Annotated in this window: 60 protein-coding genes (1 of these 60 only partly in view); 28 read left to right on the forward strand and 32 right to left on the reverse strand. The window is 42.2% G+C overall.

Features of this window, described 5'->3' with window-relative positions:
• Window positions 1–229: 229 nt before the first annotated feature.
• Together MSWH1_RS12595 and MSWH1_RS19705 are read left to right on the forward strand one after the other, a co-directional pair.
• The gene (locus MSWH1_RS12595) at window positions 230–1,447 is read left to right on the forward strand and encodes an MFS transporter (protein WP_048129028.1); all 1,218 of its coding nucleotides are present in this window, start codon (window positions 230–232) and stop codon (window positions 1,445–1,447) included.
• Between the two features lie 104 nt (window positions 1,448–1,551).
• A complete protein-coding gene (locus MSWH1_RS19705; protein ID WP_048129030.1) occupies window positions 1,552–1,737 on the forward strand; it encodes a hypothetical protein in 186 nt (61 codons plus the stop codon).
• A 185-nt stretch (window positions 1,738–1,922) separates the two neighbouring features.
• Here the strand turns inward: MSWH1_RS19705 and MSWH1_RS12605 are convergent, their stop codons facing one another.
• Window positions 1,923–2,381, reverse strand: a complete 459-nt coding sequence (locus MSWH1_RS12605; protein WP_048130538.1) for an Hsp20/alpha crystallin family protein — start codon at window positions 2,379–2,381, stop codon at window positions 1,923–1,925.
• 154 nt (window positions 2,382–2,535) lie between these two features.
• Between MSWH1_RS12605 and MSWH1_RS20600 the strand changes: the two genes are divergently transcribed.
• The 5 genes from MSWH1_RS20600 to MSWH1_RS12625 all read left to right on the forward strand — a co-directional run bounded on the left by MSWH1_RS20600 (window position 2,536) and on the right by MSWH1_RS12625 (window position 6,786).
• The gene (locus MSWH1_RS20600) at window positions 2,536–2,667 is read left to right on the forward strand and encodes a hypothetical protein (protein ID WP_255350465.1); all 132 of its coding nucleotides are present in this window, start codon (window positions 2,536–2,538) and stop codon (window positions 2,665–2,667) included.
• 478 nt (window positions 2,668–3,145) lie between these two features.
• Window positions 3,146–3,637 (forward strand): GbsR/MarR family transcriptional regulator, encoded by a 492-nt coding sequence (locus MSWH1_RS12610; RefSeq protein ID WP_048129032.1) that lies wholly within the window; start codon window positions 3,146–3,148, stop codon window positions 3,635–3,637.
• Window positions 3,634–4,872 (forward strand): COG1361 S-layer family protein, encoded by a 1,239-nt coding sequence (locus MSWH1_RS12615; protein ID WP_231585461.1) that lies wholly within the window; start codon window positions 3,634–3,636, stop codon window positions 4,870–4,872. The genes MSWH1_RS12610 and MSWH1_RS12615 overlap by 4 nt, the downstream gene beginning before the upstream one ends.
• Window positions 4,873–4,887: 15 nt before the next feature.
• Window positions 4,888–6,096 (forward strand): ABC transporter permease, encoded by a 1,209-nt coding sequence (locus tag MSWH1_RS12620; protein ID WP_048129034.1) that lies wholly within the window; start codon window positions 4,888–4,890, stop codon window positions 6,094–6,096.
• A 3-nt stretch (window positions 6,097–6,099) separates the two neighbouring features.
• Complete coding sequence (locus MSWH1_RS12625; RefSeq protein ID WP_048129036.1) at window positions 6,100–6,786, forward strand: ABC transporter ATP-binding protein; 687 nt, start codon at window positions 6,100–6,102, stop codon at window positions 6,784–6,786.
• Between the two features lie 215 nt (window positions 6,787–7,001).
• On the opposite strand, the gene MSWH1_RS20920 is transcribed toward MSWH1_RS12625, so the two are convergent.
• The 7 genes from MSWH1_RS20920 to MSWH1_RS12635 all read right to left on the reverse strand — a co-directional run bounded on the left by MSWH1_RS20920 (window position 7,002) and on the right by MSWH1_RS12635 (window position 9,334).
• Complete coding sequence (locus tag MSWH1_RS20920; protein WP_082088251.1) at window positions 7,002–7,079, reverse strand: hypothetical protein; 78 nt, start codon at window positions 7,077–7,079, stop codon at window positions 7,002–7,004.
• Window positions 7,080–7,102: 23 nt separating this feature from the next.
• Window positions 7,103–7,207 (reverse strand): type I restriction enzyme endonuclease domain-containing protein, encoded by a 105-nt coding sequence (locus MSWH1_RS20605; RefSeq protein ID WP_082088142.1) that lies wholly within the window; start codon window positions 7,205–7,207, stop codon window positions 7,103–7,105.
• A 5-nt stretch (window positions 7,208–7,212) separates the two neighbouring features.
• Window positions 7,213–7,383, reverse strand: a complete 171-nt coding sequence (locus tag MSWH1_RS19710; RefSeq protein ID WP_197074636.1) for a hypothetical protein — start codon at window positions 7,381–7,383, stop codon at window positions 7,213–7,215.
• A 72-nt stretch (window positions 7,384–7,455) separates the two neighbouring features.
• The gene (locus MSWH1_RS19275) at window positions 7,456–7,611 is read right to left on the reverse strand and encodes a hypothetical protein (RefSeq protein ID WP_197074594.1); all 156 of its coding nucleotides are present in this window, start codon (window positions 7,609–7,611) and stop codon (window positions 7,456–7,458) included.
• A 40-nt stretch (window positions 7,612–7,651) separates the two neighbouring features.
• Window positions 7,652–8,107 carry an N-acetyltransferase gene (locus tag MSWH1_RS12630; protein ID WP_048129038.1) on the reverse strand — a complete coding sequence of 152 codons (456 nt, stop codon included), beginning with the start codon at window positions 8,105–8,107 and terminating at the stop codon, window positions 7,652–7,654.
• A 254-nt stretch (window positions 8,108–8,361) separates the two neighbouring features.
• The gene (locus tag MSWH1_RS19280) at window positions 8,362–8,529 is read right to left on the reverse strand and encodes a hypothetical protein (protein WP_156148181.1); all 168 of its coding nucleotides are present in this window, start codon (window positions 8,527–8,529) and stop codon (window positions 8,362–8,364) included.
• Between the two features lie 382 nt (window positions 8,530–8,911).
• Complete coding sequence (locus tag MSWH1_RS12635; protein ID WP_048130542.1) at window positions 8,912–9,334, reverse strand: nucleoside 2-deoxyribosyltransferase; 423 nt, start codon at window positions 9,332–9,334, stop codon at window positions 8,912–8,914.
• A 222-nt stretch (window positions 9,335–9,556) separates the two neighbouring features.
• Here MSWH1_RS12635 and MSWH1_RS12640 point away from each other — a divergent pair, with 222 nt between their 5' ends.
• The 11 genes from MSWH1_RS12640 (at window position 9,557) to MSWH1_RS12690 (ending at window position 22,371) form a co-directional block, all read left to right on the forward strand.
• The gene (locus MSWH1_RS12640) at window positions 9,557–9,769 is read left to right on the forward strand and encodes a hypothetical protein (protein ID WP_052722742.1); all 213 of its coding nucleotides are present in this window, start codon (window positions 9,557–9,559) and stop codon (window positions 9,767–9,769) included.
• Between the two features lie 113 nt (window positions 9,770–9,882).
• On the forward strand, window positions 9,883–10,893 hold the full coding sequence (gene argC / locus MSWH1_RS12645) for an N-acetyl-gamma-glutamyl-phosphate reductase (protein WP_048129040.1): 1,011 nt from the start codon (window positions 9,883–9,885) through the stop codon (window positions 10,891–10,893).
• 74 nt (window positions 10,894–10,967) lie between these two features.
• Window positions 10,968–11,432, forward strand: a complete 465-nt coding sequence (locus MSWH1_RS12650; protein ID WP_048129041.1) for a CBS domain-containing protein — start codon at window positions 10,968–10,970, stop codon at window positions 11,430–11,432.
• A gap of 17 nt (window positions 11,433–11,449) precedes the next feature.
• On the forward strand, window positions 11,450–12,637 hold the full coding sequence (argJ, locus tag MSWH1_RS12655) for a bifunctional ornithine acetyltransferase/N-acetylglutamate synthase (RefSeq protein ID WP_048129044.1): 1,188 nt from the start codon (window positions 11,450–11,452) through the stop codon (window positions 12,635–12,637).
• A gap of 275 nt (window positions 12,638–12,912) precedes the next feature.
• Window positions 12,913–14,388 carry an ADP-specific phosphofructokinase gene (pfkC, locus tag MSWH1_RS12660; RefSeq protein WP_048129045.1) on the forward strand — a complete coding sequence of 492 codons (1,476 nt, stop codon included), beginning with the start codon at window positions 12,913–12,915 and terminating at the stop codon, window positions 14,386–14,388.
• 63 nt (window positions 14,389–14,451) lie between these two features.
• Complete coding sequence (locus MSWH1_RS12665; RefSeq protein ID WP_231585462.1) at window positions 14,452–15,987, forward strand: ADP-dependent glucokinase/phosphofructokinase; 1,536 nt, start codon at window positions 14,452–14,454, stop codon at window positions 15,985–15,987.
• Window positions 15,974–16,822, forward strand: a complete 849-nt coding sequence (locus MSWH1_RS12670; protein ID WP_048129047.1) for a DNA-3-methyladenine glycosylase — start codon at window positions 15,974–15,976, stop codon at window positions 16,820–16,822. Before MSWH1_RS12665 ends, MSWH1_RS12670 begins: the two co-directional genes overlap by 14 nt.
• Before the next feature lie 1,119 nt (window positions 16,823–17,941).
• On the forward strand, window positions 17,942–19,093 hold the full coding sequence (locus tag MSWH1_RS12675; protein ID WP_197074080.1) for a hydrogenase small subunit: 1,152 nt from the start codon (window positions 17,942–17,944) through the stop codon (window positions 19,091–19,093).
• A gap of 7 nt (window positions 19,094–19,100) precedes the next feature.
• Window positions 19,101–20,888, forward strand: coding sequence for a nickel-dependent hydrogenase large subunit (locus MSWH1_RS12680; protein ID WP_048129050.1), 1,788 nt, complete (start codon window positions 19,101–19,103; stop codon window positions 20,886–20,888).
• Window positions 20,889–20,903: 15 nt separating this feature from the next.
• Window positions 20,904–21,716: a formate dehydrogenase subunit gamma gene (locus tag MSWH1_RS12685; protein WP_048129052.1), complete on the forward strand. Its 813-nt coding sequence runs from the start codon at window positions 20,904–20,906 to the stop codon at window positions 21,714–21,716.
• Window positions 21,717–21,885: 169 nt separating this feature from the next.
• Entirely contained in the window at window positions 21,886–22,371 is a 486-nt protein-coding gene (locus MSWH1_RS12690; RefSeq protein ID WP_048129054.1) for a hydrogenase maturation protease, read from the forward strand.
• Window positions 22,372–22,399: 28 nt separating this feature from the next.
• Here the strand turns inward: MSWH1_RS12690 and MSWH1_RS12695 are convergent, their stop codons facing one another.
• Window positions 22,400–23,383, reverse strand: a complete 984-nt coding sequence (locus MSWH1_RS12695) for a peptidoglycan-binding protein (protein WP_048129056.1) — start codon at window positions 23,381–23,383, stop codon at window positions 22,400–22,402.
• Between the two features lie 406 nt (window positions 23,384–23,789).
• Between MSWH1_RS12695 and MSWH1_RS12700 the strand changes: the two genes are divergently transcribed.
• From MSWH1_RS12700 to MSWH1_RS12710, 3 genes are read left to right on the forward strand one after another with little or no spacing between them, the layout of a single operon-like run.
• Window positions 23,790–24,953: a hydrogenase small subunit gene (locus tag MSWH1_RS12700; RefSeq protein ID WP_048129058.1), complete on the forward strand. Its 1,164-nt coding sequence runs from the start codon at window positions 23,790–23,792 to the stop codon at window positions 24,951–24,953.
• On the forward strand, window positions 24,953–26,743 hold the full coding sequence (locus MSWH1_RS12705; RefSeq protein ID WP_048129060.1) for a nickel-dependent hydrogenase large subunit: 1,791 nt from the start codon (window positions 24,953–24,955) through the stop codon (window positions 26,741–26,743). The genes MSWH1_RS12700 and MSWH1_RS12705 overlap by 1 nt, the downstream gene beginning before the upstream one ends.
• A gap of 12 nt (window positions 26,744–26,755) precedes the next feature.
• Window positions 26,756–27,568, forward strand: coding sequence for a cytochrome b (locus MSWH1_RS12710; RefSeq protein WP_048129063.1), 813 nt, complete (start codon window positions 26,756–26,758; stop codon window positions 27,566–27,568).
• A 466-nt stretch (window positions 27,569–28,034) separates the two neighbouring features.
• Here the strand turns inward: MSWH1_RS12710 and MSWH1_RS20295 are convergent, their stop codons facing one another.
• A complete protein-coding gene (locus tag MSWH1_RS20295) occupies window positions 28,035–28,241 on the reverse strand; it encodes a hypothetical protein (protein ID WP_048129065.1) in 207 nt (68 codons plus the stop codon).
• A gap of 450 nt (window positions 28,242–28,691) precedes the next feature.
• Here MSWH1_RS20295 and MSWH1_RS12720 point away from each other — a divergent pair, with 450 nt between their 5' ends.
• Window positions 28,692–28,913 carry a hypothetical protein gene (locus MSWH1_RS12720; protein ID WP_048129067.1) on the forward strand — a complete coding sequence of 74 codons (222 nt, stop codon included), beginning with the start codon at window positions 28,692–28,694 and terminating at the stop codon, window positions 28,911–28,913.
• Window positions 28,914–29,061: 148 nt separating this feature from the next.
• On the opposite strand, the gene MSWH1_RS12725 is transcribed toward MSWH1_RS12720, so the two are convergent.
• From MSWH1_RS12725 to MSWH1_RS12745, 5 genes are all read right to left on the reverse strand, one after another.
• Window positions 29,062–29,610, reverse strand: a complete 549-nt coding sequence (locus MSWH1_RS12725; RefSeq protein WP_048129069.1) for a metallophosphoesterase — start codon at window positions 29,608–29,610, stop codon at window positions 29,062–29,064.
• 210 nt (window positions 29,611–29,820) lie between these two features.
• Window positions 29,821–30,609 (reverse strand): MarR family transcriptional regulator, encoded by a 789-nt coding sequence (locus MSWH1_RS12730; RefSeq protein WP_197074081.1) that lies wholly within the window; start codon window positions 30,607–30,609, stop codon window positions 29,821–29,823.
• A complete protein-coding gene (locus MSWH1_RS12735; RefSeq protein ID WP_048129074.1) occupies window positions 30,609–31,130 on the reverse strand; it encodes an ArsR family transcriptional regulator in 522 nt (173 codons plus the stop codon). The genes MSWH1_RS12730 and MSWH1_RS12735 overlap by 1 nt, the downstream gene beginning before the upstream one ends.
• 63 nt (window positions 31,131–31,193) lie before the next feature.
• Complete coding sequence (locus MSWH1_RS12740) at window positions 31,194–32,231, reverse strand: deoxyhypusine synthase (RefSeq protein WP_048129076.1); 1,038 nt, start codon at window positions 32,229–32,231, stop codon at window positions 31,194–31,196.
• A 498-nt stretch (window positions 32,232–32,729) separates the two neighbouring features.
• A complete protein-coding gene (locus MSWH1_RS12745) occupies window positions 32,730–33,227 on the reverse strand; it encodes a pyruvoyl-dependent arginine decarboxylase (RefSeq protein WP_048129078.1) in 498 nt (165 codons plus the stop codon).
• A gap of 304 nt (window positions 33,228–33,531) precedes the next feature.
• On the opposite strand from MSWH1_RS12745, the gene MSWH1_RS12750 reads away from it, so the two are divergent.
• Entirely contained in the window at window positions 33,532–34,335 is an 804-nt protein-coding gene (locus MSWH1_RS12750; RefSeq protein ID WP_231585465.1) for a hypothetical protein, read from the forward strand.
• A gap of 61 nt (window positions 34,336–34,396) precedes the next feature.
• Window positions 34,397–35,284 carry a nitrilase-related carbon-nitrogen hydrolase gene (locus MSWH1_RS12755; RefSeq protein ID WP_048129080.1) on the forward strand — a complete coding sequence of 296 codons (888 nt, stop codon included), beginning with the start codon at window positions 34,397–34,399 and terminating at the stop codon, window positions 35,282–35,284.
• Window positions 35,285–36,058: 774 nt separating this feature from the next.
• Here MSWH1_RS12755 and MSWH1_RS12760 read toward each other — a convergent pair.
• The 10 genes from MSWH1_RS12760 to MSWH1_RS17625 form a co-directional block, all read right to left on the reverse strand.
• The gene (locus MSWH1_RS12760) at window positions 36,059–36,349 is read right to left on the reverse strand and encodes a hypothetical protein (RefSeq protein ID WP_048129082.1); all 291 of its coding nucleotides are present in this window, start codon (window positions 36,347–36,349) and stop codon (window positions 36,059–36,061) included.
• Window positions 36,350–36,526: 177 nt separating this feature from the next.
• Window positions 36,527–37,318 carry a winged helix-turn-helix domain-containing protein gene (locus MSWH1_RS12765; RefSeq protein WP_048129084.1) on the reverse strand — a complete coding sequence of 264 codons (792 nt, stop codon included), beginning with the start codon at window positions 37,316–37,318 and terminating at the stop codon, window positions 36,527–36,529.
• Between the two features lie 251 nt (window positions 37,319–37,569).
• The gene (locus tag MSWH1_RS12770; RefSeq protein WP_048129086.1) at window positions 37,570–37,860 is read right to left on the reverse strand and encodes a hypothetical protein; all 291 of its coding nucleotides are present in this window, start codon (window positions 37,858–37,860) and stop codon (window positions 37,570–37,572) included.
• Between the two features lie 268 nt (window positions 37,861–38,128).
• On the reverse strand, window positions 38,129–39,559 hold the full coding sequence (locus MSWH1_RS12775) for an IS4 family transposase (RefSeq protein WP_048130170.1): 1,431 nt from the start codon (window positions 39,557–39,559) through the stop codon (window positions 38,129–38,131).
• A 275-nt stretch (window positions 39,560–39,834) separates the two neighbouring features.
• On the reverse strand, window positions 39,835–40,083 hold the full coding sequence (locus tag MSWH1_RS12780) for a hypothetical protein (RefSeq protein WP_048129089.1): 249 nt from the start codon (window positions 40,081–40,083) through the stop codon (window positions 39,835–39,837).
• A 331-nt stretch (window positions 40,084–40,414) separates the two neighbouring features.
• Window positions 40,415–40,732 carry a DUF6516 family protein gene (locus MSWH1_RS12785; protein WP_156148182.1) on the reverse strand — a complete coding sequence of 106 codons (318 nt, stop codon included), beginning with the start codon at window positions 40,730–40,732 and terminating at the stop codon, window positions 40,415–40,417.
• 301 nt (window positions 40,733–41,033) lie between these two features.
• A complete protein-coding gene (locus MSWH1_RS12790; RefSeq protein WP_048129094.1) occupies window positions 41,034–41,333 on the reverse strand; it encodes a hypothetical protein in 300 nt (99 codons plus the stop codon).
• 1,464 nt (window positions 41,334–42,797) lie between these two features.
• Window positions 42,798–43,196 carry a YDG/SRA domain-containing protein gene (locus MSWH1_RS12800; protein ID WP_197074595.1) on the reverse strand — a complete coding sequence of 133 codons (399 nt, stop codon included), beginning with the start codon at window positions 43,194–43,196 and terminating at the stop codon, window positions 42,798–42,800.
• A 453-nt stretch (window positions 43,197–43,649) separates the two neighbouring features.
• Window positions 43,650–44,426, reverse strand: coding sequence for an HNH endonuclease (locus MSWH1_RS12810; RefSeq protein WP_048129102.1), 777 nt, complete (start codon window positions 44,424–44,426; stop codon window positions 43,650–43,652).
• Window positions 44,427–44,811: 385 nt separating this feature from the next.
• A complete protein-coding gene (locus tag MSWH1_RS17625) occupies window positions 44,812–44,994 on the reverse strand; it encodes a hypothetical protein (protein ID WP_052723179.1) in 183 nt (60 codons plus the stop codon).
• 520 nt (window positions 44,995–45,514) lie between these two features.
• Here MSWH1_RS17625 and MSWH1_RS12820 point away from each other — a divergent pair.
• Window positions 45,515–48,382: a M1 family metallopeptidase gene (locus MSWH1_RS12820; protein ID WP_048129104.1), complete on the forward strand. Its 2,868-nt coding sequence runs from the start codon at window positions 45,515–45,517 to the stop codon at window positions 48,380–48,382.
• 213 nt (window positions 48,383–48,595) lie between these two features.
• Here MSWH1_RS12820 and MSWH1_RS12825 read toward each other — a convergent pair whose 3' ends face one another.
• The 3 genes from MSWH1_RS12825 to MSWH1_RS12835 form a co-directional block, all read right to left on the reverse strand.
• Complete coding sequence (locus MSWH1_RS12825) at window positions 48,596–49,840, reverse strand: IS110 family transposase (protein WP_048125153.1); 1,245 nt, start codon at window positions 49,838–49,840, stop codon at window positions 48,596–48,598.
• A 232-nt stretch (window positions 49,841–50,072) separates the two neighbouring features.
• Complete coding sequence (locus tag MSWH1_RS12830; RefSeq protein WP_231591783.1) at window positions 50,073–50,408, reverse strand: hypothetical protein; 336 nt, start codon at window positions 50,406–50,408, stop codon at window positions 50,073–50,075.
• Between the two features lie 237 nt (window positions 50,409–50,645).
• The gene (locus tag MSWH1_RS12835) at window positions 50,646–51,707 is read right to left on the reverse strand and encodes a radical SAM protein (protein WP_048129106.1); all 1,062 of its coding nucleotides are present in this window, start codon (window positions 51,705–51,707) and stop codon (window positions 50,646–50,648) included.
• A 161-nt stretch (window positions 51,708–51,868) separates the two neighbouring features.
• Between MSWH1_RS12835 and MSWH1_RS12840 the strand changes: the two genes are divergently transcribed.
• Window positions 51,869–52,054, forward strand: a complete 186-nt coding sequence (locus MSWH1_RS12840) for a DUF362 domain-containing protein (RefSeq protein WP_048129108.1) — start codon at window positions 51,869–51,871, stop codon at window positions 52,052–52,054.
• A 75-nt stretch (window positions 52,055–52,129) separates the two neighbouring features.
• Complete coding sequence (locus MSWH1_RS12845) at window positions 52,130–52,861, forward strand: cyclase family protein (RefSeq protein WP_048129110.1); 732 nt, start codon at window positions 52,130–52,132, stop codon at window positions 52,859–52,861.
• A 33-nt stretch (window positions 52,862–52,894) separates the two neighbouring features.
• Here the strand turns inward: MSWH1_RS12845 and MSWH1_RS12850 are convergent, their stop codons facing one another.
• Window positions 52,895–53,497, reverse strand: a complete 603-nt coding sequence (locus MSWH1_RS12850; protein ID WP_048129111.1) for a hypothetical protein — start codon at window positions 53,495–53,497, stop codon at window positions 52,895–52,897.
• A 322-nt stretch (window positions 53,498–53,819) separates the two neighbouring features.
• Here MSWH1_RS12850 and MSWH1_RS12855 point away from each other — a divergent pair, with 322 nt between their 5' ends.
• Entirely contained in the window at window positions 53,820–54,164 is a 345-nt protein-coding gene (locus MSWH1_RS12855; RefSeq protein ID WP_048129113.1) for a hypothetical protein, read from the forward strand.
• Window positions 54,165–54,167: 3 nt separating this feature from the next.
• On the opposite strand, the gene MSWH1_RS12860 is transcribed toward MSWH1_RS12855, so the two are convergent.
• The 3 genes from MSWH1_RS12860 to MSWH1_RS12870 form a co-directional block, all read right to left on the reverse strand.
• Window positions 54,168–54,722, reverse strand: a complete 555-nt coding sequence (locus tag MSWH1_RS12860; protein WP_048129115.1) for an XTP/dITP diphosphatase — start codon at window positions 54,720–54,722, stop codon at window positions 54,168–54,170.
• Complete coding sequence (locus tag MSWH1_RS12865) at window positions 54,715–56,436, reverse strand: bifunctional N(6)-L-threonylcarbamoyladenine synthase/serine/threonine protein kinase (RefSeq protein ID WP_082088144.1); 1,722 nt, start codon at window positions 56,434–56,436, stop codon at window positions 54,715–54,717. Before MSWH1_RS12865 ends, MSWH1_RS12860 begins: the two co-directional genes overlap by 8 nt.
• A 72-nt stretch (window positions 56,437–56,508) precedes the next feature.
• A protein-coding gene (locus MSWH1_RS12870; protein ID WP_048129117.1) for a tetratricopeptide repeat protein crosses the window boundary here: on the reverse strand, window positions 56,509–56,685 show its 3' portion. Its footprint extends 2,886 nt past the window's final position; only the last 177 of its 3,063 coding nucleotides appear in the window; the start codon falls outside the window, past its right edge; the stop codon is at window positions 56,509–56,511.

The following is a 56,685-nucleotide window of genomic DNA, read 5'->3' on the forward strand; positions in this document are numbered from 1 at the left end:
TATTTTTTAGCTTCTTTTTGAGCCCCATAAAACGTTCACCTTTATTAATTGTTCATTTTCATATTTTCTTTTTAATGTTAGAGCAGAATGATTTCAACATTGTTTTATAGTGTAAGATATTTGTTCTTTTTTGGATAACACTCACTTTTAAGTTGAGTTGAGTTGAGTTGAGCGAAGAAACGTCAATTACCCCTGCGCTAAAGACTCAGGGGTTTCCTGCTGAGGATTTATGAATACCTGTAACCTGCAGAAAAATTCTTTTCCGGGATTTACCGGCAATATTAATCCTGAGCTCTATGTTCTCTCTCTGTCCAGGTTCTGTGAAGATCTGGGTTCGGGGATGCTGGTTGCCCTGATTCCTTTATATATCTCTGATCTTGGGGCATCCTTTTTTTCCGGGCTTCCCCTTGTTGCCAGAGCAGGGCTTGTAATGACGGTTTTCGGGCTTTTCAGTGCCCTTACGCAGCCTCTTATGGGCAGGCTTTCGGACAGGCTTAACTGCAGGAGACCTTTCATCCTCCTGGGGTTGATAGGGTATACCTTCTTTTCTTTCCTTTATTCGCAGGTAACAAGCTATGAGCAACTGCTCTTTATTAGGCTGCTGCAGGGGATTACCGTGGGGGCAACCATACCTGCGGTCATCGCAATGGTTACGCATATCTCGACCTCTGAGACCAGGGGAAAAGCCGTGGGGGTCTATACGACTATTAGAGGGGTCGGCTTCGGGCTCGGGCCTGTTGTCGGGGGAGCAATAGCCAGATACTGGGGCTTTGATGCCGGGTTTTATTTCTGCGCCTTGCTCGGAGTGGTAAGCATGGGGCTTGTGACCTTTTTCGTAAAAGAAACCAGGGGCTCTCATGAGCCAGTTTCCGAAAAAAGAAGCGACAAAAAAAGCCATGCTTCAGTTTATTCCCTCGCAGGCGCCATGCTGATGATGATGGTCGGGATAATGATGGTAGTTGCCCTTATCCCGGAATACGAGATAAGGCTTGAAGCATCCGAGCTTTCCCTGGGAGTTGCGGTCTCAGCCTACATTTTCGCAAGGCTTCTTTTCCAGGCTCCTCTCGGCAGCCTTTCGGACCGGATAGGCAGGAAGAAACTGATCGTTGGCGGCCTTTTCCTTAGCGTCCCGCTGGTTGTCGGGATGGGCTATATCACAAGCATAAGCCAGCTCATCCTTTTCAGGGCTTTTCAGGGGCTCCTTGTAGCCTCAATTGACACGCCTGCAATGGCACTTGCAGCCGATCTTTCGGAGGGCTCTTCCTTAAGCTCAAGGCTTAGCATCATAACAACTGCACAGGCAGCAGGAATGGCTTTTGGCCCTATCTTCGGAGGCTTCCTTGCAGGATATGTTACTTTTGTAACGCCCTTTTATGCCTGCGCTCTGCTGATGCTTCTGGCAGGCTTTGTGGTAATCAAAAAAGTAGAAGAACCAGAGAAAAGTTAATGAAAAAAAAGTGGAGGTAAAATAGGCGAATGGTTTTTTTCTGGCAGAGGGGGTTTTCAGTGGATTTTACTCTTGCTTGATTTTATGATTCGCAGTTTAGTGGAATGGATTTGAATGCAGTTTTGGATTTGAATGCAGTTCTGGATTTGAATGCAGTTCTGGATTTGAATGCAGTTCTGGATTTGAATGCAGTTCTGGATTTGAATGCAGTTCTGGATTTGAATGCAGTTCTGGATTTGAATGCAGTTCTGGATTTGAATGCAATTCTTGATTTGAATTTAATGAATTGACCAGGAAGGTTTGCCTGCAGGCTTGATAACCTGCAGGTCCTGTCAGCAAATCTGGTTTTTGCGGTTTTATAGGCTCTACTGGTGTAGGTTTTATCGGTTTTTTTGGTTTTATTGTTTTCATAATTTTGTGGTGATTTAGGCGGCAGTTCTCTTATCGATGAATCTCGCTATGGTAGCATCTCCGATCACTCGATAAGGATCTTTTTTCCGGTCAATTCCTTTGTTTTTGGCATGGTAACGGTTAAGACACCGTTTTTGAGCTGAGCAGTTGCCCCTTCCTCTGTTATGCCTTCAGGAAGAGGGATTTCACGGTAGTAACGCATGAAAGACCTCTCTTTTCTGAGATAGCCTTCCTTTTCTGTCTCCTCCTCTTTTCCTTTCGCTGCACTGATTGCAAGGAAGTTGTCCCTCAGGCTCAGTTCGATATTTTCTTTATCAATACCCGGTAGGTCAGTTGTAACAATTACCCTGTTATCTTCTTCCACCACATCGGTCAGCGGGGATAAAGTTCCGCTTTCGAACCCGGTGTCCAGTGCAGGAAATGCCCTTGACATCTGTTCCATATATTCCTGCATTCTTCTTATCTCATCAAACGGGTCCCAGTTGTACACGTCACGGAATGGTCTCTTTATTGGCAGTTTCATGTGCAAATTCCTCCTTATTTGACTCCAGGATTTTTCCAATTCCAGTTTGACTGTTCTCTTTTCGAATTTTCCTGGTTTTGTGTCATTTTTTATTTTATATTTTATTGCGGTTGGTTGATGATCCCCAACCTGATCTGTAAGTGGTTCTGGAGGTGTGGAACAGTTCCTTTTCGTTCTCCACAGGAGGCCGCCTGAAAGACGTGGAAACCCTGCCAGGGGTGGAAAGTTGAGAGTGGAGATTTTTGTTTTGTTTGCTCTTTCCATGTCTTACAGGCAGCATAGATGAGGGTTCCAGGCTCTCATCTCTTTCTCTTGGTGGGAGAAATCCGTTTTTAAAGGTGATACAGGTTCACCTCCAGTCTGCTCACAGGTCTGTTGGTCTGGCAACTGAAGTCCAACCTTACAGTTAGTATGTTGTGGTTACTGTATGGTTGTTATTGTCCTTCAGTTACTACCCTCTAGTTAGTACTTATTATATTTATAGTTTTCGTTTGTTTGGGCTTTGCCTGTAAAATAGCTCAAAAACAGCTATTTGTCGGGTATGTGAGGTATTTTCGGGTAAATGACTCAATTTTTGGGAAAATATCCAATTTTCAGATTAGGGCGCGAGTTTTCAGAAAAACGATATCAGGAAAGGTAATATTGACTTTCCGGTCAAAAGCACTTTTTGGTCACAGCCTTAATAATCGAAGCACATATTTACTATTTCTTTAATATACAGTAATTACTAGAAATATTATTAATTCTGTAAATAAGGCGTTGAAATGGAGACTGCAAAAAAAGAATTTGAGAATCTTGTGTATCAAGGGATGAAATCCTACGGACTTGATGAACTTTCCTCTAAATTGCTTGCAATACTTCATTCTGAACCAGATCCACTAACTTTAGAAGAGCTTTCTACAATTTCTGGGTATAGCTTTTCTGCAGTTAGTGCGGCAATGAAATTGCTTACTGGAATTACTCTTGTAGAAAAAACGAAGAAAGCCGGTTCAAAAAAATTATACTTCTCAGTTCAAAGAGATATTCTGGCAATGACCATTAAGGCAGTAAAATCCAAAAATGAACTCATGGTCAGCCCTACGATTAAAGAGCTTCCAGCAATAATCGAAAGATGTAAAAATAGTGACTCAGAGGACTCTGAAGAACTGCTCAAAATAATCGAAGATTATTATCAGCAAATGATTGCATTGGATTTAATTTTTAAAAATCTTGTTGAATTTACGGAAAAAATTCAAAACGAGGTGATTAAAAAATGAGCCTGAAAATGAGCCAGAATACAAAGTTAAGATATTTGGTTCTTTTGGTTTTTTCAATTGTCTTATCAGGAATTTCTACTGCTGAAGCAGAAATTTCCAGTTATGCATGCGTAAACGCAGAGGTTCAGGAAATAAGTCCCAGTTCAATAGGTATCGATGAAGAATTCACCCTGGGAATTAATCTGGAGAGCTGTGGCACTAAAACTCCTGAAGATATTACTTTTGAGATAATCAGCATCCCCTCAGATATAATAGTTACAGAAAATTTAGTTACTAAAGTTTCAAAATTAACTTATAGTACAAGTGAAAGGTACCTGATATATCACATGAGAACAACTCCTGATGCCAAACCTGGTCCTCATCTGATTAAAATGAAATTAACATATGCAAATAAGCCCGTTGACACCGAAAAATATTATGAAGTTGAAATAAGGGTGATAGGCGAAGATGCAGAACCAAGAATCTCTTCTGTCAAAACCAATCCTGAATATATCTATGAGGGAGATACGGTTGACTTAAGGTTAGGCATAGAAAACTTCGGTGAAGCAATAGCAAAATCCGTATCAATTAGCCTGGATCACGATTTTAAAGGAATTAAAACTTCTACAATTGGAACTCTTGGCTTAAATGAAAGTCAAACTGCATTATTCAAATTTAAGGCAAACAGTTCAGGGGAGTTTAAAATCCCTGTCATTATAGAGTATGAAGATGATTTTGGCAAGCAACAAGATGAATATGAGATTGGAATAACTGTGCTTGACAAAAAAGGAAGTTTAAATCTTGCATCTGTAAAGGTTGACCCTGTTCTTCCTTACACGGGTGATACTGTAGAATTGACTATGAGAATCGAAAATTCCGGTGACAGAACAATAAATTCAATAAGAGTCTATGCTGACCATCCATTCAAAGGCTTAAAAGAATCCTTTATAGGAACTCTTGATCCAAATGAGGATGGCCCTGCAGTAATTACTTTTATAGTTGATCAAGCAGGAGAATACGAAATTCCTGTAACCATAACGTATAGTGATGATTTTGGGGAAGAACAAATTGAGAAGAAAATCAATCTTATAGTCCTCGAAAGTAGTAGTGGAGTAGGAACAGCTGCAATTGTATTGCTTATCCTGGCAGTTATTGGAGGACTAATTTACATTAATTATAGAACAAAAAAATCAAAAGATGAGATAATTAAGCAGTTGATGGAAGGCAGCGGTAATTCTGCTAACAACAAAAAATAATGAGAGGTCTCCAGCATGATCAATGATATCAGAGTAGGAGCCCTCATTGCATACTTCAGTGTAAAAAGAGGAAACAAAAAAACATTAATGTTCATAGTTTTTGTTCTCTCACTCATTTTTATGAACCTGGTATTCCTCCCATCAATGATTGGAGGAATGACCGTTCTATTTACTGGAATGATGCAGGACTACCCTTACGGGGATATTGTCATTGAACCGTCAGGTGACAACACATACATTAACAATGCTGATAGCGTCTTGCAAAAAATCAGAGCTGTCGAAGGCGTGAGAGCTGCAACAAAACGACTGGACGCTGGAGCATCTATTGAACATAAGCAAAAAGTGGTAGGGGTAACTATTACAGGTTTGCTTCCCACAGAAGAGTCTGACGTTTCACAATACCCATATATTATCAGTGAAGGAGATTTTTTAGGAGAGCTTTCCCGGGATGAGATTATCATCGGTGCTATGATTGCAGGTACAGGTTTTGGATCCGAAATATATGATAATCTGGGTGAGGTAAGACCAGGATCGCTTGTTGACGTAACATACAGCAATGGTGTAAAGAGGACCTACAAAGTCAAAGGCATCATGGAAGGCTCATTTGAACTTGTTGATCTTAATGCGTTAGTTAACTACAAAGAAATCGAAGACGTTTATGGTTTAGAAGAGAGTAAAGCTACCAGTGTAGTCGTAAGGGTTGACAAGCAAGGGAGTGAAGATCAGGTAAAGGATAAAATCAGAGAAGCCGGGGTGAATGAGCAAATCTTTACATGGGCTGATAAGTCAGAAACTCTCATAAAGCAAGCAATGCAAAGCATGGGTGCTATAGATACCATGTCAAAGTTTGTGAGTTTGATCGTAGGTGCAGCACTGGTTCTCATCATTATCTATATCAATGTACTTAATAGAAAAAAAGAGATAGGTATTTTAAAAGCAGTAGGTATTACTCCAAGATCAATAGTATTGTCCTATGCATTCCTTAGCACGTTCTATGTTTCCTTGGGAATATTCGCAGGATTGATACTATACTTTTCACTTATGTTTTACTTCCAGATGAATCCAGTGGTATTCTACGAGACTATGGAAATAAGACCCAAGATTGATTATATGCTGCTTATCGAAAGCATAGTTACCATGCTTACACTATCAGTGATAGCCGGGATACTCCCTGCCTGGAGTGTATCAAAAGAGAGTATACTCAAAGCCATATGGAGTCGATAACAAATGATCCTGGTTAAGAACCTTAAAAGGTATTATGGGACAGGGGAAACTACTGTCAAGGCTCTCAAGGGAGTTTCGTTTGAAATAAAGAAAGGGGAATTTGTAGCGATAATGGGTGCATCCGGAAGCGGAAAAACAACTCTGTTAAGGATATTGGCATTATTGGACGATGCAACGGAAGGGGAATATACCATTCGGGGATTACAGGTTTCTAGTTTGCCTGAAGCAGAAAGAAGTTATTATAGGTTAACGCAAGTCGGTTATGTCTTTCAGGATTATGCACTCATTAATGAAATGAGTGCTGCAGAAAATGTTTATATCCTTTCCATGATGGAAGGAAAATCCAGAAAGGAATCTTATGAGATTGCTCTTGAAGCATTAGATAAGGTTGGCCTGAAAGGAAAACATAGCAAGATTCCTGATGAATTATCCGGTGGAGAAAAGCAGAGAGTGGCAATCGCAAGAGCCATAGCAAAAAAGCCTGATATATTGTTTGCTGACGAACCTTGTGCAAATCTGGATACAAACAACTCAAAACAAGTACTGGATGTGTTTAAAGAACTGAATGAAAAATATGGCCAGACAATTGTGATGGTAACACATGAACTGTGGCATACTGATTATGTTGACAGAGTAATTACCTTTGAAGATGGTAATTTAGTTAGCGATGAGATAAAACGAAATAGGTAAAGAATAAGGGATTTCACAAATTTTTCAGTAGAACTTAAAGGTCTATTTGATGTCATTGAATCTATTTCAACACTTCATTTTCATTTTTAAGGTATTGCCTTGATTTTCTGGTTTCACGGGGCAATCAACTAAATAAATTCACACTGTAAAAGAGATGACTTGGAATCAAAGTCTGCACTGAAGAAACTAAGTTTATGCAAAAATAGTTAAATAATTTATGCTGCCGAAACACCCACATCTCTACAGATCATTTCAGCCTGCTTGAGGATATTTTCAGTAGCGAGTTTCTGCATGTCAGGGGGGTAGCCGTACTTTTTTAGCAGCTTTTTTCACTGATCTTCATCTTTGCCTGGATGTTTTTTCGGAGGGTCCAGTCAACACCTGCGTTTTGCCTGATGATTTTTACAAGTTCTGCAGCCATGAGCTTTAATGTCTCATCGCCCAGGACATCCACAGTTCTGCAGCTATGAGCTTTAATGTCTCATCGCCCAGGACATCCACAGCGCTTTCATAAACCTTCAGCAGGAAACCCCTGAGTTTTAGGGTCAGGGGTAGTTGACTGTCTACAAATGCATCGTAAAATACGAGCTCCGACACGTTAAAGACAGCTATTGCAGCTCCCCTGTTTTTGAGTTCTCCAAATCTCTTTTCCGACGCTTGGTCTTTAGCTTAGGGGTAGTTCACGTATGCCTGTTTATCTTCCATCCATGATCTGTTATCGATAATCTCTAAAACGTAGTCTATTACCAGATGCAACTCATGGTTGGTTACTGGTTTTTCTTCAAGGAGTTCTATCAGGTTGTTGACATTTTTTTCTTCACGCATCAAAGTCTTTACGCATCAAAGTCTTTACGCATCAAAGTCTTTACGCATCAAAGTCTTGAAGCCTCAAATTAGAAATTTCCCACCCCATCAAAATCTGTAAGCAGCCCGTATGCTCATCAACCTCTTCCCCGGCTGCTTTAAGTCCGCTCTTTTCATAAAAGAGGATAGCTTTTTTGTTATCCCTGTAGACCTTAAGGGATAGCCTGCCCTTCAGGGCTTTTGCGTGTTCAAGAAGAGCTTTCCCCATTCCTTTTCCCTGTGCATCGGGAGATATAAAGAGGGCACATACCCTCTCTCCAACGAGTGAAATAAAGCCTGCAACTTTTCCTTCCTGTTCAAAAACATAATTCTCGGCAAGAGGGAGGTATTTTTCCTTCATTGCGGATTTATGCGAAGCCCAGAAAGAAGCTGGCACAAAAGGATGGGCAATAACCGACGCGTCGTACCAGATCCTTACCATCTCTTCAAGGTCTGTTTTTCTGTAAGTTCTTATCAATTTATCCGATTCCTATCTTTTTTGGGTTATTTTATTATTCTTAAATTAAAGTTATCTCCTTATTATCCTGGATGGTGGAATCTATTGGACGATGTGTTAATTTTTCGGGTTACAGAATGGTGTTGAAAAAATGTTCGGTACACTATGTAGCAGTTATGCAGAAAAGGTTAAACCGAAAATGGTTCGGCCGGAAAAAAGGGCGTTAAGGAAAATTGTCCGAATCAAAAAGAAAAAATCGGATAATTTCTTATCTTTTAATCTGACTCGATCTGCCTGATCAAGTTGCTTGCATATCTTTCTGATATTTTCACATGCGGGCTACAGGGCACAACCTTTACCAATTTCCCGAATTGAGTCACGTACATTTCGGGCCCATGTGAAGTCTTCACTTTCATAAAAGTGTATCCCATTGAAAAGGTCATATTTTTAACCTCCTATACATACATATGTACCATTTTCCATATAAACATATTTCCAATTAATAATCATGATGTTTTATGGTTGCTGATATTGAATATCTTTTTGAAATTTATCTCATTTGAGAGATAATATATATTCTCTAAAAAAGACTATTAATGAGTTATCTGTAAAAATAAAGGTTATTTTTAAGACTCAGTTCACAGGCATTATCTCTCTATGTTTTTGTGAAATGATTTTCAAAAAAGGTAAAGGGGCTGGTCTCTAATGGTAAACAGGAAAGACAAATCGGTAAATAAACAGGTAAACAAATAAGTCCTCATATCGAAAAAAAAAGAGGAAGACAATATACCTGGGGTGTAAACACATAAACAGGAAAGAAATAAGTTATTGGAACTTTTCCGTTACTTTCAGCAGTTCTTCTTCATCTTTTGCCAGGGAAACGATAGACATTTCCACCATCAGGTTCACGATCCCGTCCGAAAGTTCCCTGAAATCAGTCCTGAGTCCTATAACAGGTTTTCCTTTTGCATAGGCATAACCTATTTCCCAGGCTGTCCCGGAGTCCACGTCCACCCCGTCAAGGATTGCGACAACAAGGTCCGAGGTATCCACACCTTTCACACACTTCCTGAATATACATTCCTGGCTCTGTCTTTCGCGTTCCTGTGCCGCATCTTCTGCGTCTTCCTGGGGCAAAAAAACGGAAAAGCCATTGTTGAGCAGCATATCCTTCAGTTTCCGGTTGTATTCGAGTTCAGCATGTGTGAAGAGAGGGCCTGCAAGGTAAATTATCTTTTTTTTGCTCAAGTTTTTTTTCCTCCTGTTCCTCCGGAAGTCAGCACTCACAAGAATTTTCTTGCATGAAAGAAGGCTGATAAAGGTAAAATAGTTTGCCTTTTTCTATAGTCTTTTCGTATGTGTGCTCTTGATTGAAGCTGATATAGACCTGCCCATTATCGTCTGGAATACTCTTATATATCTAGATATTTATACTGTACTGTCTTAATATTCATTTTATGACTTTCTATTTTGGGAGTAAATGACTCTGCACTGGGTGCCTTCTATGTCGGTGAAAAAGGGGTTCTTGATCTGAATAATAGTGAGCTGCCTAAAATGGAATTGTATCCAAGGGATAGTGTTTCTGTAAAGGTGGTTGATTACGAAGGCGGTGTCCTTGTTGTAATGCGTGAACTTGAGGTCAAAGAGTCAATGGTTATAGGGAATAATCCAGAGCTGGAATAATTTTATGAGCTTACTCTTCTCCCCGGTCAACAGCCCTTAGAGCCTTCTCTCTGGTTTTTTTTGATAACAAGCTTAATTATCTTGTATTGACATTACACTGGCAGTGAATACTTATGATTAAGGCAGGAATTATAGGAGCTTCCGGATATACAGGAGGGGAACTCCTCCGTTTACTGGTAAACCATCCCGATGTCAGTCTTGAGCTGGCAACTTCGCGGGGTCTCGCAGGAAAACCCGTAACAAGTACCCACAGGTACCTCGAAGGTTTTCTGGACTTAAAGTATGAAAATCCGGATCCTGAAGACCTCAGGGAGCGCTGTGATGTTGTTTTTGTGGCAGTGCCTCACGGGACTGCTATGAATTATGTCCCTGAACTGCTTGACGGCAGTACAAAGGTGATCGATCTCAGTGCAGATTACAGGCTTGATATCCCAACATTTGAACAAATTTATGGGATGAAGCACAGCGACCCCAGGAAAGCAGTGTACGGGTTAGTAGAACTTCACCCTGAAGTTGCAAAGGAAGAGTTTGTGGCAAATCCGGGTTGTTTTCCTACCGGAGCAATCCTTGCAGCAGCCCCTCTCGCAGCGGCAGGGTTAATAGATATTGCAGTCTTTGATTCCAAAACAGGGATTTCAGGAGCCGGGGTCTCGCCTTCTGAAACCTCTCACTATCCAAACATAGCAGAAAATATTATCGCATATAAGCTTACAGCCCACAGGCACAGGGCTGAGATTTTCCAGGAATTGACAGGACTGGATGGAAAGCTCAAGAACATCAACTTCACTCCCCATGTGATCCCATCCATCAGGGGGATCTTCACAACTGCTCATTTCTTTACGAAAGAGCCTCTTTCTACTGAATATGTGCAGGAAATTTATGAGGAGTTTTACAGGGGCAAGCCCTTTGTCCGGTTTCCGGGAGTCCCTTCCCTTACCTCGGTCAGGGGATCTAACTTCTGTGACATAGGTTTTGAAGCAGATAAAGAAAATAACAGGGTTGTAGTGCTCTCAGCAATCGATAACCTTGTCAAAGGCGCATCAGGCCAGGCTATCCAGAACATGAACCTTATGTTCGGGCTGGCTGAGACTCGCGGGCTCTGGCTGCCTGCGGCAGCGCCGTAAAGGTAAAACAGGCGAGAACATATAACTGGTAACGGATTATAAGAAAGAATGGAACTTATCTTTGGGGTAGTCCGATGAAAGTAACAGATGTCATGAACTCTAACGTTGTCTTCTGCAAGCCTGGTGATACAGTCCGGGAAGCTGCAAAGGTTCTTAAAGAAAACAATATTAGTGGAGCTCCTGTCCTTGAAGATGGACAGCTTGTAGGGATAGTAAGTGAGGCTGACCTGCTTAAGCTGCTCTTAATTCCGGAAAAAGGAAACCTCTGGCTTCCAAGCCCTTTTGAAGTCATAGAGGTCCCGATAAGGGAACTCCTTAGCTGGGAAGATACGAAAAAAATGCTTTCTGATGTTGGTTCTACAAAGGTTGAAGAGATGATGACAAAGAATGTGCATACAATTTCTTCTGAGGCATCTGTCGAAGAAGCCTCCGAACTTATGGTCAGGCACAGGATCAACAGGCTTCCAGTAGTGGAAAATGACCGTGTGGTTGGAATTGTTACACGTGGAGATATTATCGAAGGTCTTGCAAAGCTTTGAGGGAAAGGAGGTTTTTCATGAAGCAAATCGAGGGTGGGATATGTGCGGTAAGGGGCGTAACTGCAAACGGAATCAAACCCGGAAAAATGGGAATTGCGGTCATCCGGGCAGAGGGCCCTGCCGCAGGCGTTTTTACTAAAAATAAAGTAGTTGCAGCTCCGGTTATTCTTAGCAAAGAACTGATCGAAACCGAGCAGAAGCTTTCGGCTGTAATTGCAAATAGCGGGAATGCCAATGCTTTTACAGGCGATGACGGGTTTCTGGACGCTATGGAAATGGCTTCAATGCTCGCTGAAAGGCTTGACCTCCCCCCCGATACCGTTGCTGTTGCCTCGACAGGAGTGATTGGCAGAAGGCTTGACATTTCCTGGATCAGGGAACACCTCCCTGAAGTCCTTGACGGGCTTGGCAATTCCCCCGAATGCAGTCGGGCTGCTGCAAAGGCGATTATGACCACCGATAAAGCCTTAAAAGAGGTGGCTGTGGAACTCGATTGTGGAGTCCGGATAGGAGCAATTGCAAAAGGTTCGGGTATGATCGAGCCCAATATGGGGACTATGCTCTGTTTTGCATATACCGATGCAAAAGTACCTGCAGATGTCCTGGATGCGGCTCTCAGGAGAGCTGTGGATAAAACCTTCAACATGGTTGTTGTCGACGGCGACACAAGCACAAACGATATTGTGCTTTTCACCTCCACCTGTAAGTCCGGAGTCAAGCCCTGTATGGAGTGCCTCGACGAGTTTGAGGAAGGGCTGATTTACGTTTTTACGGACCTTGCAAAAAAGATGGCAAAGGATGGGGAAGGAGCCACGAAACTTATCGAAACCAGGGTCATAGGCGCAAAAACTTATGGAGATGCCAGGCTTGCTGCAAAAGCTATTGTACGCTCGCCTCTGGTCAAGTCCGCAATCTTCGGGAAGGACCCAAACTGGGGTAGGGTTGTGGCTGCTGCCGGATACTCGGGGGCCGAACTTGAGCAGGAAAGGCTTTCCCTATCTTTCTCAGGAGGGGGAGAAGAAGTCGAACTTGTGAAGTCTGGAGAAATTTCCAGGGCTTCAGATCTTGCACTCCTGAAAAAGATTATGGCAAATGAGGAAATTATCATTACCCTTGACTTTGGAATGGGAAATGAGTCAGCAACCGCCTGGGGTTGCGATCTGACTTACGATTATGTAAGGATTAATGCAGAATATACAACCTGATCTTAAATTGATGCAGATTATACAGCATGATCTCTAATTCAGATCAGCCTGGCCAGAACAGTCTGGCCTGACCCCAGGACTCCAATCTGCGCAAAGTTAAATAAAATAAACGTAAAATGAGAAATAGAGGAAGTATAAAGCAGGATAACCCGGGTACTCAAAAACTCGGATTTATTTTGATTTATTTTCTTTTATTTTGATTTATTTTCCTATTCAAGGTTAATTAAATTTCTTAATTCCGGATAATTTATTTTATTCCCAGGGGGTTTACTTAAGTGGACATAGAAGAATGGGAACAGCGCCATAAAGAAGCGTTTTACGATGCAAAAGGAGCCCTTCCTTATCTGGATGGGATGTTTGTAGCCTATAACGGCAATATAGATGCTATCAGACACCTGACTGAAGAAGACCTGTCAAAGCTTTTTGGATTTTTTGATGAAGCTGCAGTTCAAGACAGGGTTGCGGTATATCCGAGAGAGATTGCAGAACCTCTGGACTTTGTTGCCCGCCTGCTTATTTCTATGCGGGAAGGGAAAGCCGCAGAAGTGCCTTCATATACCGCAGAAACTCATGAATGGCTGAAGAAGCACCTGGGTTTTGACTATGCCCGCATGGGCGGTCAGGCAGGGATTATTTCCAATCTCCTTGCCCGGTTAGAGCTGAAAAAGGTGGTTGCTTATATCCCCTGGCTTTCTGAAGAGCAGGCGGAATACTTTGCAGCTACGGGAAATATCCTGCACCCGAAGGTGGAAAATGGAAAAGTCCTCCTGAAGCCTCCGAGAGAAGCCTTTAAGCCCGGAACCGGGTCAAAGGTTAACTGGATCTTTGAATATTCCAAAGACCTGAAAGTGACCTGTGCCGGGAGTACCTTTAAAATCCCGAGGGATAACCGCCTGATTATTTCTTCCCGCCCCAAATGGCTCCGCCTGGACATGGACAAGCAGATTTACGAACATCTTGATTCCCTCCTTCCGGTTGACGGGGCAATGCTTTCCGGGTATCAGATGATAAAAGAAGAATACGAAGACGGGTCCACCTATAAAGATTACGTCGAAAATTCCGTAAAGGTTATTGAAAAGCTAAAGTCCCTGAACCCCGAACTCCGCATTCATGTAGAACTTACATCCATCCAGAACCGGGTTATAAGAAAAGCTATCCTTACCGAAATTGTTGCCAAGCGCGTGCATTCCATGGGCCTTGACACCGTGGAGGTGGCTAATGCGCTGAATGTGCTGGGATATGAGGAACTTTCATATTCCGTGATCAAGAAAGGGGAAAATGGGATTATGTCCCTCTACCAGGGGGCTGTCCAGCTCATGAAGGACCTGGACCTTGAGAGGGTCCATGTACACTCTCTTGGTTTTTACATCTGCATCCTGGCAAAGGGCCATCCTTTAACCCTGAAAGAACACAGGGATTCCCTGCTCTTTTCCTCGGTTCTGGCAGCTGCTCAGGCCCTCAACGGAAAAATCGAGAACCTTAAGGAAGCTGAATCCGGACTGGAAGTTCCTGTTTCAGCTACGGGGTTAGAAGACATCGAAAACTTCCAGCTCTACTGCACAGGGAGAAAGCTCTGCACTTCGGATGAGTTTGAGTACGGATATATCTACGGACCGGATCATGATGCTATTCTCATTCCCTCCAAGGTAGTAGACAGGCCGAAAGCTACAGTAGGAATAGGTGATACGATTTCTGCAGGAGCATTTGTTGCCATGCTTGCAAGGATGAAACAGAAACAAGCAGGAAAATAAGCATACTGAGACAGATTTTCTATCTGCCTCGTTTTGTAACGGATCGATAAATTCTCAATCTGAATGCCTGATAAAGAGGCTGCTTTTCCATTTGAATCTACAGGAACAGGTCAGATGAACATACTTTGCGGTTATAACGTAAACATAGATTCCGTATACCGGATAAGCGGAGCCGAAATCACGGAGCTGCTGAATGCATTTGAAAGGACCGAAATCCTTGAAAAAATCGAAACTCCTCCCGGAAAAATACTTTCGGGATCCGATTTTGTGGCAGGGCTCGCTTATTGTATGAAAAACGGGTGTGGAGCCGAATGGCTCGTTTTTGAGCAGTCTGTGTTTGAGTTTCTGAAGAACCGCTATTTTGAAAAATCTCTTGTGAGGATGGGCGGAAACGCCGGGATTATGGCAAATGCGCTTTCCGAACTGGGGGCTTCGAGGGTAGTCCCTAATGTTGCAGTTCCTTCAAAGACCCAACTTTCTCTATTTTCGAAAAAAGCAGTATATTTCCCGGATGCTCCTTTACAGGTAAAGAATAAGTCGGGGGCAAAATCCAGAAAAAACAGAAATGCCTCTTTCAGTAACCAGGACCCCATCCATTTCGTTTTTGATTTTTCCGAAGGGGAAACTTTTTCCCTTTATGGGAAAGAGATCAGGGCTCCCAGGGAAAATCGTTTCATAGCAACCTGTGACCACTTAAATTTCAGGCTCTTCGTTAATCCGGCCTTTGAGAATTATGCCCTGCAGCGTTCAGGGGAAATAAATGGGGCACTCATATCAGGTTTCCATCTCCTGCTTGAGACCTATCCTGACGGCAGCACCTACAAAGAGATCCTTGAGAATTCATTTTCCCAGCTTAAAGCCTGGAAGGCAGGAAATGAGAAGCTCAGGGTTCACCTGGAATTCGGGCATTTTGCAAGCAGGGAGATTGCAAGTTCTGTCTTCCTAAAGTTTGCCGGAATCTCATACAGCATCGGAATGAACGAGGACGAGCTTGCAATGCTCCACAACCTGCACGGAATTCCTGCTGAAGGGATTTTGCGTATGGAAGCCGAAGCTGTAGGAAAAGCAGCTTGTAAGCTTGCTTCCCTGCATGGGCTTGGGAAACTTTTCATTCACACAAGGGAGTTTGTCCTTGCTGTTTTTAAGCCCGGAAACTATGATGTTTCTGGAATTTTTGAAGAGTTCGGGATTTCCGGGGAGCTTGGGATTTCCGGTGGTTCCGGGATTTCAGGTAAATGGGGCGATAAAGAAAGCCCTGCGCTGTTAAATGCAGCCGGTAAAAATCTTGAAGCCATGAGCTTCGGGCTCAGGTGTGCAGGGGCATACGCAGCTTCAGGCAGGCTTGAAGGGCGGGAATTTGTGGAAAAGGAGGCTTCCAAACTTCAGGAGAGCATGTTTGGAAGGAAGCAACTGCAGCTTTTCCTTGAAGCATTCGGCGGAGAAACCTGTGGACATGGTGCTTTTGCTTTAATGGAGAACTATGTGATTTGCATACTCCCAACGCTGCTTTCAAAATCTCCAATCACTACTGTAGGGCTCGGGGACACGCTAACTGCAGGGGCTTTTTTAAGGGGGCTTGAACTGGATGTACAGGATTAAACCCATAATCTTTAACCTTGACTATACCCTCGACTGCGGACAGGTCTTTCGCTGGAAAAGGGAAGGGGACTGGTGGACAGGAGTTGTCGGAGACCATGTTATCCGGCTTTCCCAGGAGAAAGACAGCGGAGAACTGCTGGTTGACTCAAAACTTCCATTAGAATTTTTTTCTCATTATTTCCGTCTGGACGACAACCTGTCCTCAATTTATGACAGCATAAACAAAGACCTTTTGATAAACAGGGCGATCAACGAATATAGAGGTCTGCGCCTGATCCGGCAGGATCCCTGGGAGTGCCTGATTTCCTATATGCTTGCAACAGCCTCAAGCATCCCCACAATCCAGAAAAGGATCAGTCTCCTGAGCCAGTTTTTTGGGCAGGAACTCGAAGGAGGCTATTTCAGTTTTCCGGATCCTGTAGCCCTTGCAGATGCAGACCTCTCCCTGCTTGACAAATGCAAGCTCGGCTTCAGGACTGAACGCATAAAAGAGGCAGCAAGAGAAGTGGTTTCAGGCGAGCTTGACCTTAATGTCCTTTTCCGTCTGGAGTACAGGTATGCGCGGGAACGCCTTATGAGGATTCGCGGCATAGGGGAAAAGGTTGCTGACTGCATTCTTCTTTTCGCCTTTGAGAAAATGGAAGCCTTTCCTGTAGATACCCACATCAGGCAGATTATCCAGCATTATCACGTTGATGACAGTTACTTTGAAACCTGCAAAAACCTGAGCTGTATGGGAGACTGGGGACGAGAATATTTCGGTCATTACTGCGGATATGCCCAGCAGTATTTGTTTTATCAAAAAAGGATGGAGGGGTTTGTCCCTCTTTATTAATTAGTGTATGATTTTTTACGTTGTAATTTCCTGTACACACAGGTAAAATAAAAAAGAAAAAAAAAGTATATTCAGTATAAACTAATTTAGCAAAACTTAAATAACTACCCACTTAAGACTTTTTTATGGCTATTAATAAAAAAAGTAAGAATGCCATTTGTGATGTTGCTTTTTCCTTTGCCGGAGAGCAAAGAGAATACGTTAGTACCCGATGGTTCTGGATGGAGTAAAGGAAAAACGGAAGCTTATAACCTAAACTTGAAATCTTATACATCTTATAGCGGTAACTAATGAAAAATTCCACAAAAACCAGATATTTTTGAAAAAATTGTATAAGTGTTCGTCTGAATAGATCAATTTTTCCAAAATGGGTAGATTGGTTTACTCAAATTATGATGAAATTTTATGATTTTTTTGAAATTGGAGAAGAACCAAAAAAAATTAAAAAGACTCTAATATGTCGGTTAACGAAAAATAGATGGGCCTTTAATGGGAAACTGGTTATAATAATATGTATAGTTTATTCAGGGGTCTAACAGGGATTAAATCAGACTTCTTGCTTGTCTTGCGGTTGCTCCGCATCATTAAATTTCTTCTCTATATATTATAAATGGTTTTTATTATAAATAATTATTATAACTGGTTTTTATTATAAATAATTGTTTTTATTAATGGTTTTTATTATAGATGGTTTTTTTGTTTTCCTTAAATACTTATTAATTCTGCATTGATTTTGTGTATTTTTTCATAAAAATATCAAATTTTCTGTTATATAATCATATTTTCACTTTAATTTTTGGGATACAAAATCACTCTGAAGTGGAAAGTATTTTTTTGTTCTTTAAGGTTAGCTAGTTTTGTTACAGTGTCTTTTGCTAGTTTATTGCTTACGTTAAGGCTTACAATTAATTTTCTTAAATTATTATATTTTTCATATATTTAATTACTTCATTCACTATATTAATATATTTATTTTATCGTGTAAATAAACTTAAATACTATTCCCTCATTGGAAACATTATTGTTATATTTATATACATGCTTATATAATTGTGGCAAATCTAAATTAGAATTTTCTTTCGAATATATATTTTGGGTAAAAAACAAGATGTGGTAGAGATGAGTACTGGAATGAAAAATCTTATTCGTACACTGGATAGTTTAGATTTTTTAAAACTAGACCGGCGTACTTTCATGAAGGCTGTAGGCGTGCTTGGCGCAACTACATTTCTTGGCACCTATAAAACAGAGATCGCAAGTGCGCTTGAGTTTGCAGATACTAAAATTATCTGGCTTCACGGTGCTGAGTGCACCGGCTGTTCCGAATCCATTTTAAACGGAGGCAATCCTGATATTGTTCAGGCAATCAGCAAACTCAATGTTAACATTGCTTACCATGAGACTCTCCTTGCCCAGCAGGGATTATTTGTCGATGGCGAACCTGTAAACACCTCTGAACTAAACTCCGAGCTTCTTGTTGACGAACTTATCGAAGAAGGCAATTATATCCTTGTTGTAGAAGGCGCAATTGCAAACGGTCCAAACGGCTCGGGGCGCTACTGTGTTATTGGGAACAGGACTTTCAAAGAGCTCTTTGAAAAAGCTGCAGCACGTGCCAATTCTATCCTTGCAGTTGGGACCTGTGCCACGTATGGGGGAATCACCTGTGCGGACAGTGCTATTGCCGAGGTCACGGATTACAGGGGAGTGGCTTTCACAAAGGAAGACAGCTCAAAAGGCATGCTCACAGAGCTTGGGATCCACAAACCAGTAATTAATATCCCTGGCTGCCCTGCACACCCTGACTGGATTCTCCTTACCATAGGTGCGGTAATCCTTGGCAAGATTAAGATTCCCGACGACCTGGATACCATCCTTGACCAGTATGGAAGGCCTACAGTCTTTTTCCCCACCGACCACACAGTGCATGATAACTGCCCTCGCCGCGGTTACTATGATCGTGGAGAGTTCGATGAGCAGATTGGCGGAGAAAAATGCCTCTGGAAATTAGGCTGTAAAGCTCCTTACTCTCACGCAGACTGTGCTATTCGCCGCTGGAATGGTTCTGTAAGTATGTGTACTCAGGCAGGTTCCCCCTGTATTGCCTGCGTTGAACCCGGTTTCCCGGACTCAGCAAGACCTTTTTATGTTGAAGCTGAAGACAAGGGTGTGCTTCTTGGGGCAAATATTGACACATTATCCAAAGCTGCAGTCGGAGCTGCTACCGTACTTGCAGGAGTGCATGCTGTTCGGAGAATGAAAGGAGAGTGAGTAAAAAATGGTAAACGTTACAGTCGACCCCTTAACAAGAATTGAAGGTCACCTTCGCCTGTCTACTGAAGTAAATGCGGAGGGCGTTATAACTGATGCCCAGAGCTCCTGTCTCATGTTCAGAGGCTTTGAACGCATCCTGCAGAATCAGGACCCAAGAGATGCAGCCCTTCTTATTCAGAGAATCTGTGGGGTTTGTCCTACGTCCCATTCAATCACAGCTGCCAATGCCCTTGACCAGATATTCGGTGTGGTTGATACCGTTCCAAAAGATGCACTTGTAGCAAGGAACATTAACCAGGCTCTAAACTTCCTTGCAAGCCATGCAACCCACATATACATACTCTGGGGTCCTGACCTTTCAAACCCTGCGTATCGTGATGTTCTTACTCCTCTAGGGGAAACCGGAAACGCAGTCTGGAAAGAAATGGTCGGCAGGTTTGCCCCGATCAGCTACAAGATTGATGGGCAATCAGTGCCTGTAGGATCCTCCTACCTTGCAGTAATTCCTGAAAAGAAACGCCTTCAGGAAGCAGTTGCAGTTATCGGCGGAAAAATGCCCCACCAGGTCACATCCTATCCGGGTGGATATACTTACAAGCCGAATGTAGCAGATATTGGCAAACTTTCCTCTTACTACCTTCAGGTAATGGACTTTATCTCAAACTACACTCTGAAGGTTCCATTCGAGACCTGGATTGAAAACACCTACAAAGCAAGCTCCCCCCAGAAAGCCGTAAGTTTCGTGGTTGAACACCTTAAAGGTCTTGTTGACAAATCAGTAGACTCAAATGACTTCACCAGGGAAGCTGGCTGGGGAGATACGGAGTTCTATGCAGCCTTTGGTTCCGAACTTGTGGGTGAAACACTGCTTGGTCTTCCTGCAAGCCTTAAGCACGACAAAATCGGTGGATACAGCGATCCCTCAAAGATCTCCTTCCTTTCATATGGTGGGTTCTACAATACTGAGAATGGGGACGGGTACGACCCTAACAGCCCCGCAGGAGACCGCTTCCTGACTTCAGGTATTGTGACCGGAAGCCTTGAATATCAGAATTTTGATGCAAGCAAGATTACCGAAAGTATTGCTCACGCCTTCTATGAAGGTGCAGCTGACCTACACCCCTCAAAAGGTGAAACCAATCCGTTTACCGATCCTGAAGCAATCCGCTTTGACAAGGGTTCAGATAGCAGATACACCTGGAGTAAGGCTCCGAGATATGACGGAACTCCCTGTGAGGTCGGGCCTCTTGCACGTATGCTTGCAGCTAAAGAACCGCTTGTGACCGGACTTGCTCTGGCCTTTAACGAGAACGGTTACTCTGCAGCTAACGTTTACACAAGAATGATTGCTCGTATCCAGGAAACAGCAATTATCGCAAATGAGCTCTTTAAATGGGTAACTGTCGATTACGATCCTAACGGCAAGATTGCTGTTGATACCGATATTTCTATGGCAAAGAATTCGGAAGGTATGGGTCTCTGGGAAGCTCCTCGCGGCGCTCTCGGACATTGGGTCTCCACCGACAGCAAATCAAAGGTTATCAACTACCAGCCCGTGGTTCCGAGTACATGGAACCTTTCCCCGAGAGATAGCGCTGGCGTACCCGGGCCTCTTGAACAGTCCCTTATAGGGGCAAAGATCAATGCTGTAGATAATTCTCTTGGTGTCAATTACACCAACCCTGTTAACATTCTTCATATCGGTAGGTCTTATGACCCGTGTGTTTCATGCGCGGTCCACACCATTGACCTCACCGGGAAAAACGCTCCACGTACTTTAAGAATAGTATAAGGAGATGACCCATAAATGAAACCCAAAGACAACCCGATGGTTGTTGAGCGCTATACCGTCCTTGACAGGACGGCTCATACCATCCATGCTGTGGCAATGATTGTGCTCATCATTACCGGGTTTAAAATATATGCAGGCTGGGACTTTATGAGTTTCCACAATGCCCGCGCCCTTCACATGATCGCGGTTCCTGCTCTACTTGCAGTGAACTGGATCCTTATACCGTACAACATCTTTTCTTCAATTGAAGGTGGGATCCAGGAAAAAATTGCACATTTCATGGACCATTATGTTTTCGGTCCTGAAGATGCAAAGCGCCTGAAGGCAATAATCCTCAATTTCTTCGGAAAGGGCGAATACCCCGCATTTACTATTTATGATGAGGTGTCGGGACACTATAAGACCAAACTCCACCCCTTAATGAAGATCCTCATTGTAATCGAAGGCACCGCTATCTTTGTGATCGCCGTTTCAGGCATTGTTCTTTACAGGCTTGACTGGGCACTCATAGGGCTCCCTATAGGTTCATGGATCCTTCTGGCAGGAGACCTGGTTGCACCTGCTTTCAATATGTCTTCCCTGCAGTTTTACAGGGCTCTCCACCTGGTCATGACTTATTTTTTTGTCTTTGAACTGGTTGTCCACGTGGGTATACTTGAGTTTAACCCGCATGTCTGGAAGTACCACAAGGCAATCTTCTGGTCCGGAAAAGAGGATCTTTCAGATTCCCGCTACGCAGAAATCGTTAAACCCAAACAAAAACAACTTTCTGACAGTGAGATCTGGCACGAATCGTCCGATACGCCTTCTGAAGTCGTAAAAGATTAATGTTCAGGGAATTCCAAAGTCCGGGAAAAATGTAATAAAGGCATAGAAATATGCTAGAAAAAGGCATAGAAATATGCTAGGAGTCAACTACCCGCTAAATCTAAAGATTTTACGGGTTTCCGGCTGAGATTTTATGATAAATAGATGTTCAACTTTGTAACGTGAAAATATGTCTATATTACATGCTCCTGTCCGAGTCCTGGGCTGTGGAAGCCCTCTCATGGGTGACGATGGCGTCGGCCTGAAAGTTATCGAAGCCCTTAAAAAAACAGAACTTGAAGGTCTTGAAGACCTCGATATAGCGGATGCGGGGGTCTGCGGGCTCGACCTCCTGAATCTGCTTGACGGTGCTAGAAAAATCATAATAGTTGATGCAATCCTGACAGGCAGCCGGAAAGGTTCGGTACACCGTATTGAAGGTGGGGACCTGATAAAGGGTACTGAGCTGCATACCCTGGTCTCTGTTCACGATCTCACAATTACCGATGTGTTGAGAATTGGGGAGCAGGTACAGTCCCTTCCGGAAATTGTGGTTATAGGAATAGAGATCGGAGAATTAGCTACTGAATTCTCCCAGGATATAAGCCCTGAAGTCCTCAAGGCTGTAGATGAAGCTATAAGGCTTATCAGAAATGAGGTTTTTTCTCTACTTTGACAGCCTGAATATCGATTCTATAATTATCTTAAGGCTTATTTGTTTTTGTTTCCTCCTGTACCCAGTTACTATAGAGATGCCACTCAAGTAAAGCTGTATCGCTATCAGTTTTGATATCAAATCTCCAGTCAAACGGCTCTTTGTTATCCGTGGAAAACTCAAAATTGGCAGTAGCTTGAGATTGAATCACAGTGCTTTTGGATTCTCCAGTATTGGGTTTTATTCGAATAGTTGACGCATGGGCATGGAGATTTTTTACATTAAAGTGCATCGATTGACCACCCTGGATTTCAAGGAAGCTATCTCCATTCCACATCCCTGATGAATGGAATTTGCGGTTATGGCTGTCAGCCTGAGGGAGTGACGAAGTCACATATGGAGCTAAAGGTACAGTTGAAGGTGTTGTTTTTTCTATATGCCTGGTTACGTATTTTGGTCTTGCCGATACTTCCCGTACCGGTGGGACAGGTGGTACATGCACTGGTTTTACTGGAGGTACGTGCAATGGTTTAAGATCCGGAACTGTCTCTACTGATGGAACTACGGGTTTCTCTACTGGTGAGACAGGAGGTGCTCTTACCGGCTTCGGAGTTTCTCTTGCTAGTCTAACCGGAGATGCCCTGGGTGACCTAACTGGAGATTCTGGTACTAAAGGAGCTGGAACCTCCGATACCTGTGGTTCCGTTGATGGTGAAGCTGGATGTTTTAGTGCTCTTGAGGGAAATTCTCCGTCCAGACTTTCTATAGTAATTGACCCTATTACACCATCAACCTTCAGTCCGCGTGCTTCCTGGTAGCTTTTGATGGCCAGCTCAGTCTCATCACCAAGGATACCGTTGGCTCCAACTTTGGGCACAGGAATACCCAAAAGAATCAAAGCTTCTTGAACTTTCTTTACCGGAGAGCCGCTATCGCCTTTGCGAAGGACCCTTTCGTTGTCATAGCAAGCCTCTAAAACGTCGTCATCTGCAAATCTCAACGATTTTAAATCGTGACCATCCCCAATAGTCATACTTTATCCCCCACATTATTCATAATTTTATTTTCCAAACTGTGTAGTGTGGTTTTATTTTTTCATATTATGCTGCAAATACTAAACTTAAAATTCTATTATATATTTCAATATATAAAGTAATTATTAAAATATATAAATCTTTAGAAAAACTATATTTATTTTAACTGAGGGCATAGCTTCCTTCTTGAACCAGTGGACAAAAATCAGGTACTTAAAAGAGATCCTCTTCAATTTCTGAAGCTTACCAGGCTATTCAAGGCCGTAATAGTTTTTCCCATAATAGTCTTTTAATACAATAGGGTCTATGTCTTATTATATCTCTATATAAAAAATTATTTATTATCCCGGGGGAAGCAGAACGGGTGAAAAATCTTTACTTGAAAAGTTTAAAAATCTCGACTTCATGAAGATGGACCGTCGGACTTTTATAAAAGCCGTCGGAATGCTGGGAGCTTCGCTGTTTTTACAGACCTATAAAAGTGATCTGGCAAAAGCCCTTGAACTTTCGGAAACTAAAATATTGTGGTTCCATGGGGCAGGGTGTACCGGTTGCAGCATATCAATGCTTGACGGAGGGACACCTGATATCGTAGAACTACTTCAGTATTTAAATCTCAACCTGCTCTATCAGGACGTCCTGATGATGCAGCAGGGAATTTTCGTAGACGGAAAACCTGCAAATACCAGTGAGCTGAACTCTGAGCTTCTGCTGGATGAGATTCTGGAAAACGAAAAAGGATATGTTTTTATTTCCGAAGGTGGAGTCCCAAATGGGCCTGAAGGTTCGGGAAAATATCTGGTACTTGGAGGCAGGACATATAAGGAAATTTACGAGAAAGCTGCAAAAAACGCCTCGGTAATTATAGCAATCGGGCAGTGTGCTACTAACAGTGGGGTAAATGCTGCAAAAAGTGATGTAAAAGAACTTCTTGACCACCGCGGAATCGCGTTTACTATGGAAGATTCTTCAAAAGGAATTGTTGATCTGCTCGGGATCGATAAACCGGTTATCAACATTAACGGCTGTCCTGCCCACCCTGACTGGGTATTTCTGACAATAAGCGCGGTTGTCCTGGGGAAAATCAAGGTACCCGATGATCTCCCTTACGTGCTGGACAGATGGAAACGTCCGAAAGTTTTCTTCCCTCCGGATCATGTTATACACGACAACTGCTCTCGCCGCGGATATTATGACCGTGGAGAGCTTGACTTGACAGTAGGTGGACCGGGTTGCCTCTGGAAACTGGGGTGCAAAGGGCCGTATACCCACGCTGACTGTGCCACTCGCCACTGGAACGGACATCAGTCTTTCTGTCCTCAGGCAGGCTCTCCCTGTATAGGCTGCGTACAGCCGGGATTTCCGGACAGTACTAGGCCCTTTTTCGTGGAAATTGAAGATACCGGAATTGTAGGTACAAATCTTGATACCGTGGCAGGTGTGGCAATAGGAGGGGCACTCCTTGCTGCAGGTGCCCACGCTATAAGAAGGACTGTTTTGAACAATCCTGAGGAAATAGAAAAGGCTGAGGAAGAGAATATTTCCGGGAAAACCGGAGGTGAAAAGTAATGGTACAGGTGACCATAGATCCTCTTTCAAGAATTGAAGGACATTATAGGATTAATACTGAGGTTGACGGAGATGGTGTGATTACCGATGCCCAGAGCAATGCTCTGCTCTTTAGAGGTTTTGAGAGATTTCTTCAGAATCAAGACCCGAGAGATGCGGCACTTCTAACCCAGAGGATCTGCGGGGTCTGTCCGGTTTGCCACAGCATAGCTGCAGCAAATGCTTTGGATGAACTTTTCGGAGTTATAGAAGAGGTTCCCAAAGATGCTCTTGTAATGAGAAATATTCATCAGGGTCTTAATTTCATAGCCAGTCATGCAGCCCACATCTATGTGCTCTGGGGCCCGGACCTTGCAAACCCGGCTTATCATGATATCCTTATGCAACACGGAGAAATGGGGGATGCAGTGTGGGGAGAACTGGCCGGACGTTTTATGCCTATAGTAAATCAGTTTAAAGGAATACGTTATCCTGCCGGATCTTCTTACCTCGGTGCCATAAGGGAACAGCGTCACCTGCATGATGCCATTTCTCTTGTTGCAGGCAAAATGCCTCATTCTGTTTTACAGCATGTCGGAGGAGTGGTTTATTCCCCGACTATTGCAGACATTAATGAGCTTGCAGCCTATGTTTCAAAAACTGTGGAGTTTGTTGAAGCATTTACTCTTGGGGTCTCTCCAGATACCTGGATTGAAAATACTTACATGGCTTCTTCTCCGCAAAAAGCTGTCAATTTCGTTCTGGAACGCCTGCAGGAACTTATGGATAATTCCCTTTCCAGCAATGACTTCTCCCACTCCTCCGGCTGGGGAGATGTTCCTCTTTTTGCAGCTTTTGGTTCGGAACTGATTGGGGAACAGCTTCTCGGTCTGCCTATCAGTATGAAAATGGACCGGGCAGGAGTTTATCCTGATCCCGATAAAATTGGTTTTCTCTCTTACGGAGTTTTCTTCAAACCTGAAAATGGGGATGGGTATGACCCTACAAGCCCTGCTGATGATAGGGTTATACCTTCCGGATATATGAACGGACGTCTGAAACTTGAAGAATTCGACTACAGAATAATCTCTGAAAGCGTTACTCATTCCTTTTACATTGACGAGAAAGAAGACCGGCCTCCCTGGAACGGCGTTACGGTTCCTGAAGGGAATCCTGATGAAATAGATTACACAAAAGGTTCGGAAAGCCGTTACTCATGGTCAAAAGCCCCCAATTATGGCGGCATTCCCTGTGAAGTCGGGCCACTTGCTCGCCTCATGGTTATGGGTGAGCCCCTCACAACCGGACTGGTCCAGGCTTTCAAGGAAAACGGGTACTCTCCTGTAAACAACTATACTCGCATGATTGCAAGGATGCAGGAAGTTCTTGTAGTAATGTCTGAACTGATGAAGTGGATTTTGCAGGATCTTGAGGCGGGGGCAAAGGTTGCAGTTCACACCGATCTTTCGATGGCAAAGGATTCGACAGGGATGGGCCTGTGGGAAGCCCCGCGGGGAGCTCTGGGGCACTGGATTGCTACAGGTTCGGATTCGATGGTTACTCTTTATCAGGCTGTAGTTCCGAGTACCTGGAACCTGGCTCCTCGGAACTCACAGGGAATTCCGGGCCCTGTTGAGCAGGCTCTCATAGGCACTAAAATCTCTGCTGCGGATAATGCCCTCGGTGTTGACTATGCAAACCCTCTCGGGATTTTACATACAGCTCGCTCCTATGACCCCTGCCTGGCATGTGCGGTCCATACAATCGACAGAACCGGAAAGCATCCGGATCATACTATCAGGGTGCTTTAAGGGGAGCTTGGTATGGTACTGTCTGCTGAGAAGCCTGCCTCCGGAAAGATGGTTGTTGAACGCTATAACTGGCTTGAGAGGATCACTCACCTGGTTCACCTGTTTGCCATGTTCGCCCTTCTTATCACGGGATTCAGGATCTATTTTGGCTGGGATTTCATGGCATTTCAGACTGCCCGGTCTATCCATATGATTGCGGTTCCTTTTTTTCTGGTCGCGAACTGGATCCTTGTCCCCTATAATATCTTTTCCTGCAAGGGGGAGAGGTGGTGTGTCAGGGATAGGATAGACCATTTCCGGAAATCTTATATATTCGGGGAGGAGGATGTGGAACGCCTTTTTGATATCGTCAGAAATTTTTTCGGGAAAGGCAGGTATCCTGCTTTTACGCTCTATGATGAACAGAAAGGATATTATATAACAAAACTTCATCCCATGCTCAAGCTGCTCATTATTCTCGAAAGCACTGCAATTGCTGTTATTGCCATAACAGGAATAGTGCTTTATAATATTAATTGGGCTCCTTTAGGGCTACCTGTATCCGAATGGATCCTTTCAATAACCTGGTATTTTGCGTCTCTGCTTAACGTTAATGCTCTGGGCCTGATCCGTATAGGACATCTGCTTGCAGGCTACTGGTTTGTTTTTGAGCTTGTCGTCCACGTAGGCATTCTTGAGTTTGATCCGGAAGTATGGAAATACCATAAAGCAATTTTCTGGTCCGGAAAAGAGGATTTGTCAGACAGGCATTTTGTTAGGGTAATCGAAGAAAGTAATGGGAAAGGGCTGACGAAAGATCAAAAGGGAGCATCGGAAGAACATTAATGACAGTAAAAAGTAACCAGTTGTGGATTGATTGTGGAGCTTAATTGCAGGAAAAAGCAGACCATTAAGGAAGCTGAAAGCTGAATCTTTTTTTAATGGAGGTTCTTGGGTTAGTTGTGGTTGAGGTTGCTCTCAAATGTTTGATAATTTTTCGTTAAATTGCATTTACCGTTCTTATTTTTCTAACTTTTTCTTTTTCCTTTTCAATTTCGAGGCTGTACAGGGACTGTAAAGGATTTGTGACTTTTTTCCGTGACCAGGGAGGAGAGAACTCGCTGTATCTCTTCAATTACTCCGGGTATGTCCGCTGTTTCATAGTAAAGTTCAATGTTTCCGAGTTCAAGCCTCGAGATATCCAGCACATCATTGATCTAGTCAAGCAGGTGGCTCCCGCTTTTCAAAATGTTTTCAGTATATCGTTTCTGTTTTTCTTTAAGGGGCCCGACAGTTTCACTTATGAGCAGGTCTAACCTTTAACCGCGTTCAGGGGAGTTCTCAGTTCATGGCTCATGTTGACTATGAAAGTGGTTTTCGTCCGGTTTGCAGCTTCAGCAGCCATTTTTGCCTGAAGCATTTTCTCTTCGGCCTGCTTACGTTTAGTTATGTCAATCATAATGTATAGAAACACTGAGTCTTCTTCGGTCACGCCGCTGAATACTAACCTGTTGAACATTACCTGGTGCAATGAACCATCAGCAAACTTAAGAGAGGTTTCATGGACCCGGGTTTTTTATGTTTTACAATTCTATATCCATTGTTTACAAAACGCGGGTACAGGTACTGAATCCACCAGCTTTCAAAGAGATCCTGTCTGCTGAAGCCGTACCGTTTCAAGCCTCTTTACTTCGGTTAGGTCCTCTACAAGTACAATACCACAGGCAAGTTGGAGTTTTCAAACATTAGTGGCTTAATAGTTACCTGCTTTTTGTTTTTCTTATTTCTTTTCAATAGTTCACTTCTAACTTCAATGTACTGAATAAGTTTTTTCCTTTTTTCATGATATCGGAGTAATAAGAGGCAAAATATAGATAAATAAACGAAACATGATATAAAATGAGCAATGAGTAATTGAATAAGAGTTAACGCTAAAATAAGTTAATGAATTGGTATATGGGATGATCTTGTGAAAACCTATCTTATGGTCTGGTTCAGTAGTGAAGGAGTTCGCCCCTCTGAGGTCAACCAGAGGTTGTTGTCCCTGGGTTTCGAACCCATGCAGGGCAGTTATGACTTTGTATATAACTGGAACAGCAATGTTGATGTCGAGAAGGTCCTCGAGTTTGGAGATAAAGTCTACCTGAGCCTCCAGGGAACAGGTGTAATGTTCAAATTGGAGACTATGTGAACTGACGGAGTTTCGCCAAAATACATAGTTTCAGAGACCTTGCCTAGCGAGGCATGTGCCTGAATTCTGAATGTAAAAATCATTGGTGTGTTCCTGTTCATTACTTTTTCAGGACCTTCATGTCATCTTCAGGTTCGAAGGTCCTTTTTTATCTCCGATTCTCTTCCTGTTTTTGTTTTTTCAGGGCATCCCTGAATTTGATATATTCACAGCTATCTCCTTCAAGGGTAAGTATCCTGCCTTTAATACTTCCTTTTTCAATTATCAGTTCCACAACACCTGGATTTGACATCCTGGGTTTTGTCGGAGAACCCGGACAGACAAGCATAACATCTTTATTTTCAATCAAAGGGCGGTGAAGGTGCCCGAAAATCAGGACATCTACCCCCATTTCTTTTGCGAGGTAACCCTGGGCAGTTGTGTCCATTACTGAAAGCCCTCCTTCATGTATCACTCCGATTTTTATTCCTTCAATTTCAAATTTCAGCCTTTCGGGAAGAAGTTTCCTGAGTTCGAAGGTGTCATCATTTCCATAAACGGCTTTCAGCTTGCCGCTGGCATTGAAAGCCTGATAAGCTTCTAAGGTACTGAAATCTCCTGCATGGACAATCAGGTCACAGTCTTCGAGAACGCTTTTAAGTTGTGGAGGGATTTCTCCTGTCTTAAGGTGGGTATCAGAAAGTGCTATCAGCTTCATGGAAAATCTCCGGGTTATTAGATGAGTATGCAGTATTAAGATAAAAATGTACAGCGTAATTAGAGAGGGTTATTACAGTTAAACATGGAAAGTTATAGTTAAACCTGAAAATAACAAAAAACAGATACTATTTATAGAAAAATAACAGGTTCGAATTCCAAACCCGTGAGTCAGGAATGCATCAAACCGGAAGCCTATAAATCAGGAAAGTTACTCGACTGTCAGGTCAACAAGTTCGTACTCAAGGTTCTCGGTTTCTAACCTGTTCAAGAGAGCAGAGACCTGTTCGTCTACTGAAACCACCAGGGATGAAAGTCCGTGGTATGCAGCCTCGATAACGGATTCGTTTGTCCCGAACATGACATTGGGGCGTATGTCGATCTTGCGAAGAGCAATTAACGATTCTACACCTATTGCAGCGATATAGGGTTTTGAGTTTGCCAGCATCTTCAGGCGCTCAAGATCCACTTTTCTCGACCCTCCGCGTTCAACCCTGGGAACCTTGCAGATCGTGATGGATGCGTTTTCCAGATCTATAAGGCCCTTGAGGCTGGTTACTCCCACATCGTCTCCTCGAGACGCATCGGATATGACAGTGCCCGATGCGCCTGTTTTTTCCGTGCTGCTTACATAGAGGAGTCCGTGATCCATTTTCAGGTAAACCTGCTGGTTTTCTTTGACTTCCTCTTTTGTGATGGCTGTCCAGGTTGAGACATGACTGATTATGTCCTCCATGACAAAGCGGGCGTACCGCTTCATTTCGGCGGCGTTTTCAAGGACCCATTCTACGCCTTCTTTTGTTATCCTGTATCTGACGCGGCCCTCGGTTACAATAAGCCCGTCATTTACAAGCTCCTTAATGTATTCGGAAACAGCCTGTGGGGTTATTCCTATCTTTGCGGCAATCTCCTTTTGCCTGACATTGGGCTGATGGGCGGCAATCTCGATAAGGACCTGAAATTTGGTGACTCCGCTCTTGGTCTGGAGGATTTTAATCATCAATCGTAATTCTCCTCAACATCTTCAATTATTTTTAACCTTTGCCCCATTACTGAAAGTTTTTCGGACCTTCGGGCAACAGCGCAGATATAAAATGGGTTCTTGTTAAGAGTTCGTGTAAGGTTGCTCATTGAGGTGTTGCCTTCTTCTACCAGTCTTTCCAGCTCTTCCATAGCATCCTTCACTTCTTCATATGGTTTGAAGGTAAGCATAATGATGTCGCTGAGGTCTTCAAAGGAGCACTGAAAGTTCACCTGAACCTTTGAATAAGAACTGTGGTATTCTTTTGAGGGTTTTTGTCCTGCTTCAGGTACTCTCCACTGGCTCTCGAGGAGCCCGGCTTTTTTCAGAATATGAAGGCTTTTTGATGAGTCCGAACCTATGAACTCATCGATTTCTGCTCTGGTCATCCATTTGTTAGAAAGTGTATCGAATATTCTTTTATGGGTTCTGGATCCAAAAGTCCTGAGTAATGGTACTAAATAGGAAGGATCGTTAATTATTCGAGTTCGTTTACCCATTTATGTCTTCTCCTTCTCGCCTTATGTTATCAGCTTTCAATATAATAAAGATTTGTGATGTGATTATTCGTTGTAAGCGATATCAAGCCCTTCGGGCTCATCCCAGTTAAAAACAGGTGCTGCACGCTTCAGATTACGTGTTTTTTCATGCAGGGCATGGATAACAATTGGAAGGGCGATGGTAGCATCCACAAAAACCTGTACTTTTTTTGCCTGAGGTGCGATCTTTCCCCATGAAACTGCTTCGTCAAAGGTGCATCCTGAGAGTCCTCCCCAGTGAGGAGAATCGGAAGTATACTGAATTGCATAGTCATGCCCGCCAATATCCATTCCCAGAATCGAAGCTATCACCTCTGTCTGCTGGATGAAGTTCTTCGGAACTCCGCCTCCGACATAGACAACGCCTGTATTTTCTGATTTTTCCACAATCTGTGTGATCTCGTCAACGTCTTTTATCTGGTCTATTTCAAGTTTCAGCCCTCTTCTCCGTGCAATGGTAAGCCCTATTCCTATGGAACTGTCCGATAGTGCAGGTACAAAAATCGGGACATTGTGCCTGTACGCGCTTACAACTATTGAGTCTTCAGCAGCTCCTCTTTTTACAAGCTCTTTTCCAAGCAGGTACATGAACTCCCTTGAGGAACAGGTAATCTCTCCGATCTCTTCTGCAAAATCTGCAATCAGGTTGTCTGCGTTCCTGAACTCTTCTTCCACTGCAAAGACATCATAAATCCTGTCTACTCCGTGTTCAAAGAGTTTTTCATCATTAGCCAGATGTGAGCCCACATAATGCTTCCTGCCGAGGGCTTCGTGACAATCGTGGAACAGGTTTGCCCCTGTGCTTACAAGGCAATCGATCATCCTTTCCCGGATCATGTAGGAAATAACCCTGCGCATACCGGCAGGAACCATGGCTCCGGATAAGCCCATAAGTACAGTCGTGTTCTTCTCTTTGAGCATGTTATGCCAGGCCTGGACTGACTCCGCCAGCTTCCTGCCCTGAAAGCCGGTTTTGAGCATTCCGTCCATCAATTCACTTACAGACCTGTCTTTTACATCGATTGGAACGGTTGGGTTGTTCGTAAATACATTGTGCTGCATGCCATTCTCCATAATCTGCAGATAGCGATAGGTTTGCCTGTGACCCTAATATCCTGTCTGGCAGGTACCCGGCAATAGACGGTAAGAGACACAAATAACGTTAAAGGATTATATATTTTTTATTAAATATCAATATATGCAGACTCTCTTACCTGAGGACTCCTTACAGAGACAGGCTTCTCCGAAGGAAGACTGATTTGTTGTGTTTAAGAGTTATGAGTTAAGGGTTAATGAGTGAAGAGTGAAAGGTGTGTAATAGAAGTTTAGTTTATATGATCGTTTATAAGAGATAGTAAGGTCAAAGTCGTTTCTAAGATAGTTTATAATGATGACTGAATAGCTTTCAATGATGATTAGATGCTGGACAATAGAGGTCTGGTTATTTCTTTAAATAAGTAATGTCTGTAAATAATGTCTGTAAATAATGTCTGTAAATAGTACTATTATGTATATGAAGTAACAGTATTACTGGAGTTCTTGTCCGAAACTCCTCTTTATTTAAATAATAAAAACTGCTGCGGATATTACAGTCATCCAGTCTCCACTTTCGTGTACGGTAGATGATCTGGGGATGCTGAAGGTTTTGAGAGGTGCCTCATTTGTCCAGGTGCTGTACATGCTTTCTGCAAGTTTTACTGCATGTTCCTCTACATCCTGTGAGTTTTCTCCGTAAGCATTATACTCGGAAATATAGCCGTGCTTGCTTATATCCCTGGGAAGTGCACATCCGACGGAAGTACTTAACGTTCTTCTCGGTTCATTGGAAGAGATCCTGGACATCACACAGAAAACCACCTCTCCAGGGCTCAGTTCTTGCAGACCTTCTTCCTTTGTCACAATTTTACATTTTGGGGGCAGGATAGAACTTACAGTTACAAGGTTAAATTTTTCAATACCTGCATCCCGGAGTGAAACCTCAAATGATTCAAGTTGTTCGGGATGTGTACCAACTCCACTTGTAAAGAATACTTTTCTCGGAATTAACTTTGTGATCATCTTTACATCCTTGAGAAATCATCAATTTGAACTTAAATGAGATAGCAATTATCATTTTTAAGCGTTGCCCTTCAATTTTGCTGGAAAGAGGTTCAATTTCTCTTTCTTTACTCACAATTAATATATTACTTTTAAGATTTTTTTACGTTTACACTCTCTTACTTAGATTATCTCGTGTTTACATTCTCTTAATGGAATTCTTCCATTTTCTAGCCCTTTTGTAAAATCTCTCATAAGCTTTATATCATGCAGGATAATTACATCGTGTGTTACTCCTTGCAATTTTCCTGTCCACAGTTTTTTAATGACAGGAAATATTCAGTTTTTTCCGGAAACTTTCGGAAGTGCGGACATGATTACATGCGCTACTGTAGCAGATGATTGTGTTTTTCTGGCCTCAGGCCTGAAGACCGAACTACCATTAATTAACCCTGATGTCAACATAAAGGCAGAGACAATGGCCGAGAAACTCAACCTTAAAGTTATGGAACTGCTTGACGGTAAGCAGCTCTCTATCAGCGGACTCTCGCGGGAACTGAAAGCTGAAGGGATAGAAGAACACCGGCTGGTTCTGACCGGCTATCTCAGGGCACTCAGGGATCTTGAATTTCTGGAGGAAAGCGAAGTTCCCCCTTCCAAAATTTATGCTTTGCCTGAAAAAGGCAAGGAGCCTCTGCCAGAAAAAGGCAGGGAACCCAGGCCGACAGATCCCTCTGATTCTGAAGATATTTTCCTCCTTTTCAGGATGCAGCTCCTGAAAATAGATCTGGATTTCCGAATTCCTGTTGGTGTTTATGTTATTTCCAGACTGTTTGAAAGGCCCTGTTTCCGAAGAGAGTTAAAACTTGTAGGAATCACCCAGAAACACCTTGACCAGTACATGGAAAAACCCGGAATAGTTTGCGAAGTCCCTGACTCGCTCCTGAAAAAAGCCAGAGCCGACATTACTAAAATTGAGGTCCCTGCAGATGATCCTGCATACGAAATCCGGGAAAACAGGGAAGAGGTAACCAGGCTTGCAAATGAAGTGCTTGCAGGGATGATAAGACACAGGATGGACCTTGAAGGGCTGGTAGCAAAAAGCAAGCAAACTACTCTGTTGCCCTGAAAAACTTTATGCAAATCAGAATTACAATCAGGATTTAAATAGCAGATATGTTGGTCTGATTATGAAAGTTGCCTGTATCCAGATGGATGTGCTTCACTGCAATAAACAGGAAAACCTTGAAAAGGCCCTTTGCATGGCTCTCAAAGCCATTGAGAAAGGAGCTGAGTTAATTGTTTTTCCAGAGGTCTTTTCCACAGGCTTTTGCTATGAAAACTTCAGTCATGTAGCAGAAAGCCTTCCGTCTCCCACTCTTGAAAACCTTGCATGTTTTTCCGAAGCAAATGACTGCATCATCCTGGGTTCAATTATTCAGAAGGATAGCGGAGAAGGCGGTGGAAGGGATGGTGGAAAAAAAGGTTTTACAGAAGGAGAAAATGATCTTTCCGGGAAAGAAAAGGAAATTCCGGAAAGTAAGAATTCTACGGAATGTATAAATTCTGCTCTCTACTACAACCTTGGCTTCTGTTTTGAGTCTGGAATCCTTGCAGGCACCTACCGGAAGACCCACCCCTTCAAAGCCGAAAACGGTTATTTCGCAAAAGGCAGCTCGATTGAGCCCATTTCCCTTAAAAAACAGAATCTGAAAATCGGGTTTGAAATCTGCTATGAGCTCCGTTTTCCCGAGGTTGCAAGAAAACTTTCCCTTGCCGGCTCTGACCTACTTGTGACCACAGCTGCTTTCCCTAACCCCCGGTCTGATCACTGGAAAACTCTTGCAAAGGCAAGAGCGATCGAAAATCAGATCCCTCACATCGCCTGTAACAGGACAGGCTCTGCTCCTGATTGCACGTACTTCGGAAACTCGATGATTATTGATGCCTGGGGTGAGGTAAAAGTCGATGCAGGCGGCAAGGAGCGTGTGATTGTCTGCGACCTTGACCTTGAGGAAAAAGGAGAGATTCGAAAGGCTATTCCTGTTTTTGAAGACCGGAGAATGGAGCTTTATTAATAACTTATCCTGAACTCAATTTTTTAAAGTATGATAAAAATAGATCGTCACGAACCCTCAAATCCTCTTATCCAGTATCCCTGTAATAAGCTGTAAATTAACTCCTGCTCCACTGGTTATAAGCGTTCTTTTTTGTTGCCAAGCAACTTTTGTGTCCAATCAACAAAGTCACCATCTACAATTTCTACATCATTAACACTAATCTTGAAATCAATAAACACTAATCTTGAAATCAATAAACACTAATCTTGAAATCAATAAACACTAATCTTGAAATAAATACCTTGATAATAAATGTTCTCGGTTTCTTCCCTGTTAACTGTAAAAGCAATATGGGAGTATTTCTCTCGAAGGTGGAGATGGATTCTATCAATTAAGCCCATTTCATCGGTATAGCCATTTCTTATGCTAAGGGATATTTTGAGCTTATGTCCCAATGAGCCTTAAACTGAGGCGACATTCAAGGGTAACTATTTTTTTCCTATCGTTTACCGATTTTCCAAAGCTCCTAATATTCAAGGGTAACTATTTCTTTCCTATCGTTTACCGATTTTCCAAAGCTCCTAATCGGTGGTCTGGTCAACTAGGGCTTGTTAGACAAGCCCCTGAGTTTTAGCTCAGGGGTAGTTGACAGAACTTGATTGTGTGGTCCAGCAGCAAAAGATCGAGAAATAAATATACGGTCCCGTAGAAGAGTGTTCCGGGTTTCAAAGTTCATTTTCGGAAAACAGGAAAGCAGAATTTCTCAAAAAAACATCTATTTATGGCTGCCTCTCAAAGGGAAATCCCTGAAAGGATCTCAAGCCTTTTGTTCCAGTGGTCCAATCCCCTTTTTGCCGCATACCAGTCAAAGAAATCACTTTCATCTCCCATGTTTCCGGCTTCGAACTTCGCCCTGAGCTCACTTGAGCTGTACCCGAACTTTGTTTCGAAATCCTCACAGATTATGGAATACCGCTTGACCTTGTATTTTGCAACATGCTTTTCATGTTCAAGAGCCGAACGGATAGCCTCACATACTTCCTGAGGTAAAAAATCAGTTTCTATGTTAAGCGTGAAACTCATGTCTATCCCGATTAAGAATAGTCTCCTATTTCATATAAAGCAATTATGAAAATAAACAATTGGACAGGTTTATTACCTGAAAAAGTCTTTTTATAGACCTTGCAATAACAGAACCGGTTTAGAAGGTTATGTATACGGATAAATACAGGTTTACAATAAATGTCTGGAATATGAAATTCAAACCTTTTTTACCTGAATTGCTTCTTTTAGCATGTGAGAGAAAAGATCGGTGCCCCACTTAAGGGCTTCAGGTGCGGAACTTAGCAGGCTTTCGTGTTCAAAGAACTTCTTTTTGGGGAAAAGAGTGAGCAGAAAAAACTTATCTGTTACTGTGAAGTCTGCAATTTTAGGGTTCTGTGAGAAGATGAATACCCTTGCATTTTCAAAATTTAGGAAAGTGCACAGTTCTTCTCTGTAATCCTTTTTGAACCTCTGGAACACTGGCTCTGTAAACACTAACGAAATTTCCACTCCTTTTTTTGCAAGTTCCGGGTAGAGTGTGGTAAATGAAGGGTGGAAATAGGACGCAAAACCGAGAATATGCGTGGAATGATGAAGTTTTTTTACAAATTCAGGGTTAAGTTCGAACATGTGGCTCACCTCTGGAAGGATGAGTTTGCAGTTTTTCAGTTCAAAAAGTCTTTTGCGTAAAAAAGGAGGAATTCCTTCAAGGTTCCTTTTCGTCCAGTAGTCGAAATTTTCTTCCAGGACTTCCAGGGTGTCCAGAAAAGGCGGCATTTTGTCAGCGATTATATCTCCCATTAAAGAAAGCTCATAGGTATGCTCTTTCTGTACAACAAGATTACCTTCTTTCAATTTTTTGATCTGAGGGAGGATTGAAACAGGGTCTGCTGAAAGGTGTTCCTGAATTTCAGCCATAGTCCTTGGCTTGTCTTTCAGAAAAAGAAGAAGTTTCTTCCTTTTATCTGACAGAAAAACCAGCTCTGTTAGTTTGATTTTCTCCCTCATTGGTACACCGTAAAAAAAATACTACTGATTAATTTATGACAGAACCGCTATTTATATATTGTCATAAAATTTAGACACTCTCTCAGTGTTTGGAAAAAAGGAAGGAAAACGAAAGAAGGAATATGAAAAAAGTATTCTACAGGTTAAGAGAAAAAAGTATTCTACAGGTTAAGAGAAAAAAGTATTCTACAGGTTAAGAGAATAAACTGCAGGAAAGAGTATGACTCTTGTACCGAATGGCATTCTGGCAGTTAGAACTTGATGGCATTGAGGACAGCCAGCTTTATCTTCCAGTGGTCGAGCCCTCTTTTTGCGGCATACCAGTCAAAACATTTTTCGTCATCCATATATTCGCCGGCTTCGAATTTTTTTATGAATTCCGTGGAGATCAGGTCGTACTGGTCTTCAAATTCATCGCAGATCATGGCGTAGCGGTATACCTTGTATTTCGCAAGATGTTTCTCATGTTCCAGAGCCGAGTGAATAACCTCGCTTGCTGCCTGCAGCGAGTAATCGGTATCAATCTGCAATTTAAGGTCCATGTTTATCCCATAGAAGAAGTGTTGCTGGTACTAAAAAGGTTGCTGGTACTAAAAAGGTTGCTGGTACTAAAAAAGGTTGCTGGTACTAAATATTGATCTTATATCCCTTTTTCTATTTATTAATGAGTTGTATCCTCCGGAATCTAAGGAATACAGGATATATCCTCAGTTTGACAGTACCCACTAATTGGTACTGAATATTTCCCTTCTTTTTTGGTTCAATCGGGCTTGACAAGTCCTATAAATTTATAAAAATTTATTATATATTCTATGTAATTTCATTCCTTTTTGCTACTATCAAGCTATTGATCCAGTCAAAATTCGCAAAAATATGGTTTTTGACACCATTTATCTTGAACTTGATTGTAAGTGTCAAATTCTTCAAGCTTTTTTTAATGAATTTTGTAGACGTGTGTTTTAGCTCTTCAACTTCATATCGCATCAGCGATATGAATAATTGGGCGATAAACCCAAGGATAATGGCCCCATAAATGCTATCTTCCGACCACACCCTTAATGGCTTAATCTGAATTTCATTTTTCAATGAATGAAATATTTTCTCAATAGAATCCTTTTTTCTGTATGTTATCAATGCATCTTCAAGTGTCAAATGCCTGTTTGATTTCAGACAGAAAAATCCTTCTCTTCCATTAATCAGTGAAGCTTTTAGGAGTTCTACAGCTTCCTCGTCACTAAGCTCTTCTAGCTTAGTTCTAAAAGAGTAATCAATCTCGATCAACTCATTATTTACTCTGAATTTCTTAGGAAGCTTTTTGTTGTTTATGATGGCCTTCTGAATCTCTTTTGCTTCCTTTAATTTCCTCATAACAGCTCTTGCTTTTGATTCTAATTGCCTTTTCTGTAGAGCTTCAGAGAAATAGAAATATTTAATGCTGCTAGGCTTGACTATTTTTATCCCATATATACCTTTTTTGGAATCTATCAGTTCTGCTCTTTCCAGATCAAATTTCTCAATTATTTTATCGTCACTCGTATTCAGTTTCATGGAAGTGAGATAGTCCATCTCAGCATCCTGTATAATATCGATATTATCTTTGGTATTAGCTCCTTTATCAAAAACAATAAGAGAGCCTTTTTTAAGTCTACTTTTCACCTGGTTATAAGTGTCAGAAAAGTGCTCAAGATCAAGAACGTTTCCTTTATTCACTGTAACTCCAATAGGTATGTTAATGGGGTTAGCTAATTCACTAATTCCAACAGTTATCTGCAGCTTATCAGGCCTGTGATCTCTGCTATACCCGTATTTACCAAGGTTGGATTTAGTCCCATAAAGGACTATACTCGTCCAATCCAGGTTTATATCCGTCTCTTCAAAACCATATACAGAAAATAGAGAATCCAGAATATCAGAGAGAATTTCCTCTCTGTTACGTCCTAAGAGTTCAAGAGTTCTGTAAAGAACTCTTTCATGAAACCTTTCAAGATTCAATATCTCGAGAATTTCTTCCTGATTTAACCATTTGCCAGCTTCTTTGATACTAAAATTTTCAGTCAGCTTGTAGCTTAGCAAACCGATCAGCAAACTATTGAGATCAAGACCCTTGTTTTTATGTTTGCCAAAAATATCACAGAAATTAAGCTTTTCATAAAAGAGTTGGACGGCAAGAATCGATCCGATAGGAACACATATATTCTTGTTAGGAATTGTAGGGAATGCTCTCTGTTTTGTGATGTTCATTTGACCGAATAACACAAAACAAAGAGCACTTATTTTTATCTAACTGTCAAAGTCAGGATATATAAGGCTAAGATCCAAAAATATAAGTATTTTATCACGATCACATTATTCAAAAATTTATCCTACAAATCCCCCTTTGTAAAAAGAAAAAAAATAAGGAAAAAGACAAAAATAAGGAAAAAGAAAAAAATAAGGAAAAAGAAAAAAAATAAGGAAAAAATTCAGAACAGACAGATGTAGAAAGTGTAGGTCTGGAAATTGAACCTGCACCGTCATCAGTTTCGGGTTACAAGACGGATTATCCCGGAGTTCTCCATGTTATTATAAATGAATGCTGAAGAGTATGCAAGCAGCATGAACTTAAAGCCCTGGGCAAAGTCCATCTTCATGAACATTATAATCATGTATACGAAGAAGGAAAACTGTATTACACACAGGACCATTCCGGCTGCTGTGAACATTTTCTGACGACTGCTACTATCACTACTATCACTACTGTCTGGATCATCTGATTCTTCTGACATTTTGTTTCGGACCTCGTAAATAAAGGTGCTAAAGGTGTGTTTTGTATTTAGTTTGTTTTTATTTTGTTTTGGTTTGTGTTTTTTACTTGATTCAGCTTTTTATTGCAGGCAGCTTTCAACCAGCTCAAATTAAGCTCAAATTAAGCTCAATTTAAATAGTATCCCCTAACTTTACAGCGTAGAAACTAGTTTCTATAAAGCCCTTAAAACGAGATAAAAAGCTGAAAACTTCAACAGATGCATCTGAAGGTTCAGTTCTATTGATCTTCTGGTGCAACATTTATATTAAAAAACACGCTCCAAGTTAGAGACTTTTATACAATATTACTATTTATTGTGGATAGTATATATAACTTGCGAAGAACGAAGTATGAGACGCATTTTCAAGATTGAAACCTTTGTAAAGTATTGATTTTAGATTCATAGCAGAAGAAGGATACACCCCATTTGGATCATGAACGTGATCCTGGAATGTATTGAGTTCTCGATGGTGTGGATCGTTATCCCATCTCTTTAATAGTTCACCTTCAGACGATTGCCACTGGTATTTATACTTGATCTTATTCCAGACGTCTAGTCTCCTTTTTGCTGCATACCAGTTGAAAAAGTCACCGTTGTCTCCAAGTTCTCCTGAATCGAATTTTTCCATAAATAGATCTGAATCCATCCCGTACTTTTTTTCAAAATTCTCACAAGTGTCTGAATATTTTTTTATTTGCCTAGTTGAGTTCTGGCACTATGGGGTTAGTTTCACGAATCTAAACTACTCTTGCATTCCGTAGCTGCCGGAGAATTGAATTTTGATGAGATTGCCGCGTGATACACATTATTTTTTCACTCTTGATCTCATCCGAAAAGTTGGTTGAAAGCAAAGTAAAAAAGAGACCTGGAAAAATCTATTTCAGTTATCTTAAGCCAGTCTTTGCTCTGAAAAATCAACAAGTGAATCTTTAAATCCTTGCCTTTTCCTCATTCAGTGCATCTATTTTTGCCTGTATCTTATCCTTCTGCTGCTTGTACCTGATTTTGATTTCCTTTACTTCTCTGTAAATAAACATGCTTTCGTCACTGATCCCTTTCATTGCCTCTATATGTATTGCGAGTTCATCTACCCCTTCGTCCAGTCGTGGTTCTACTTCCCTCCATTCTGCATACTTAGCCTCCAATTCTTCCTTACTTTTGTCTTCAAGATCAAAGATCTCATCCCAGAGGTCCATAATCTGGCTTTCTATCTCTTCTTTTGTAGGCATTATCTTTTCCCCCCGTTCGTTAAATTTCTGTATAAGGGCATTCTATTAATTCCCTTCAAATTCTTTTCAGTAACTTTTTTCTATCAGTTGCCAAGCTAGCGTTTTCAACCAGTGCCAGCATAATTAATAGTATTTTTATTTGTTCTAATGATAAATTTATCGTGGGGAAAAATCTCAGATATTGTCGTTCCTATCAAAAATTTTCCATTCCGGGGTCCTGCTTGAGGTTTATGATTTAAGGGATTTTGTCGCGGACCGGTTTGGTGCAGGATCAAAAACTAATTAAAGGTAGATTGGGAGAGAGGGGAGGTCCATGGCTTAAAAAATATATTTACTCACTCATAGGATTTTGAATTCAGGGGTCCGGTTTGAGGCTTTTATGATTTTGGGGATTTTGTTGCGGGATAAAATAGTAGAGAACTGGATAAACGGTAGGTGGGGGAAGAGGGGAGTAGCCCACCTGTAAATATAATAACACAGTAATATTCAGACAGCCCCACAGGCGGCTCCAGTTCCTCATTCCTCAACGATTTCCCAGTGTCCACCTCTGGCTGGCTCGACTCTTTTGAGGAAACCTTTTTTCTTTAATTTATAAATATTTTCTTTAGTTCTTCTTGTGGAAATGCCTAATTTATTTTTAGTCGCTTCTCTCTTATCATCCCCGCACAACCGTCAGAGAAGAAACAGAGTTGTATTTCGGACAGGCGGGATTTTTAAGACTTTATTTTTATTTTTTGGGCGGCAGGCTGATAAGCAACCAGCCAGTAAAAACTTGAAGAAAAAGAGAAGTACGTACCCAGTGATGAAGTCTGGATTTTGAAGTAAGGCTGCACCCTGATAGAATAAAAATCCTGCTCGACCTGGACCAAGATACGAAAGAAAGAATATGATTGGTTTTGAAAGTTTGTCCTTATGGGGAGGTAACTTTTTTCTCTTCACCCAGGGGAGGCGATGTAACTTTATTTTTGTTTTTAGGTGGCCTCGGCAATCTGCGCAAATGGTGGAGAAGAGGTGGAATTGAGTTTCGCACAGGCGGGATTTTTAAGACTTCATTTTTATTTTTCGGGCGGTGGGAGAATTTTAAGACTCACTTTTTATTTTTTGGTTGTGGGCGGCTGCTCAGAACTTCCCCGGAACTGCCTTTGTTAATATTAAGCGAAAAAGCAAAACGTTGGGCAGAAATTTCATTAACTGATTGACAAAAGCAACAAAAATCCGAGATCGAAATAAAGTCCGCCGCGCAACTTCTTTACCATTTTTTCAGCAATTCAAAAAGCTAATAAACAATATAAGCGTCTCATTATTATACGCTAAAGGCTAGATTCTATACTATAGGTGAAACCATGTCTGTTTTATCTGAAATCTTCGGGGACTGCCCCCAGGCAAAAATAGTTGAAGCATTTGCAGAGAACCATGACGACAAACTGTATATTGCCGATATAGTCCGGATTTTTTAACATACAACTAATAGTCCGAAACCTTGCCTAATTTAAAAACATAAGTTTTAAACCCGTTTTTAGGAACGTACTCGTAATCCAACACTTTGAGTATACCAATATATCTCCACATTCCTCTTTTACTCTCTTGTCTAAATCCATATATTGTTCTACGATCCTCTTTTGCATTAACGAGAGCTTTATTCGCTGCTGTTAATTTTTGATCTTTGTTGATTCCTTCACCATCATAGTAAAAAGCATTTTCACTAAATTCATCTGAATATGGCCCATTTTCTTTTGAAAACAAAATGATGTATGGGTTTCCATTTTTGTATTTTCTTAGCGTTATCCCCTTTATTCCATAGCCAAAATTGGTACTAAAGATTGTTTCTACTTCTTCTTTAGTATATTCTTTATTTAGAGTCAAGTCAAAATTCATGATTTGTTTAACGTGTCAAAAATATTTGTGCATTTTGATTGTAACCTAAATTTGGCAAGTGTTTTGTATTTTCTGAATCCTTTTTCTCGATACAGTTTTTTTGCGATATTTTTAAAATAACATCCAATATCTGTAATTCCATACACATGATCTGATTTATATATTAACTGAGATTTCGAGTATCTATAACCATTATCAAAAGTTTTAAGGCAGATATTATTGTTTAAAAACAGTATCCAGAAAAATGTTTTATTTTTAGTTGCTCCCTTCCGATCTCCGCACAACCGGCAGAAAATAAACGGAACCGAATTCCCCCAGGCGGGATTTTTAAGACTTCATTTTTATTTTTCGGGCGGCAGGCCGATAAGCAACTAGTAAACCCACTCTACCTTCAATTATCAGCCGATATCAGGATAAGAAAAAATCATTTTTGGGATGAGTTCAATTAATAATATGTTCTTGGCCATCAATCACTATTTTCCATCCGGGATCTAAAAACTCCGATTTCACATCAGCATAGTGTAACTTTTTATGGCACAGTGGGCAAACAACTAATAAATTCCAGCTTTGAAGGGTTTCCGGCGCCTTTTTATTTAATTCTATCATATGGTGAACTTCTGCATATTTCTCACCGTTCTTTTTAAAAAACCCTGGATATCCACATATCATACATTTGTAGCCGTATTTTTCTTTAATTGCATTAGATAATAAGGAAGGTCTTTGTATCAACTCGACTATAGTTTCTTTAAATTCTGGGGTATTTCTGTATTTAAGATCTAACTTTTTTATCACTTCATCGTAGTCCAGAGTTTTTCCTTCTTTAAACTCTTCTGAGATGATAGCTTTACCAGATACATAAGTATTTACAGCCTCGGATATCCAATTCAATACTCTGCCTTCATCTTCAGCTTCTATCACAGCAAAAGTTTGAACTGCATCGTAGTTTTTGGAAGTAATTTTTATTTCGTTTATATCAAAAGGTTCTACAGGTCTTACGTTCTCTCCGCTAATTATATATCGCCAGTGCTTTCCCCAGATTCTATCGCTTAAATTATCTATGTCTTCCTCACAGGAGACAAAATTCATTATCCAACGAATTGGTTTCTGCCCAGACGAGAGCGTGCTTTTAGTTTGGGCTATCAATATTATATCACCCGGCTTGATATCATGTGGTTTCCCATCTGTAGCATGTTTTGCGTTATTGAGAACGCCCTCCATAGTTTTAGCTGAATTTTTAAATAGTAGCATGTAATACAGGAAAACTTATTAAATTAATAAATTTTTTGGTTTTGTCAGAGAGTTCCTCGGAAAACAACATTACACATGTATTTTAAATGAGTAAGACGAAAAATGAACTATTTAGTGAAGCCTTAGTGCTCTATATAATTCGTAAACTGAAGGGGTAGGAAGTTTTGACATGGAAAGATATCTCCACTGTTGTAGTAAAAACTTGTCCTACAGCCACGATCTGATCCTCTTCATCTCCAAAGTAGAGTTCAATTGCTTCATTCAGTTCTCAGTTACCTTTCCCACGTTTTTCGTATTAGTAATAATCAGGCTCCAAACACCAAGAAATTTCGAAAAAAAACTTTCCCACAAACCCTTACTTTTCCCTCTCCTCAAAAACCCCCATAAGCAAAATTCTCCCACCAAATCCGCCTCTTTCCTCCCTCTTCCTCTCTTGCACACTCAAAACATCCTCAAACCCCCTGATTCCGGAAAATGTATCAATGACCTCCTTCACATCAGCCAGTTCCTCGACGCAGGGGGTTTCCGTAAACTCCATAACTTCCTACAGAAGCTTTTTAATAAGGTATCTCAGGTATTCCCGATCGTCATCAAGGATTTTGCACCCCGGGGTCCGGTTTGAGGATTTCACGATTTTGGGGATTTTGTCGCGGGATAAAATAGTAGAGAACTGGATAAACGGTAGGTGGGGAGAAAGGGGAGCAGTCCGCCGGGAAATATAATAAAACAGTTATATTCAGACAGCCCCACAGGCGTCTCCAGTTCCTCATTCTTCAACGACTTCCCAGTGTGTCAACGACGGATTAAAATTCCCCATTTTCGGCGGATTAAAATACCCCATTTCTCAATCCTTGAGATAAGTTGGAGGAGTGCGAACGTGCTGAAAAAGGACGATTTATTTTGGTATCTACCCGAGCAGCTTAAAAGATAGATTTGCTAATAAAATTATACAGTAGATGCAAATCTTTCCTCTCCCCCCAAACTACACCTTTAAATCTCATCCCTCCCTTTTCTATCCCACAATATAACTCTCATAACATTTACTCGGTGACATTTTTATGAAAAATAGGCTGTACAAATATTATCCTGAAGATTTCGGGGAACTTACTGTTGACGTTTTGCATATGGACCTGACATTTGATGTCTATGATGACAGGACGAATGTGAAGTCCCTGCTCAGGGTCAGGACCAGGGATGCACCTCTTGAGACGCTGGAGTTAAACTGCAGGGACCTTGAGATCCGGGCTGTGAGCTGCATACAGTCTGAGGTTTCTTACAGGTACAGGCAGGATGATGCGATCCTTGAAATTAATTTCATGGACGTGATTCCTCCGCATACTGAGATTGTGGTTGTTACGGATACGGTTTGCAGACCTACAAAGAACATCCTTGAGGGGCTGTATTATGACGAGACGCCGGCAGGGGCTCCTCCACAGCAGATCACGCAGTGCCAGCAGTGGGGGTTCCAGAGGATCGTGCCGTGCATTGACGACATGTGCGCAAAATGCACGTACAGGACAACCATCATTGCTGACTCGAGGTACACGAACCTTATCACAAACGGGGATGTTGTGGTTGAACGGCATACCGTAAAGCCGGGCAGGGACAAAATAGTTTATGAAAACTCCGTTACTCCGATGGCGACATACCTCTTTTTCCTGGGCGTGGGGACTTATGCGACTTTTACTAGGGAATTTGAGTACCCGGATGGAGATACTTTCATGCTGGAACTGCTCGTGCCGCCCGGCTCAAGTGTAGAAGCTGCCGAAAAAGCGCTTGACATCCTGCATGATTCTGCCATGTGGGTCTATCTCTTTACAGGGCCTGAGCAATTCGATGAAGCCAAGTTGCCTATCAGGAAAGAGCTCTGGGAGCTTGTCCGCAGGCGAGAGAGAATGAAACTTGAGGCAAAGCCCGGGGCTACGCTGGAAGAGCTCCGGAAGGTCAGGGAAAAGCTTGCAGGACTTGATAGGGCTATTACTCCGGGGTACAAATATACGGGAACTGTCTACAGGGAGATCGGGATGCAGAACTCGGACTTCGGGGGCATGGAAAATGTCGGGAACACCACAATTACCACAAACCGTATAATGCCTTTCCAGCAGATCACGGATCCGGCTTTCGAGTACATGATAAGTGTCAAGGTGCATGAATATTACCACAACCAGAACGGGTCCGAGGTTACGGGAAAAAGCCCCTTTGAGATCTGGTTAAATGAAGCTGTGACCGTGCATGTGGAAGAGCAGTACCACGCCTTCCTTTTCGGAGAGGATTACCAGAGGCTTGGCAGGGTGCTCGACCTGCTTGCTCCGGCATCAGGGACTTTTGCCCTGGACTCGGGAGCTGCGTCTATGCCCATCATCCCTGACGGCTTCAATGACCCGAATGACCTCATCACTGCCGTTACGTATGTAAAATCCCCCGAATACGTGCGCATGGTCGAAACCCTCATAGGGAAAGATACTTTTGTCCGGGGCCTGGACCGTTATTTCAAAAAATTCAAACACTCCAACGCGACCACGCAGGACTGGATCGAAGCCATGGAAGAAGAAAGCGGGCAGCCTTTAAAGGAAATGGCCGAAACCTGGCTGAAGCAGACAAAGTTCCCTGTAGTCGAGGTCTCAGCCGAATACGACATGCCTTCTCGGAAGTTTACCTTCTTCCTCAAACAACAGGTCCCTACCGGAGGAAAACCCTGGGAGTTCCCGTTCAGGGCAGCTCTTGTGGATGAAAACGGGAAAGACCTTGCAGAAGTCCTGGTAAAGGTCAGCGGGGAAACTGAAGAGATTACGATTGAAAACGTGGACATGCCTTCTTTCCTTTCCCTGAACAGAGGTTACTCCTTCTACGGGAAACTCATTTACAGGGCAAGCCAGGAAGAGCTCCTGCTTCAGGTCAGGAAGGACAGCGACATCACGGGCAGGTTTACAGCCTTTTATACCCTTGTGGACCGGGAAAAGCTGAGGCTCCTTAAAGTTCCAGGTTCGGCCCCCTCCGAAGACTTTATAGAACTCTACTACAGGCTCTTTAATGACCGGCAACTTCTCGAAAGGGCAGGAGGGCAGTTCCTTACTATCTTTGAGTCCGTAGAAGACGAAGAATTTGCTCACCACTATCAGGAACTTTATGACGTAAAGCAAAAGCTCCTGAAAGCAGTTGCCTGGAAATACAGGAATTCCATGATTTCCGCCTACCACTTCTTTGAAAATGTTTCGGTTCCGGAAGATACATCTCTGGAAGAAACAGCAAGGGTGATCAAGAGCAGGCAGGCTAAAAATGTCTGCCTCGGAGTCCTTGCAACCCTCGATACCCCTGAAATCCATGCCCTGATAAAACAGCAGTTTGAGACCGCAGCCTGTGCAACGGACAGATTGAGCGCATTTGCCGCGTACCTGAACAGTTCGGCTCCAGATAAAATTGAAGTCCTGAGGGCCTTTGAAGCTGAATCAAAGAAGAACCTTGTTGCCTGGGAAGCTTTCCTTGCAGTAATAGGGAACAATAGCAGTGTTGATGCAGTCGAACTGGTCAGGGAAATGGAAAGGTCAGCCGCCTTCAGGATCGAACAGACAAACGATCAGCGTGCCCTTTACGGCAGCTTTGCAAGGAACCGCAAGAAATCCCTCCAGACCGAAGAAGGCAGGGCCCTCTTTGCAGAAATCCTGAGAAAGCTGGCTCCTGTAAACGAATACAGCACAGTCAACATGCTCAATGCCTTTGCAAACATAGACCAGATGGCACCAAAGTATCATATCCCACTGGTAAAGATCCTGGCAGACCTCCTTGGAGAACTGGACTCCCAGAAATTCCCGAGCGTCTATAACAGGATAAGAAAGCTCCTTCTTGGAGCCCCGAAAGCTGTCAAAACATACAGTATAGAGCATGGAGAAATTAAGGCTCTACAGCCGGAAAAATCTGAAAAGAACTAATATTTTAGGAAAATAAAATCTCAGTAAAGTAAAATCTCAGTAAAGTAAAATCTCAGGAGAAGCAAACTACTCAAAGAAGTAGCCTGTCCGGGAAATCTCACAACTCAAATCCTTATTAGATAACCCGGCCCGGAAGGAGCCTAAAATAATTTTTCCTTCCGGATGCTGCTTTTTTGCACCTATTTAGCATGAAAGTATATGAGGAGATCTTCCTCACGTACTCTCTCTTTCTTCATTTCTCGCAATTACATATATTTCACTCATTATTTTGATCCTTTCATCAACTGAGAATATCTCAGTCTCCACTATCTTTCTCTTTTGAATTTCCCCCTTTTTATATCCAGTTTCATCTTCATACATCTCCTCGTTTGTGATCAGATGCCATATAATTGTTGCAATTTTTCTTGCCAGGGCAATAATTGCCTTTGAATGCCCAATCGACTTCTTTTTTCTGTTGAAAAACTCTTTTAACCTGCTATTTTTTGTTCTTGCTGCTGCCTGAGCAATCTGTGTTAGAATCCACCTTGCTTCCTTAGATCCTCTCTTAGTGATTCTTCCGTTATGGTATTTATCCGCTGATTGGTACACATTCGGAACTATGCCAAGCCATGAAGCAAGCTTATCCCCTGAAGAAAAATCTTTGAAATCGCCTATTTCAGCAATAAGAGTTGCCGCTCCAAGTTCTCCTATTCCTGGAACAGACATTAAAATTTCCATTTCTTGCTTATGATTTTTATAAGCATAATTGAATATTTCTTTTTCCAAAATTTTGATTTCATTGTCAAGATGCTTTATGATATCCAGACAGATCTGAAGCCTGAATGCAGCACCTTGAGAGATTTCTCTGTCCAGAGTTTCCCTTATCTGATCACTTTTTTTACGAACATTTGGGGAAAGGCTTGCTATAATCTGGTCAACGCTTTTACCTGAACAAATTCCTGATAGAATTGCTCTACCACTCTTACCAAAAATATCTGTTAGCACATTCTTCAGATTAAACATTTCAGGTGCGAGTATGGCGTGAGCTTCATTTTTTATATCTGTTCTTTTTTGTACAAGGTTATGGCGAAGCCGGATACATGAACGAAATGTTCTATGGTTTTTTGGGAAAACTCTTGATGGTTGAATCATATTATTCAATGCAAGTTGTGCGATGAATTCGGAATCGATCTTATCTGTTTTTTTGTGTGTAAACGCCTTCATATCTCGGGCATTTCCAACTATAACAGGTAGATGTTTTATCAACGCATCATAAATCGGAACCCAAAAGTCACTCGTTGATTCACAGGCAACAACGTCACATTTATCTGATATAACCCAGTTTTTAAAAGCTAAAATTTCGTCAGGGGTTCTAGAGAAATATTGTTGCTGTTTTTCACCAGATCTACTGAGGATTGTAGCAATGAAAAAGAGTTTGTGAATGTCTAAACCACAAGCTTTGTTAATGACTTCAACCAATTTAGATCACCAAATTAGATCACCAAATTAATTTGGGCAGTAGAATTGCCTCAAAGGCCAATTTAGCATCCGTGATCAAAGTCACATTTGAGCCTTCGATGGCAATTCACTGGTTAGTTTTATCACGGCTTCAAAGAACCAAAATAAGTACAACCTTACTGCCCAAGAGAATGATGAGGTTGATAGGTAAAAAAGGTAAGGAAAAAAAAGTACTTTCATTTCTTTGTGCCTGTTATTCGAAGAATTTCATATGCGTTTTATTGAATTCCCTGTATGCAACATATCCGACAACCCCCCCGAACAGAATTGCAGTAGAACTGAACAGGAATGAATGCGTCGGGACCGAGCCAATCCAGCAGTGTTCTATAGTGCCGTTTACGAGTAGATTATATACAGCCGTTATGTCCGGGAACAGAGTACATAAACCACCTACAAACATCAGCAATAGTAGTGTCCCTGAGTTTCTGAATGAGAGCTCTCTGCAATAGAGCGCCTTTGTTGTAGCATATACAGCTACCGCGCAGACGCAAAACAAAAAAAACAGGACATGTACGACCGGATATGGCATAAGGGATCCTTTTTCAAATATAGGATATAGCGTATTTTTTCACACGAAGCGGATTTTAGAACATTAGGATCTCCAGATTTGATCAAATCATGGAGAAGATTAGCAGTTCTCTAAACTCTTTATCTATCTTCTATTAGACCTGTCTTTTATAAGATATTTCTTCTGAGTGAATTCGCTGAAAAAATCTTGGTCCATTTTATTTAAAAGGAGTTAGGATATAAATCCGGGCAGATGCCCTCATAGAGGGATAAGTTCAACAAGCAGCCCGTCTTCAAAAGGATGCCTTTCAATAATGAAAAGGCTTGTCCCAAGGGGTTCAAGTTCTTCTTTGAGCTCGGCTTTAAGGTCTTCAAGCACCCACCAGGCTACCTCAATTTTTCCTTCCTTTACTTCGAAAAATTTATCTGGAACATCTGTATCCCTGAGAATTTCTTCTGCAAGTTCCTGGTTCCCTCCGTTGATGACCCCATAGATAAGAGTGCCGTCTTCCGTGATTTCATCAAATTCTCTTGCTGTATTTTTTGCAATCCTCTGAAACCTTTTGCGCAACTGGACTGCATCTTTATAGGTCGAAGAACAGAAATGAACTCTTTTACACATACTAGAAGCACTTTCAGCATAAGTATGGGACCCGGCAGCAGCACAGGAAATATCTGATTCCAGGGAAAAACCATTTTTATACAGGGCATCTGAGTTATTATCAGAAAATTCCAGTTCGTTCAGGTTAAGGAAAATTCCCATTTCCTCTGCGAAAGCCGCAACTTTCTCTGCCCCTTCAAGGGAAGGAATTTCTATTCCGGTTTCCATCCCCAGATCTTTTGCATTTCGCAGGGTATCTGCATAAGGGCTGTGCATAAGCTCTCCCCAGACTGCCTGCGGAGGATGGAAGCGGATTTCATCAAGGTCTGCTTCTGCTAACTTTTCAAGGGTTTCCCTATCAGGAGCAAGAGAAGTATAAAGGTGAATATGATGACCTTTCCCAAAAGAGGACTTAAGCAGGTGAATGTAGTGCAGGACTCTCTCCACTTTAATTAGAGGCTCCCCACCAGTAATCCCTGTCCCGAGGGCATCCATAAGCTCCGCTTCCTTCAACAAATCCTCATCGCTTTTTACAAGCCTTTCGTTTGCAAAAACCAGGTCTTTTCCATGCCTTTCATCGGAAAGTGGGCAGTAAAAACAGCTTTTAGGGCACAGACCCGTTACAAAGAGCACCATTTTGGCGCCCTGCTGGCATAGCCTGCAGCCTTCTGAAAGGTAACTGCAAAAGGAGCCTGTCTCATCTTTGGATAACTTTTCCATACCTGAGACTGCATATACTTTTGTCCTATATAAGGCTTGTTTCCGGATACCTCCCCTGTCTCCGAATGAGATCCACTAAATGAAAAGAAATTAATCCGGATCCGGTTCAAAACTTAATGGTTCAGAAATAAATATATCTATCAGATACCAAAGGTTCACTGATGTCAGAGAAGGAAGGATATGTTGTAGTTTTCGGCTGCAAAAGGTGCGGAAAATGCAAGGATGTATGTCCTGTAGGTGCCATTTATGAAGAAAACGAGCTTGCAAAAATTGATCCTGAAAAGTGTAACCTTTGCATGAAATGCATAGATGAATGTACTAACAGATCCATTATTTACATGGAATGACATGAGAATCAAGTTGATTGAAATCCAAAAAAATCAGAACAAAGTCCGAAAAAGTCAGGAAAAGGTCGGAAAGAGATGTTTGACCCGAAAAAAATCCCAGTTAAGGGAAAGATCATAGATGTTACAGTCCCTATTTCTTCTTTTACCCCTATCTTTCCTGGAGACCCCGAGCCTTCAATCGAAAAGTTCCTCACTCTTGAAAATGACGGTTGTGCAGTATCCAGATTGAGTCTTGGAAGCCATACAGGCACGCACGTTGACGCTCCTTCTCACATCCTGAAAGATGGACTTTCAGTTGACAGACTGAACATTGAAAACCTTATGGGTAAGGCGGTTGTTCTGGATTTTTCCCAAATAAACGGGGCATTGACAGGCAATATTCTTGATAAGGCTTACAAAGACCAGAGAAACAATGACCAGAAAAATACTGAAAATGTTTCCATTCTCCTCCTGAAAACAACGGCTTCTGTCCGAAATGAAAAAAGTCCGGAAATACCGGGCTTTCGGGTAGGAGGACTTGATAAGAAAAGGGTATTTGAGGAATCTGCTTACCTTGATGCAACTGCTGCAGCCTGGATTGTCCAGAATGGGTTCAAAACAGTAGGAATCGATGTTTTTTCCGTGGACAGCCTCTCCTCAGAAAGCCTGCCTGCTCATCACACGCTTCTTTCAAATAACGTGAACATCGTGGAATGTCTTGACCTCAGCTCAGTCGAGGCCGGAATGTATTTTTTCCTGTGCCTTCCCCTGAAAGTTGAGGGCTGCGATGGAGCCCCGGCAAGAGCGTTACTGATTTCGGACTCCTGATATGTTCCTGATATGTTCCTGATATGTTCCTGATCAGAACCGGGCCATTGTGTATCTTATGCCGTCCTGGGTAACCATTTCGAACAGAAACTCACCTGAAACCGGGGATTCTATGACTACTGCTGTGCTTTCGAACACTGATGACGTCTCGCTGCTGTCCTGGCTTTCGGCAGGAATCCAGATGCTTTCCGGATTCTGGATGCCTTTTATAAAGTGAATGGCATCTCCTTCAATCAGCACTCTTTTTTTAACTCCGTTTTTGTACTGGTAGATAAGGGTGTTGTTTTCCGGAATCCACCCGGAGTCGGTCAGGTTGCCATTGCATTCCTGATCAGGGTCCACTCCGAAACTGATGTACCTGACAGACAGCGGGAGAGAAAAGGTCAGGGTGCACATGCTCCCTTCAGGGCTGTACCTGTCTGCAGGGTCTCGGGCATACCCCCCCTGGATCGAGAGAAGGGAAAGGGAGGCTGTTTCTGCCTGGGTTTTAATTTTCGCTTCCTGAAGGACAGGCGAGGCTACTACATTCCAGGCCTGGGCCAGAAGGAGCACTACTGTAGCCAGAAGCCCAAGATATACTACAAGTTTAAGTGGGATCGTGTCTGCGGCCACAGTGTCTAAAACAAATTTTTTCATATAACGATAAATGAGGTTTACATAATAAAAAATTTTACTCCATCGGAGGAGGTATTTTTCCGGCAGTTTAAAACAAAAAGGAAAACTTGAAGATAAAGAACAGGTTAAAGAATAACAGGAGAAGACTAATCAAAGAAAGCTTGAATACAAAAAAAGCTGGAATAGGATAACACTTAAAATATAAACAGTAAGTGAAAAGTACAATTCATCGGAAAACACAGGAGGGTTTGGAATAAACAAGGAATGCGACGAAAATCTGTTATGTATCCCTTTTTCTGAGGAACAACTTGAGGGAATAAAAAAGTATGCAGCTCTTAACGAAATGGAAGTTGAAGAATTTATAAAAAATATTTGCCTGACTCAATGCCTCCAGCAAATGGAATACTTACAGGGGCCGAGACCTGAAGCTGGAGGAGGAACGGCAAAATCTGAAAACGGGTCAAAAACCGAGCCAAAGAAAACTGAAATTAAAGACAAAAAGCCTACCTCAAAAGACTTGCTTGATGGGCCTCTCGTTCTGGACCAGCAGTGCATAATGGATTTATTTGCAATCAAACGAGAGTTTGGCCATACTTCAAATAACAAGGTCATTACCGTTGCCCTTAAACTGGGTTTAAATCAGCTCAGTGTGGCTCTTGATATGCTCAAGCACAAATTGGAAGAATAAAAGTTAAGACTTTCTGGAAAACCATTTCAGGAACTTATCTACAGCCCTGCGCCGGTGGGAAACCTTATTCTTTTCTTCGTCCCCGAGTTCCCCGAAGGTCATGCCCCTGTATTCGAAGATAGGATCATATCCAAAACCACCTGTTCCACGCTCTTCGTATGCGATCTTCCCTTCCACAATACCAGGGAAGACCAGGGGTTCTTTTCCGGGTTCACAATATCCGATTACGGTTTTAAAATATGCGGTCCTGTCCTCTTCTCCTTCCATCATTTTGAGCACTTTGAGATTTCCCAGTTTGTCTTCCACAAAACGGGAGTAGGGGCCTGGAAAACCGTTTAAAGCATTTATGAATATCCCGGAGTCATCTACCATCACAGGCATGTTCAGTTTGTTTGCAACATACTGTGCCCCGTAAGCAGCAATCGGTTCAAGTTCATTTTCCTGGAGTTCAGGATAACCATTTTTGTTCTGGATGACTTCGATCCCGAAAGTTTTGAAGATATCCCTTACCTCGGCAAACTTGCCCTTATTTCCCGTAACAAAGATAATCTTATGCATAGCGAGCCCTCTTTTTTATCTCTTCTACTCGCCTGAGTACATCCTCTGAACCTATAAAAGTACTTCCATACCCTTTTTTGAAAGCTTTAACAAGGGTTTCGTGGTCGCGGTGTGTACTTTCAAAAGTCTGGAAAAGCACATGGACGTCCACACCTCTGGCTTCCAGGCTTTTATCAAAATAAGCAAGCCCGAAGTCGATAAGGTAAAGCCTTTCGCCTGCAAGCAGGAGGTTTGAAGTGGTAAGGTCTCCGTGTACTATACCTGAACTGTGTAGCCTGCCAACAAGCTCTCCGACCTTTTCCGAAACCTCTGGGGTTATAAGATACTTAATGGGAACTCCTTCGATGAACTGCATTTTGAGCTTGAATTCCTCAACATCGTAGATGATTGGCGTAGGCACTCCTGTACGCCTGGCTTCAGACATCAGGCGGGCTTCTGTCCGGTTCCTTTCTCTCCTGATCCTCTCATCTATTCCTCTGTGCCTGTAAACCTTGGGAACCCTTTCCTTAACAAGCACTTTCTTTCCTTCCGGTCCATCCTCAAGGTAAATAACAGCTTCAGCCCCGTTGTCAAGCATCTCTCCGGGGGGAGTCCTGAGGAATATCTCAGGAGAAATTTCAGGGACCTTTTTCATTTCCTTTTCCTTTATCCAGGTCACTTTCACATCATCGGTCCTGAAACTCGGGTTCACACGCGAATCTTCAAGGGAGAGAGTATTTCCTGACTTATACATCAGGAGCCCGGTATATGCGATCATTGTCCCGTTGTCGCCCATGAAGCGCTTTTCGGGCACATAGAACTTTGCACCTCTGGCTTCACACATCTCGTTTAACATCTCGCGAAGCCTGGTATTTGCACCTACACCGCCTGCCAGCAGCACTTCCTTTTTTCCTGTGTGGGCAAGGGCGCGTTCTGCAACCTCCACAACCATTGCAAAAGCTGTTTCCTGATATGAATAGCAGACATCTTCAAGAGAAGCTTTTTTCAGGGCTTCGCTTGAAGCTGTTGAGAGCCCGGAAAATGAGAGGTCCATTCCTTTAATCACATACGGGAGATGGATATATTTCTTTGCGTCTTTAGCGCAAGCCTCGATTTTAGGCCCTCCGGGATGAGGCAGGCCAGCTCCCCGCGCAAATTTATCAAGGGCATTTCCCAGGCCAATATCAAGAGTCTCACCAAAGACCCTGTACCTCCCTTCCATATATGAGATTACCTGGGAATTTGCCCCGCTTACATAAAGAACTACAGGGTCGGTTGCCGGGGTTCGCCAGACCCCTATTTCTATATGGGCGATGCAGTGGTTGACTCCTAACAGTGGGATCCCGAGAGACAGGGAGAGCATCCTGGCTGCTGTTGCAACGGTTCTAAGGCAGGGTCCGAGTCCGGGGCCCTGAGAAAAAGCTATTCCGTCAATATCCGAAGGCTCTACACCTTTTTCTTTTGCTTCTGCAAGGAGTTTTTTGATTACACTTGCTGCATATTTTGCATGGTGCTGGGCGGCTTCCCTTGGGTGAATTCCGCCTTTTTCGGGTTTATAAGTTTCTGTAACCTCAGCAATGATTTCGTTCTCAGTCACGATTGCGGCACTCAGATTCCAGGCAGTACCCTCGATTCCAAGGATGAATGTGTTTTTCACGGCTTCCACTCTCCTTCCGGTGCGTCTCCTCTGCTTGCTATCACTGCCTTCGATAATATCGGAGAGGGTTATATACATTTGCTTTTCTGACATCCTTGAAGTTTTTTGAGTTATCTTTCTTTTATGAGCTTCACCTTCTTTTCCGGAGCTTCAAAACTTCCCGAGCTTTTCCATGCTTTCTCTCATGGGTTCCGGAGAGAACAGATTTTTTTCGAGCCTTTCCTTAAACTCTTCCAGAATGGAGGAAGGGATGTCAAAGTCCAGAGGTGGTGGAGTAAGTGTTTCAAGTTCAAGTTCTTCCCGTCCCGACCTGTTGAATCTGAACGC

It is taken from the genome of Methanosarcina sp. WH1 (assembly GCF_000970005.1).
GTDB lineage: Archaea > Halobacteriota > Methanosarcinia > Methanosarcinales > Methanosarcinaceae > Methanosarcina.

Bases quoted from the DNA above. Each gene is read 5' to 3' on its own strand.
- MSWH1_RS12595 (WP_048129028.1), top strand. From the start codon at position 230: ATGAATACCTGTAACCTGCAGAAAAATTCTTTTCCGGGATTTACCGGC.
- MSWH1_RS19705 (WP_048129030.1), top strand. From the start codon at position 1,552: ATGGATTTGAATGCAGTTTTGGATTTGAATGCAGTTCTGGATTTGAAT.
- MSWH1_RS12605 (WP_048130538.1), bottom strand. From the start codon at position 2,381: ATGAAACTGCCAATAAAGAGACCATTCCGTGACGTGTACAACTGGGAC.
- MSWH1_RS12610 (WP_048129032.1), top strand. From the start codon at position 3,146: ATGGAGACTGCAAAAAAAGAATTTGAGAATCTTGTGTATCAAGGGATG.
- MSWH1_RS12615 (WP_231585461.1), top strand. From the start codon at position 3,634: ATGAGCCTGAAAATGAGCCAGAATACAAAGTTAAGATATTTGGTTCTT.
- MSWH1_RS12620 (WP_048129034.1), top strand. From the start codon at position 4,888: ATGATCAATGATATCAGAGTAGGAGCCCTCATTGCATACTTCAGTGTA.
- MSWH1_RS12625 (WP_048129036.1), top strand. From the start codon at position 6,100: ATGATCCTGGTTAAGAACCTTAAAAGGTATTATGGGACAGGGGAAACT.
- MSWH1_RS20920 (WP_082088251.1), bottom strand. From the start codon at position 7,079: ATGCAGAAACTCGCTACTGAAAATATCCTCAAGCAGGCTGAAATGATC.
- MSWH1_RS20605 (WP_082088142.1), bottom strand. From the start codon at position 7,207: ATGGCTGCAGAACTTGTAAAAATCATCAGGCAAAACGCAGGTGTTGAC.
- MSWH1_RS19275 (WP_197074594.1), bottom strand. From the start codon at position 7,611: ATGCGTGAAGAAAAAAATGTCAACAACCTGATAGAACTCCTTGAAGAA.
- MSWH1_RS19280 (WP_156148181.1), bottom strand. From the start codon at position 8,529: ATGACCTTTTCAATGGGATACACTTTTATGAAAGTGAAGACTTCACAT.
- argC (WP_048129040.1), top strand. From the start codon at position 9,883: ATGATTAAGGCAGGAATTATAGGAGCTTCCGGATATACAGGAGGGGAA.
- MSWH1_RS12650 (WP_048129041.1), top strand. From the start codon at position 10,968: ATGAAAGTAACAGATGTCATGAACTCTAACGTTGTCTTCTGCAAGCCT.
- argJ (WP_048129044.1), top strand. From the start codon at position 11,450: ATGAAGCAAATCGAGGGTGGGATATGTGCGGTAAGGGGCGTAACTGCA.
- MSWH1_RS12665 (WP_231585462.1), top strand. From the start codon at position 14,452: ATGCCTGATAAAGAGGCTGCTTTTCCATTTGAATCTACAGGAACAGGT.
- MSWH1_RS12670 (WP_048129047.1), top strand. From the start codon at position 15,974: ATGTACAGGATTAAACCCATAATCTTTAACCTTGACTATACCCTCGAC.
- MSWH1_RS12675 (WP_197074080.1), top strand. From the start codon at position 17,942: ATGAGTACTGGAATGAAAAATCTTATTCGTACACTGGATAGTTTAGAT.
- MSWH1_RS12680 (WP_048129050.1), top strand. From the start codon at position 19,101: ATGGTAAACGTTACAGTCGACCCCTTAACAAGAATTGAAGGTCACCTT.
- MSWH1_RS12685 (WP_048129052.1), top strand. From the start codon at position 20,904: ATGAAACCCAAAGACAACCCGATGGTTGTTGAGCGCTATACCGTCCTT.
- MSWH1_RS12690 (WP_048129054.1), top strand. From the start codon at position 21,886: ATGTCTATATTACATGCTCCTGTCCGAGTCCTGGGCTGTGGAAGCCCT.
- MSWH1_RS12695 (WP_048129056.1), bottom strand. From the start codon at position 23,383: ATGACTATTGGGGATGGTCACGATTTAAAATCGTTGAGATTTGCAGAT.
- MSWH1_RS12700 (WP_048129058.1), top strand. From the start codon at position 23,790: ATGAAGATGGACCGTCGGACTTTTATAAAAGCCGTCGGAATGCTGGGA.
- MSWH1_RS12705 (WP_048129060.1), top strand. From the start codon at position 24,953: ATGGTACAGGTGACCATAGATCCTCTTTCAAGAATTGAAGGACATTAT.
- MSWH1_RS12710 (WP_048129063.1), top strand. From the start codon at position 26,756: ATGGTACTGTCTGCTGAGAAGCCTGCCTCCGGAAAGATGGTTGTTGAA.
- MSWH1_RS20295 (WP_048129065.1), bottom strand. From the start codon at position 28,241: ATGTTCAACAGGTTAGTATTCAGCGGCGTGACCGAAGAAGACTCAGTG.
- MSWH1_RS12725 (WP_048129069.1), bottom strand. From the start codon at position 29,610: ATGAAGCTGATAGCACTTTCTGATACCCACCTTAAGACAGGAGAAATC.
- MSWH1_RS12730 (WP_197074081.1), bottom strand. From the start codon at position 30,609: ATGATTAAAATCCTCCAGACCAAGAGCGGAGTCACCAAATTTCAGGTC.
- MSWH1_RS12735 (WP_048129074.1), bottom strand. From the start codon at position 31,130: ATGGGTAAACGAACTCGAATAATTAACGATCCTTCCTATTTAGTACCA.
- MSWH1_RS12740 (WP_048129076.1), bottom strand. From the start codon at position 32,231: ATGCAGCACAATGTATTTACGAACAACCCAACCGTTCCAATCGATGTA.
- MSWH1_RS12745 (WP_048129078.1), bottom strand. From the start codon at position 33,227: ATGATCACAAAGTTAATTCCGAGAAAAGTATTCTTTACAAGTGGAGTT.
- MSWH1_RS12750 (WP_231585465.1), top strand. From the start codon at position 33,532: ATGACAGGAAATATTCAGTTTTTTCCGGAAACTTTCGGAAGTGCGGAC.
- MSWH1_RS12755 (WP_048129080.1), top strand. From the start codon at position 34,397: ATGAAAGTTGCCTGTATCCAGATGGATGTGCTTCACTGCAATAAACAG.
- MSWH1_RS12760 (WP_048129082.1), bottom strand. From the start codon at position 36,349: ATGAGTTTCACGCTTAACATAGAAACTGATTTTTTACCTCAGGAAGTA.
- MSWH1_RS12765 (WP_048129084.1), bottom strand. From the start codon at position 37,318: ATGAGGGAGAAAATCAAACTAACAGAGCTGGTTTTTCTGTCAGATAAA.
- MSWH1_RS12770 (WP_048129086.1), bottom strand. From the start codon at position 37,860: ATGGACCTTAAATTGCAGATTGATACCGATTACTCGCTGCAGGCAGCA.
- MSWH1_RS12775 (WP_048130170.1), bottom strand. From the start codon at position 39,559: ATGAACATCACAAAACAGAGAGCATTCCCTACAATTCCTAACAAGAAT.
- MSWH1_RS12780 (WP_048129089.1), bottom strand. From the start codon at position 40,083: ATGTCAGAAGAATCAGATGATCCAGACAGTAGTGATAGTAGTGATAGT.
- MSWH1_RS12785 (WP_156148182.1), bottom strand. From the start codon at position 40,732: ATGGAAAAATTCGATTCAGGAGAACTTGGAGACAACGGTGACTTTTTC.
- MSWH1_RS12790 (WP_048129094.1), bottom strand. From the start codon at position 41,333: ATGCCTACAAAAGAAGAGATAGAAAGCCAGATTATGGACCTCTGGGAT.
- MSWH1_RS12810 (WP_048129102.1), bottom strand. From the start codon at position 44,426: ATGGAGGGCGTTCTCAATAACGCAAAACATGCTACAGATGGGAAACCA.
- MSWH1_RS17625 (WP_052723179.1), bottom strand. From the start codon at position 44,994: ATGGAGTTTACGGAAACCCCCTGCGTCGAGGAACTGGCTGATGTGAAG.
- MSWH1_RS12820 (WP_048129104.1), top strand. From the start codon at position 45,515: ATGAAAAATAGGCTGTACAAATATTATCCTGAAGATTTCGGGGAACTT.
- MSWH1_RS12830 (WP_231591783.1), bottom strand. From the start codon at position 50,408: ATGCCATATCCGGTCGTACATGTCCTGTTTTTTTTGTTTTGCGTCTGC.
- MSWH1_RS12835 (WP_048129106.1), bottom strand. From the start codon at position 51,707: ATGGAAAAGTTATCCAAAGATGAGACAGGCTCCTTTTGCAGTTACCTT.
- MSWH1_RS12840 (WP_048129108.1), top strand. From the start codon at position 51,869: ATGTCAGAGAAGGAAGGATATGTTGTAGTTTTCGGCTGCAAAAGGTGC.
- MSWH1_RS12845 (WP_048129110.1), top strand. From the start codon at position 52,130: ATGTTTGACCCGAAAAAAATCCCAGTTAAGGGAAAGATCATAGATGTT.
- MSWH1_RS12850 (WP_048129111.1), bottom strand. From the start codon at position 53,497: ATGAAAAAATTTGTTTTAGACACTGTGGCCGCAGACACGATCCCACTT.
- MSWH1_RS12855 (WP_048129113.1), top strand. From the start codon at position 53,820: ATGGAAGTTGAAGAATTTATAAAAAATATTTGCCTGACTCAATGCCTC.
- MSWH1_RS12860 (WP_048129115.1), bottom strand. From the start codon at position 54,722: ATGCATAAGATTATCTTTGTTACGGGAAATAAGGGCAAGTTTGCCGAG.
- MSWH1_RS12865 (WP_082088144.1), bottom strand. From the start codon at position 56,436: ATGTATATAACCCTCTCCGATATTATCGAAGGCAGTGATAGCAAGCAG.